This is a genomic window from Paraburkholderia sp. C35, from assembly GCF_003121405.1.
Lineage (GTDB): Bacteria > Pseudomonadota > Gammaproteobacteria > Burkholderiales > Burkholderiaceae > Paraburkholderia.
Genome location: NZ_QBUY01000043.1, coordinates 1 through 55,824, shown reverse-complemented (window position 1 = coordinate 55,824; position 55,824 = coordinate 1). Strand labels below are relative to the sequence as shown.

59 protein-coding genes, 1 pseudogene and 1 riboswitch (1 of these 61 only partly in view) are annotated in these 55,824 nt (G+C 62.7%); of the genes and pseudogenes, 29 read left to right on the top strand and 31 right to left on the bottom strand.

All coding sequences use genetic code 11. From position 1 onward, the window contains the following. Positions 1-558 carry the 5' portion of a hypothetical protein gene (locus DK391_RS23745; protein ID WP_109480435.1) on the bottom strand. Its footprint begins 72 nt before the window's first position, so the window shows 558 of its 630 coding nt (coding positions 1-558); its start codon is at positions 556-558; its stop codon lies beyond the left edge, outside the window. A 101-nt stretch (positions 559-659) separates the two neighbouring features. Here DK391_RS23745 and DK391_RS44410 point away from each other — a divergent pair, with 101 nt between their 5' ends. Continuing rightward, complete coding sequence (locus DK391_RS44410) at positions 660-980, top strand: hypothetical protein (RefSeq protein WP_162600893.1); 321 nt, start codon at positions 660-662, stop codon at positions 978-980. Between the two features lie 563 nt (positions 981-1,543). Here DK391_RS44410 and DK391_RS23730 read toward each other — a convergent pair. Both DK391_RS23730 and DK391_RS23725 read right to left on the bottom strand, forming a co-directional pair. Continuing rightward, positions 1,544-2,803 (bottom strand): MFS transporter, encoded by a 1,260-nt coding sequence (locus DK391_RS23730; protein WP_109480434.1) that lies wholly within the window; start codon positions 2,801-2,803, stop codon positions 1,544-1,546. A gap of 397 nt (positions 2,804-3,200) precedes the next feature. Then, positions 3,201-4,058: a class I SAM-dependent methyltransferase gene (locus DK391_RS23725; RefSeq protein ID WP_109480433.1), complete on the bottom strand. Its 858-nt coding sequence runs from the start codon at positions 4,056-4,058 to the stop codon at positions 3,201-3,203. A 299-nt stretch (positions 4,059-4,357) separates the two neighbouring features. Here DK391_RS23725 and DK391_RS23720 point away from each other — a divergent pair, with 299 nt between their 5' ends. From DK391_RS23720 to DK391_RS23705, 4 genes are read left to right on the top strand one after another with little or no spacing between them, the layout of a single operon-like run. Continuing rightward, positions 4,358-5,566: an efflux RND transporter periplasmic adaptor subunit gene (locus tag DK391_RS23720; RefSeq protein WP_109480432.1), complete on the top strand. Its 1,209-nt coding sequence runs from the start codon at positions 4,358-4,360 to the stop codon at positions 5,564-5,566. After that, positions 5,563-6,270 (top strand): ABC transporter ATP-binding protein, encoded by a 708-nt coding sequence (locus DK391_RS23715; protein ID WP_109480431.1) that lies wholly within the window; start codon positions 5,563-5,565, stop codon positions 6,268-6,270. The genes DK391_RS23720 and DK391_RS23715 overlap by 4 nt, the downstream gene beginning before the upstream one ends. A 33-nt stretch (positions 6,271-6,303) precedes the next feature. Continuing rightward, positions 6,304-7,458: an ABC transporter permease gene (locus DK391_RS23710; protein WP_109480430.1), complete on the top strand. Its 1,155-nt coding sequence runs from the start codon at positions 6,304-6,306 to the stop codon at positions 7,456-7,458. A 30-nt stretch (positions 7,459-7,488) separates the two neighbouring features. Beyond that, positions 7,489-8,655, top strand: coding sequence for an ABC transporter permease (locus DK391_RS23705; protein WP_109480429.1), 1,167 nt, complete (start codon positions 7,489-7,491; stop codon positions 8,653-8,655). Positions 8,656-8,697: 42 nt separating this feature from the next. Here DK391_RS23705 and DK391_RS23700 read toward each other — a convergent pair whose 3' ends face one another. Then, the gene (locus tag DK391_RS23700; protein ID WP_109480428.1) at positions 8,698-9,135 is read right to left on the bottom strand and encodes a YciI family protein; all 438 of its coding nucleotides are present in this window, start codon (positions 9,133-9,135) and stop codon (positions 8,698-8,700) included. 106 nt (positions 9,136-9,241) lie between these two features. After that, positions 9,242-10,162: a LysR family transcriptional regulator gene (locus DK391_RS23695; RefSeq protein WP_109480427.1), complete on the bottom strand. Its 921-nt coding sequence runs from the start codon at positions 10,160-10,162 to the stop codon at positions 9,242-9,244. A 102-nt stretch (positions 10,163-10,264) separates the two neighbouring features. Between DK391_RS23695 and DK391_RS23690 the strand changes: the two genes are divergently transcribed. Together DK391_RS23690 and DK391_RS23685 are read left to right on the top strand one after the other, a co-directional pair. Then, entirely contained in the window at positions 10,265-11,686 is a 1,422-nt protein-coding gene (locus tag DK391_RS23690; protein WP_109480426.1) for an aldehyde dehydrogenase family protein, read from the top strand. Between the two features lie 293 nt (positions 11,687-11,979). Next, on the top strand, positions 11,980-12,375 hold the full coding sequence (locus DK391_RS23685; RefSeq protein ID WP_343225443.1) for a hypothetical protein: 396 nt from the start codon (positions 11,980-11,982) through the stop codon (positions 12,373-12,375). A gap of 28 nt (positions 12,376-12,403) precedes the next feature. Here the strand turns inward: DK391_RS23685 and DK391_RS23680 are convergent, their stop codons facing one another. Together DK391_RS23680 and DK391_RS23675 are read right to left on the bottom strand one after the other, a co-directional pair. Continuing rightward, positions 12,404-12,943, bottom strand: coding sequence for a hypothetical protein (locus DK391_RS23680; protein WP_109480424.1), 540 nt, complete (start codon positions 12,941-12,943; stop codon positions 12,404-12,406). Positions 12,944-13,072: 129 nt separating this feature from the next. After that, positions 13,073-13,420, bottom strand: coding sequence for a gamma-glutamylcyclotransferase family protein (locus DK391_RS23675; RefSeq protein ID WP_109480423.1), 348 nt, complete (start codon positions 13,418-13,420; stop codon positions 13,073-13,075). 205 nt (positions 13,421-13,625) lie between these two features. Between DK391_RS23675 and DK391_RS23670 the strand changes: the two genes are divergently transcribed. Next, positions 13,626-15,872, top strand: coding sequence for a TonB-dependent receptor (locus DK391_RS23670; RefSeq protein ID WP_109480422.1), 2,247 nt, complete (start codon positions 13,626-13,628; stop codon positions 15,870-15,872). Positions 15,873-15,992: 120 nt separating this feature from the next. Here the strand turns inward: DK391_RS23670 and DK391_RS23665 are convergent, their stop codons facing one another. After that, on the bottom strand, positions 15,993-16,583 hold the full coding sequence (locus DK391_RS23665; protein WP_109480421.1) for a hypothetical protein: 591 nt from the start codon (positions 16,581-16,583) through the stop codon (positions 15,993-15,995). Positions 16,584-16,620: 37 nt separating this feature from the next. Then, the gene (locus DK391_RS44955; RefSeq protein ID WP_167528684.1) at positions 16,621-16,767 is read right to left on the bottom strand and encodes a hypothetical protein; all 147 of its coding nucleotides are present in this window, start codon (positions 16,765-16,767) and stop codon (positions 16,621-16,623) included. A gap of 46 nt (positions 16,768-16,813) precedes the next feature. Here DK391_RS44955 and DK391_RS23660 point away from each other — a divergent pair, with 46 nt between their 5' ends. Further along, positions 16,814-17,524 (top strand): GNAT family N-acetyltransferase, encoded by a 711-nt coding sequence (locus DK391_RS23660; protein ID WP_239482928.1) that lies wholly within the window; start codon positions 16,814-16,816, stop codon positions 17,522-17,524. Positions 17,525-17,793: 269 nt separating this feature from the next. Further along, positions 17,794-20,136: a bifunctional diguanylate cyclase/phosphodiesterase gene (locus DK391_RS23655; protein WP_109480420.1), complete on the top strand. Its 2,343-nt coding sequence runs from the start codon at positions 17,794-17,796 to the stop codon at positions 20,134-20,136. Between the two features lie 11 nt (positions 20,137-20,147). Here DK391_RS23655 and mnmH read toward each other — a convergent pair whose 3' ends face one another. Further along, complete coding sequence (mnmH, locus tag DK391_RS23650; protein WP_109480419.1) at positions 20,148-21,230, bottom strand: tRNA 2-selenouridine(34) synthase MnmH; 1,083 nt, start codon at positions 21,228-21,230, stop codon at positions 20,148-20,150. A gap of 149 nt (positions 21,231-21,379) precedes the next feature. Here mnmH and DK391_RS23645 point away from each other — a divergent pair, with 149 nt between their 5' ends. Next, entirely contained in the window at positions 21,380-21,958 is a 579-nt protein-coding gene (locus DK391_RS23645) for a CBS domain-containing protein (RefSeq protein ID WP_109480418.1), read from the top strand. A gap of 6 nt (positions 21,959-21,964) precedes the next feature. Here DK391_RS23645 and cobA read toward each other — a convergent pair whose 3' ends face one another. Beyond that, on the bottom strand, positions 21,965-22,726 hold the full coding sequence (cobA, locus tag DK391_RS23640) for a uroporphyrinogen-III C-methyltransferase (protein WP_109480417.1): 762 nt from the start codon (positions 22,724-22,726) through the stop codon (positions 21,965-21,967). Positions 22,727-23,341: 615 nt separating this feature from the next. On the opposite strand from cobA, the gene DK391_RS23635 reads away from it, so the two are divergent. The 7 genes and pseudogenes from DK391_RS23635 (at position 23,342) to DK391_RS23605 (ending at position 28,690) form a co-directional block, all read left to right on the top strand. Further along, positions 23,342-23,542, top strand: coding sequence for a hypothetical protein (locus DK391_RS23635; protein WP_109480447.1), 201 nt, complete (start codon positions 23,342-23,344; stop codon positions 23,540-23,542). Between the two features lie 187 nt (positions 23,543-23,729). After that, the gene (locus tag DK391_RS23630) at positions 23,730-24,620 is read left to right on the top strand and encodes an SMP-30/gluconolactonase/LRE family protein (protein WP_109480416.1); all 891 of its coding nucleotides are present in this window, start codon (positions 23,730-23,732) and stop codon (positions 24,618-24,620) included. A 161-nt stretch (positions 24,621-24,781) separates the two neighbouring features. Continuing rightward, positions 24,782-25,783: a LacI family DNA-binding transcriptional regulator gene (locus tag DK391_RS23625; protein ID WP_109480446.1), complete on the top strand. Its 1,002-nt coding sequence runs from the start codon at positions 24,782-24,784 to the stop codon at positions 25,781-25,783. 35 nt (positions 25,784-25,818) lie between these two features. Continuing rightward, a pseudogene (locus DK391_RS23620) lies at positions 25,819-25,950 on the top strand (fumarylacetoacetate hydrolase); the annotation flags it as partial. 176 nt (positions 25,951-26,126) lie between these two features. Continuing rightward, positions 26,127-26,204, top strand: a riboswitch (cyclic di-GMP riboswitch). Between the two features lie 60 nt (positions 26,205-26,264). Beyond that, the gene (locus DK391_RS23615) at positions 26,265-27,086 is read left to right on the top strand and encodes a spherulation-specific family 4 protein (protein ID WP_109480415.1); all 822 of its coding nucleotides are present in this window, start codon (positions 26,265-26,267) and stop codon (positions 27,084-27,086) included. 204 nt (positions 27,087-27,290) lie between these two features. Beyond that, a complete protein-coding gene (locus DK391_RS23610; protein ID WP_109480414.1) occupies positions 27,291-28,103 on the top strand; it encodes a hypothetical protein in 813 nt (270 codons plus the stop codon). Positions 28,104-28,249: 146 nt separating this feature from the next. Further along, the gene (locus tag DK391_RS23605) at positions 28,250-28,690 is read left to right on the top strand and encodes a PRC-barrel domain-containing protein (RefSeq protein WP_109480413.1); all 441 of its coding nucleotides are present in this window, start codon (positions 28,250-28,252) and stop codon (positions 28,688-28,690) included. A gap of 148 nt (positions 28,691-28,838) precedes the next feature. Here the strand turns inward: DK391_RS23605 and rpoD are convergent, their stop codons facing one another. The 3 genes from rpoD to DK391_RS23590 form a co-directional block, all read right to left on the bottom strand. Then, the gene (gene rpoD / locus DK391_RS23600) at positions 28,839-30,836 is read right to left on the bottom strand and encodes an RNA polymerase sigma factor RpoD (RefSeq protein WP_109480412.1); all 1,998 of its coding nucleotides are present in this window, start codon (positions 30,834-30,836) and stop codon (positions 28,839-28,841) included. A gap of 315 nt (positions 30,837-31,151) precedes the next feature. After that, a complete protein-coding gene (locus tag DK391_RS23595; protein ID WP_239482927.1) occupies positions 31,152-31,409 on the bottom strand; it encodes a hypothetical protein in 258 nt (85 codons plus the stop codon). Between the two features lie 256 nt (positions 31,410-31,665). After that, entirely contained in the window at positions 31,666-32,556 is an 891-nt protein-coding gene (locus DK391_RS23590) for a LysR family transcriptional regulator (RefSeq protein ID WP_109480410.1), read from the bottom strand. Positions 32,557-32,666: 110 nt separating this feature from the next. Here DK391_RS23590 and DK391_RS23585 point away from each other — a divergent pair, with 110 nt between their 5' ends. Genes DK391_RS23585 through DK391_RS23575 form a run of 3 tightly spaced genes read left to right on the top strand, consistent with a single transcriptional unit; the run spans position 32,667 to position 34,834 of the window. Beyond that, positions 32,667-33,281: a nitroreductase family protein gene (locus DK391_RS23585; protein WP_109480409.1), complete on the top strand. Its 615-nt coding sequence runs from the start codon at positions 32,667-32,669 to the stop codon at positions 33,279-33,281. A 54-nt stretch (positions 33,282-33,335) separates the two neighbouring features. Then, complete coding sequence (locus tag DK391_RS23580; protein WP_109480408.1) at positions 33,336-34,322, top strand: zinc-binding dehydrogenase; 987 nt, start codon at positions 33,336-33,338, stop codon at positions 34,320-34,322. 26 nt (positions 34,323-34,348) lie between these two features. Then, positions 34,349-34,834, top strand: coding sequence for a nuclear transport factor 2 family protein (locus DK391_RS23575; RefSeq protein WP_109480407.1), 486 nt, complete (start codon positions 34,349-34,351; stop codon positions 34,832-34,834). Positions 34,835-34,860: 26 nt separating this feature from the next. On the opposite strand, the gene DK391_RS23570 is transcribed toward DK391_RS23575, so the two are convergent. From DK391_RS23570 to DK391_RS23535, 8 genes are all read right to left on the bottom strand, one after another. Next, positions 34,861-35,166 carry a hypothetical protein gene (locus tag DK391_RS23570; RefSeq protein WP_109480406.1) on the bottom strand — a complete coding sequence of 102 codons (306 nt, stop codon included), beginning with the start codon at positions 35,164-35,166 and terminating at the stop codon, positions 34,861-34,863. A gap of 14 nt (positions 35,167-35,180) precedes the next feature. Beyond that, complete coding sequence (gene fabI, locus DK391_RS23565) at positions 35,181-35,960, bottom strand: enoyl-ACP reductase FabI (RefSeq protein ID WP_109480405.1); 780 nt, start codon at positions 35,958-35,960, stop codon at positions 35,181-35,183. A gap of 2 nt (positions 35,961-35,962) precedes the next feature. After that, positions 35,963-37,144, bottom strand: a complete 1,182-nt coding sequence (locus tag DK391_RS23560; protein WP_109480404.1) for an acetate/propionate family kinase — start codon at positions 37,142-37,144, stop codon at positions 35,963-35,965. A gap of 20 nt (positions 37,145-37,164) precedes the next feature. After that, positions 37,165-38,133 (bottom strand): phosphate acetyltransferase, encoded by a 969-nt coding sequence (locus DK391_RS23555; protein ID WP_275426831.1) that lies wholly within the window; start codon positions 38,131-38,133, stop codon positions 37,165-37,167. Between the two features lie 16 nt (positions 38,134-38,149). After that, a complete protein-coding gene (locus tag DK391_RS23550; protein ID WP_109480402.1) occupies positions 38,150-40,453 on the bottom strand; it encodes a DUF3141 domain-containing protein in 2,304 nt (767 codons plus the stop codon). Positions 40,454-40,851: 398 nt separating this feature from the next. Next, a complete protein-coding gene (locus DK391_RS23545; RefSeq protein WP_109480401.1) occupies positions 40,852-42,006 on the bottom strand; it encodes an acyl-CoA dehydrogenase family protein in 1,155 nt (384 codons plus the stop codon). A gap of 80 nt (positions 42,007-42,086) precedes the next feature. Next, a complete protein-coding gene (locus DK391_RS23540; RefSeq protein ID WP_109480400.1) occupies positions 42,087-42,953 on the bottom strand; it encodes an IclR family transcriptional regulator in 867 nt (288 codons plus the stop codon). Between the two features lie 266 nt (positions 42,954-43,219). Next, positions 43,220-44,137, bottom strand: a complete 918-nt coding sequence (locus DK391_RS23535) for a DUF4148 domain-containing protein (protein ID WP_109480399.1) — start codon at positions 44,135-44,137, stop codon at positions 43,220-43,222. Between the two features lie 229 nt (positions 44,138-44,366). On the opposite strand from DK391_RS23535, the gene DK391_RS23530 reads away from it, so the two are divergent. The 4 genes from DK391_RS23530 to DK391_RS23515 all read left to right on the top strand — a co-directional run bounded on the left by DK391_RS23530 (position 44,367) and on the right by DK391_RS23515 (position 46,934). Next, positions 44,367-45,089, top strand: a complete 723-nt coding sequence (locus DK391_RS23530) for a sulfite exporter TauE/SafE family protein (RefSeq protein ID WP_109480445.1) — start codon at positions 44,367-44,369, stop codon at positions 45,087-45,089. 30 nt (positions 45,090-45,119) lie between these two features. Next, positions 45,120-45,455, top strand: coding sequence for a YbjQ family protein (locus tag DK391_RS23525; RefSeq protein WP_109480398.1), 336 nt, complete (start codon positions 45,120-45,122; stop codon positions 45,453-45,455). Positions 45,456-45,500: 45 nt separating this feature from the next. Next, complete coding sequence (locus tag DK391_RS23520) at positions 45,501-45,695, top strand: YqaE/Pmp3 family membrane protein (protein ID WP_109480397.1); 195 nt, start codon at positions 45,501-45,503, stop codon at positions 45,693-45,695. Between the two features lie 144 nt (positions 45,696-45,839). After that, on the top strand, positions 45,840-46,934 hold the full coding sequence (locus tag DK391_RS23515) for a DUF484 family protein (protein WP_109480396.1): 1,095 nt from the start codon (positions 45,840-45,842) through the stop codon (positions 46,932-46,934). Here DK391_RS23515 and DK391_RS23510 read toward each other — a convergent pair. From DK391_RS23510 to DK391_RS23500, 3 genes are all read right to left on the bottom strand, one after another. Next, entirely contained in the window at positions 46,931-47,173 is a 243-nt protein-coding gene (locus DK391_RS23510; RefSeq protein WP_109480395.1) for a DUF2964 family protein, read from the bottom strand. The two genes, DK391_RS23515 and DK391_RS23510, sit on opposite strands and share 4 nt — an antisense overlap. Before the next feature lie 107 nt (positions 47,174-47,280). Continuing rightward, the gene (locus DK391_RS23505; protein WP_109480394.1) at positions 47,281-47,889 is read right to left on the bottom strand and encodes a hypothetical protein; all 609 of its coding nucleotides are present in this window, start codon (positions 47,887-47,889) and stop codon (positions 47,281-47,283) included. An 80-nt stretch (positions 47,890-47,969) separates the two neighbouring features. Further along, positions 47,970-48,362, bottom strand: a complete 393-nt coding sequence (locus DK391_RS23500) for a hypothetical protein (RefSeq protein WP_109480393.1) — start codon at positions 48,360-48,362, stop codon at positions 47,970-47,972. 641 nt (positions 48,363-49,003) lie between these two features. Here DK391_RS23500 and DK391_RS23495 point away from each other — a divergent pair. Next, positions 49,004-49,408 carry a helix-turn-helix domain-containing protein gene (locus DK391_RS23495; protein WP_109480392.1) on the top strand — a complete coding sequence of 135 codons (405 nt, stop codon included), beginning with the start codon at positions 49,004-49,006 and terminating at the stop codon, positions 49,406-49,408. A gap of 48 nt (positions 49,409-49,456) precedes the next feature. Here the strand turns inward: DK391_RS23495 and DK391_RS23490 are convergent, their stop codons facing one another. The 3 genes from DK391_RS23490 to DK391_RS23480 are packed head-to-tail and all read right to left on the bottom strand — an operon-like array spanning position 49,457 to position 50,733. Continuing rightward, positions 49,457-49,951, bottom strand: coding sequence for a lytic transglycosylase domain-containing protein (locus DK391_RS23490; RefSeq protein ID WP_109480444.1), 495 nt, complete (start codon positions 49,949-49,951; stop codon positions 49,457-49,459). 33 nt (positions 49,952-49,984) lie between these two features. Then, positions 49,985-50,362, bottom strand: coding sequence for a hypothetical protein (locus tag DK391_RS23485; RefSeq protein WP_109480391.1), 378 nt, complete (start codon positions 50,360-50,362; stop codon positions 49,985-49,987). 14 nt (positions 50,363-50,376) lie between these two features. Further along, on the bottom strand, positions 50,377-50,733 hold the full coding sequence (locus tag DK391_RS23480; protein WP_109480390.1) for a hypothetical protein: 357 nt from the start codon (positions 50,731-50,733) through the stop codon (positions 50,377-50,379). A gap of 426 nt (positions 50,734-51,159) precedes the next feature. On the opposite strand from DK391_RS23480, the gene DK391_RS23475 reads away from it, so the two are divergent. Beyond that, positions 51,160-51,867, top strand: coding sequence for an MgtC/SapB family protein (locus DK391_RS23475; protein ID WP_109480389.1), 708 nt, complete (start codon positions 51,160-51,162; stop codon positions 51,865-51,867). A gap of 66 nt (positions 51,868-51,933) precedes the next feature. Here DK391_RS23475 and DK391_RS23470 read toward each other — a convergent pair whose 3' ends face one another. After that, positions 51,934-52,506: a DUF4142 domain-containing protein gene (locus tag DK391_RS23470; RefSeq protein WP_109480388.1), complete on the bottom strand. Its 573-nt coding sequence runs from the start codon at positions 52,504-52,506 to the stop codon at positions 51,934-51,936. 291 nt (positions 52,507-52,797) lie between these two features. Here DK391_RS23470 and wrbA point away from each other — a divergent pair, with 291 nt between their 5' ends. Next, positions 52,798-53,397, top strand: coding sequence for an NAD(P)H:quinone oxidoreductase (wrbA, locus tag DK391_RS23465; RefSeq protein ID WP_109480387.1), 600 nt, complete (start codon positions 52,798-52,800; stop codon positions 53,395-53,397). Here wrbA and DK391_RS23460 read toward each other — a convergent pair whose 3' ends face one another. Together DK391_RS23460 and DK391_RS23455 are read right to left on the bottom strand one after the other, a co-directional pair. Then, positions 53,398-53,961, bottom strand: a complete 564-nt coding sequence (locus DK391_RS23460) for a YbaK/EbsC family protein (RefSeq protein ID WP_109480386.1) — start codon at positions 53,959-53,961, stop codon at positions 53,398-53,400. A 193-nt stretch (positions 53,962-54,154) separates the two neighbouring features. Then, complete coding sequence (locus tag DK391_RS23455) at positions 54,155-54,718, bottom strand: DUF3331 domain-containing protein (protein WP_109480385.1); 564 nt, start codon at positions 54,716-54,718, stop codon at positions 54,155-54,157. A gap of 511 nt (positions 54,719-55,229) precedes the next feature. On the opposite strand from DK391_RS23455, the gene DK391_RS23450 reads away from it, so the two are divergent. Further along, complete coding sequence (locus tag DK391_RS23450; RefSeq protein ID WP_109480384.1) at positions 55,230-55,607, top strand: DUF427 domain-containing protein; 378 nt, start codon at positions 55,230-55,232, stop codon at positions 55,605-55,607. Positions 55,608-55,824 lie beyond the last annotated feature (217 nt).

Here is a 55,824-nt window from a genome sequence, read left to right as displayed (position 1 = left end):
CATCGCTCTCAACCGCGACACGAAGGTTTCCTTCGGTTGCTTGACCCGCTGCGCGTGGCGGGCGGCGCTGCCGGGCTGTTTGCCACGGTCGGCGCGCGCGGCAGCAGCGGGCGCGTTTCGCGTCGCCTGAGGCGCGCTGTCGCTATCGGCATCGGCGTCCATATCGTCATCGGATGCTTGCGCCGATGCGAGTGCGTCGGTGTTAGCGGGCGCGGGCTGCGCCGGGATGGCCGGTGTCACGCGGCCCCAGACCGCGCTGGTGGGCACGGCGGCATGATTGGGAACCTGCAGGTCGGCGTTCGTGCTGGTTGCTGGCGGGGCGGGCGGGCGGCGCGCCGATTCGACGGCTTCGGCGTAAGCGTCCTGATCGCGGCTGAACCAGATCACATAGGCTGCTGTGCCCATCACGCCGACGGCAAGACCCATCGCGGAGATGAGGCAAATTTGCACCCAGTTGTAATGTCGTGCCTGCGGATCGTCGCTTTCGGGTAGAAACGCGCTGTCGTATTGCTGCTGCCGGCGGCCGCGCTCGCGGTCCGGCGAATCCTGTGCGTCCATGTGTGCAACGCCTCCGACCCTTGCGGTCTGAGTCAGTCAATGGCGGGACTGGCGCGACGGTGGGCGCGCCGGTGGTGTGTGCATCGGGGATAACCTTGGTCTTGGAGCAATTTGTAAGCCTGAATGCGCTGGTGACCGGCATGGGTGCCGGTGAGGCGGCGCTGGCTCGCTCGCGTGGACAGGGTTATGTGTTGGGTATTCTACTGGCAAATTGCCAGAGGGGATGTGGTGGGAAACGGATGTTTCAAGCGGTAGGTTTGGGTTTGGTTTTTTTGCTTTTTGCTTTTTGCTTTTGGCTTTTTGCTTTCGCTTTCGCTGGCATCCGCGTGATGCTTTCGTGTCGCATGCGTCGCCCCTGTGCGGGGCAGCACCTACTTTTCTTTGCCGCCGCAAAGAAAAGTAGGCAAAAGAAAGCGGGCTAACACCGCCAATGCTAGTTGTTGCCTGCGGGCCCCCAACCGGTCCTATCCCTCACACGGCATCCCCCTTCTTCTTGCTCGTTGCTCACGCTTCGAATAGTCGCCTACCCCGCTCCAATCACCCGTAGCGTCCCGAGCGACAGCGACTCGCATATCCAGCCCAGGTGGCAAACGGTGTGTAGGTTGTCGCGCATTACGCGTCGGCGATCCTACAAGACACACCGCCTTTGCTTTTCAGTCCGGAGTGGTGCGCATACGCCGCGATAACCGACACACAGTTTGCCACCTGGGCGGCCTGGGCCGAACCGGTAAGGCCTGCTGTGACGCGGGTGCTTGAAGAGGGTGATGCGCCTGTAAAGAGCGCTGGCAGCGGGCATCAAGCGTAGTGATGCCGCGAACAGGACGGGGCCGCTGGGGGCCCGCAGGCAAGAACTAGATCTAGCGGTGTTAGCCCGCTTTCTTTTGCCTACTTTTCTTTGCGGCGGCAAAGAAAAGTAGGTGCCGCCCCGCACAGGGGCAACACTAGCAGACCACTAACAAAAAGCGGATGCCAGCAAAAAAAAACATCAAACACACTCAGTCTGCACTTCAGCAGAAGACCCCACAGCCACAGCGCCTCGCGCGCCATCACTCCGCGATCGAAAGCTCCACAAAGTAACAAGCCCAAGCACCGCCAGCACACTACCAAACCAGAAATCAACAGGAATACCAGCACGATCGACAATGGTGCCCCCTACCGAGGACCCCACTGCAATCGCCACCTGAATAATCCCGACGAACAGCGCCGAACCGGCTTCGGGCAGATCAGGCGCGGCTTCCTGCATCCACACGCTCACGCACAGCGGAATCGCACCAAACGCGACACCCCACGCAAGCACGACACCCGTCACCAACGGTGCCATATCCTTCAGCAAAGGCATGCTCAGCAGCGAAAACATCAGCAGCATCGTCACAGCAGCCAGCGAAGTCTTCAGCCTGCGCGCAACGAACGTCGATACCGCGAAGTTCGAAAAGAACCCAATAATGCCGAACCCAAGCAGCACCGCCGTAATCGTCGACGCACCAAAATGCGCGGTCTCCAGAAACGGCGCGATATACGTGTACGACGAGAAATGCGCACCAAAAATCAGCGCAACCATCAACAGGCTCTTGCGCGGAAACGGACGCCGCACGAGCGTCACGAGATCGACGAAACGCAAGGCCGCTTTCGACGGCAACGACGGCAGCAGCGCAATCTGCGAAATCAGCGCCACGGTGACGAGCACCGCCGTCGCGACGAACGACATGCGCCACGATGCGAGATTCGCGATGAACGTGCCAAGCGGCACGCCGATCACCGTCGCGCAGGTGACGCCCGCGAGTATCGTCGCCGTCGCGCGCGGCGCTTCGTGCGCTTTCACGAGCCGTCCTGCCGCCGCGAGCGCAAGCGTCCAGAAGCCGCCGAGCGCGGCGCCGAGCAACGCGCGGCCGACCAGCATCAGCGGAAAACTGGGTGCGAACGCCGACAGCAGATTCGACGCGAGCAGCATCACGGTCAGCAGGATCAGGATCAGCCGGCGGTTCACGCGTCCCGCTGCGAGCATCAGGCCCGGCGCAGAGATGGCAGCCATGATGCCGGGGATCGTCACCATCAGGCCCGCTGTGCCGGGCAGGACGTCGAAGGTCTTCGCGACATCCGGCAACAGGCCGACCGGCAGAAATTCCGTGGTCACGAACGCGAATGCGCCGACTGTCACCGATGCAACCGCGAGCCATGCGCGCAATGGCGATGACGTCGTGTCGTCGGCTTCAGTCGTGCTGACTGGAGGAGTGTTTTCGAAGTTCATGTCTGTGTTCGTCGATTCGATGCATGGAGGCATGGCATGTGGCGTCGCGCGCTGCGTATAAATAGCGTGCAGCCACGCGGCAGAGTCCGCAGCCCATTGATCCCAGAGGAGCCGGCACAGGGAGCCGGCAGAGCCACTAGCGCGTCACCATATCATCGCTTCGTGAAACAGGCAGACGGATTGCAAAGCCCGCGTTGCGCGCGTGGTTTCAGGCGTTTTCTGGTGTTGAAACGCCTTGTTTCGGTGCATGCGCAAGATTCTGCCGATGCAGAGTTAGCGCTGTCTTAGCGTGGGAATGGTGTGCGGCTGGCGGGCTGCTTCGAGGCGCGCGGCCGCGCGTTACATCGCAAACGCAATGCGACGCGCAGGGGCGGCATCATAAAGGTTTTGCGACGCTTCAGGTAGTCGCGACGAGAAACGCTTCGCCCGTCGATGGGCGCAGTCCGTCCGGACGGTCGGCGAAATAACGGTCGACAAGATCACCTGTCGATACATGTTTGACGCCCTTGAACCCCGCTTCGCGCGCGAGCGTGAGCATATCGGCGGGCTTGAAGAAACTGATGAACGGTGTGCCCGCCGCGCGTGCGCGTTCGTAGACGGCCTGGTGCTGCGCGCGCTCGGCGGAATCGATCAGTTCGAGCGGCAGCAGGAAGGTCATCGCCAGCGTCGAGCCGGGTGCGAGCTTCGCGATCTGACGCAGCGTCGCGAGGTTGGCCTCGCGCGTGAGATACATCGACACACCCGTCGAGGCGATCACAGCGGGCGCCTGCGCATCGAATCCCGCCTGCGCGATCTGCTCCCACCATGACTGACCGGCTTCGAAATCGACGGGGACGAGGCGCAGCCAGTCCGGAATGCCGTAGCCGAGTTCGAGCAGGCGCTCGCGCTTCCATGCTTGCGCGCCCGGCCGGTCCACTTCGAAGATGCGCAGCCGTGACGCAATCTCACGCTGGCGCTGCGCGAACGTATCGAGGCCCGAACCGAGAATCACGTACTGACGCACGCCTTGATCCGCCTGCTGCGTCACGAGGTCTTCGATAAAGCGCGCACGTCCCACGATCGACGCACGATAGCCGCGCGTACCCTGCGCGTCCATATCGGGACGATTGCGCCAGCTTGCGTCGGGCGCGGCGAGCCGCAGGCCGGTTTCATCGGCGAGCACATGCGGCGGTGCGTCGACCTGAACGTGCATGGCGCGCCACAATGCGGTGCGCACGGCCGTGCTGTCCGGCCCGATACGGTGTTGTTCTTCCATGATGCCTCCCTCGGAAATCGATGGTTTATGACGGGAGTCTAAAACGCCGTTGCCGAGGTCTGTCAACACGTATGCGTCAACCGATGCCGACCGCATATGCATGACTCGAAACAGCATGATCGTAAGCACTCCCGCCGTTTTTCACGCAGATTCGCTTTCGATGCAAGCGCAATGCCCGGCCATGCAGACGGGGACAGGGCGCGGCGCTATACTGTCAGCCCGTCTACACACTACAAGTAGCCGGCGTGGCGGTGTGTCGTGACGCGACAATATCGGCCGCGCGGCGACGACATAACAAATTGGCAGATCACGATCTGAAGCGGCTGAAAATAGACCGGCCCGCCGTCGCTACGGGCGGCCGCCGGCGCAACTGGATCGGCTACGGGGTCATCGCGCTGATCCTTGTTGGCGCGCTCGTCGCCGGCCTTCGGCTGACGGGGCCGCAAACCGTCGAGACCACCACCGTCGTGTCGGCCTATCCCTCGCAAACCTATACGTTGCTCAATGCGACCGGCTATGTCGTGCCGCAACGTAAGGCGGCAGTGTCGTCGAAAGCGCAAGGGCGGCTCGAATGGCTCGGCGTGCTGGAAGGCACACGCGTGAAGAAGGACGAGATCATCGCGCGCATCGAGAGCAACGACGTCGAGGCATCGCTCGCGCAGGCGAAGGCGCAGATCAAGGTCGCGGAGGCCAACCTCGCGTTGCAGCGGGCCGAACTGCAGAACGCCGAAGTCAATCTGCGCCGCTCGAAAATTCTCGCACCGAACGGCGCCATTTCCGCGACCCAGTACGACGCCGATGTCGCGCGCTATGACAAGGCGGTTGCATCCATCGACAACAGCCGCGCCGCGATCGTGGCGGCCCAGGCGAATGCGCAGGCCGCGCAGGTCGCCGTCGATCAGACCGTGATCCGCGCGCCGTTCGACGGCGTGGTGATCGAAAAGCATGCGAACGTGGGCGACAACATCACGCCGTTCTCGCAGGCATCGGACAGCAAGGGCGCCGTCGTGACCATCGCCGACATGGATACGCTCGAAGTCGAAGCCGACGTGGCCGAATCGAACATCGGCAGGATCGCGGTGAACGCGCCGTGCGAAATCCTGCTCGACGCGTTGCCGGACATGCGCCTGGCGGGCAGCGTGTCGCGTATCGTGCCCACCGTCGATCGCTCGAAAGCGACCGTGCTCGTCAAGGTGCGTTTCGTCGATCGCGATGCGCGCGTGCTGCCCGACATGAGCGCGAAAATCGCCTTCCTGTCGAAGCCGGTGCCGCCGGAAGACCGCAAGCCTGTCATCGCGACGCAGCCGTCTTCGATTGTCGAGCGCGACGGCCGCAAGGTCGTGTTCGTGGTGAAGGGCGATATCGTGCACGAAGTGGCCGTCACCACGGGCGCGACCCTCGGCGAACTGGTAGCCGTGAGCGGTGTGCATCCCGGCGACGTGCTGGTGCGCGCACCTGACGCACGTCCCAAGGACGGCGCCAAAGTCACCGTGGCCAAAAAGCAGTGAGCGAGCCGAACCTCACTTCAACGCCGCTCGTCGATATCCGGCACCTCGTCAAGTCGTACCGGCGCGGCGTGCAGACCGTGCCCGTGCTGTCGGACATCACGCTCGCAATCGGCGAAGGCGATTTCGTCGCGTTGATGGGGCCGTCCGGCTCGGGCAAGAGCACCCTGCTGAATCTGATCGCGGGTATCGACCGGCCCGATGACGGCGAGTTGCGGGTCGGCGGGCTGGACATCACGCGGCTGTCCGAATCCGCGCTCGCGCAGTGGCGCGCCGCGCATGTCGGCTTCATCTTCCAGTTCTACAACCTGATGCCCGTGCTGACCGCGTTCGAAAACATCGAACTGCCGTTGATGCTCACACGCCTCACGCGCAAGGAGCGGCGCGAGCGCGTCGAACTCGTGCTCGACATGGTGAATCTGGGCAATCGCGCGCATCACTATCCGTCGGAACTGTCGGGCGGGCAGCAGCAGCGCGTCGCGATTGCGCGCGCGCTGATCACCGATCCGACGCTGATCGTCGCCGACGAACCCACGGGCGACCTCGACCGTGCGTCGGCCGAAGAAGTGCTCGCGATGATGCAGCGCCTGAACCGCGAACTCGGCAAGACCATCATCATGGTGACGCACGACGCGCATGCTGCAGGCGCCGCACGCGCGCTGGTGCATCTGGAGAAAGGGGAACTGATCGATGGCACGGCTCGCTGACGTCCACCGTTCAGCGTCACGGAGCAGGCAGCCATGTTCGTGCTGAAGCTGATCACGCGCAACGCGCTGCGCCACAAGCTGCGCACCACGCTGACGGTGCTCGGGCTGACTATCGCCGTGCTCGCGTTCGGTCTGCTGCATACCGTGATCGACGCGTGGTATGCGGGCGCGGCGGCGGCATCGAATGCGCGGCTCGTCACACGTAACGCGATCTCGCTGGCGTTCCCGCTGCCGCTCAGCTACGAGAACCGCATTCGCGGCGTGGACGGCGTGACGATGGTCGCGCGGTCCAGCTGGTTCGGCGGCATCTATCGCGACCCGAAGAACTTCTTTGCGCAGTTCGCGGTGTCGGACAACTATCTCGATCTGTATCCCGAGTTCCTGTTGTCCGCGCAGCAGCGCTCCGATTACGAACGCGACCGCAAAGGCTGTCTGGTCGGCAGGCAGCTTGCGGATACGTATGGCTTCAAGGTCGGCGACGTGATTCCGATCAAAGGCACCATCTATCCGGGCACATGGGAATTCGTCGTGCGCGGCATTCTGGATGGCCGCGACGAATCGACCATCACGCGTCAGCTGATCTTTCACTGGGACTATCTGAACGAATCCGTGCGCAAGATGCCGGGGAGAAAGGCCGATCAGGTTGGCGTGTACGTAGTCGGCATCGACCATCCCGACGATGCCGCGGCGATTTCGCGCAATGTCGACAATGTGTTCAGGAACTCGCTGGCGGAAACCTTGACGGAGACCGAGCAGGCATTCCAGCTTGGCTTCGTGGCGATGTCGAATCAGATCATTGCCGCGATCCGCCTCGTATCGTATGTGGTGATCGTGATCATCATGGCCGTGATGGCGAACGCGATGGCGATGAGCGCGCGCGAGCGCACCACGGAATACGCTACGCTCAAGGCGCTTGGCTTCGGGCCGGGCTTTCTTGCGCTGCTGATGTTCGGCGAATCGCTGACCATCTGCACGGTGGGCGCGGGCCTCGGCATGCTGGCGACACCGCCCGCTGCGAGCTTCTTCAAGCAGGCGACGGGCGGCGTGTTCCCCGTCTTCACCGTGTCACACGAAACGATGCTGCAACAGGCCGCATGCGCGCTCGTCGTCGGGCTGGCGGCGGCGATCATTCCCGCGATCCAGGCGGCGCGCGTGCGGATCGTCGAAGGCTTGCGGGCGATCGGCTGAGTTCAACGCGACACTACACACAAACCCATCGTGGCCATCCCGCTTTCGTACATCGCCCGCAACCTGTGGACGCGCCGTCTGACCACGGCGCTCACGGCAGGCGGCCTCGCGCTGGTGGTGTTCGTGTTCGCCACGGTGCTGATGCTCGACGCGGGACTCAAGAAGACGCTGGTGTCGACGGGCGAGCAAGACAACGTCGTGGTGATCCGCAAGGGCGCGGAAACGGAAGTGCAGAGCGCGATCGACCGTGGTCAGGCAAACGTGATCGAAATGCATCCTGCCGTAGCGATGGGCGGCGACGGCAGGCAGATGGCATCGAAGGAATCGGTCGTGCTGATTTCGCTGCTGAAGCTCGGCACGGGCAAGCCGTCGAACGTGGTAATTCGCGGCGTGTCGCCGGCGGGCATGAGCTTGCGGCCGCAGGTGACGCTCGCGTCGGGGCGCATGTTTGCGCCGGGTTCGTCGGAGATTGTGGTGGGCAGCAGCATTGCGAAGGGCTTTACGGGCACGCAACTGGGCGAGCATCTGCATTTCGCGCAGCGCGACTGGACGGTGGTAGGCACTTTCGATGCAGGCGGCAGCGGCTTCGATTCGGAAATCTGGGGCGACGTCGATCAGTTGATGCAGGCGTTTCGCCGGACCAGTTATTCGTCGATGGTGGTGCGGCTCGCGCAATCCGACCAGTTCGAGCGCTTCAGGAGCGACCTCGACGTCGACCCGCGACTCGCAGAGGAAGCGAAACGCGAGCAGACGTTCTACAGCGACCAGTCGAAAGCGCTGTCGACGTTTCTCAACATTCTCGGCTTCACGCTCTCGACGATCTTTTCGATTGCCGCGATGATCGGCGCGATGATCACGATGTACGCGTCGGTGGCCAATCGCGTCGCGGAGATCGGCACGCTGCGCGCGCTCGGTTTTCAGCGCGCGAACGTGCTGGCCGCGTTTCTGATCGAAGCGGTGTTGCTCGGGCTGGTGGGCGGGCTGGCGGGGCTGGGCTGCGCGGCGTTCATGCAGTTCGCGTCGTTTTCGACGACGAACTTCCAGACCTTCGCGGACCTGTCGTTCCGCTTCATTCTGACGCCGTCGATCGTGGTGAAGACGTTGGTGTTTTCGATGACGATGGGGCTGGTCGGCGGTTTTTTGCCTGCGCTGCGGGCGGCGCGCATGAACATTGTCGATGCGCTGCGCACGCGATGAAACGGGCGGCCAGCCTTGACCGGCCTTGCCGCCGTAGTCGGATTATTGGGGCTTGTGCGCCTGCTGATCGATCTCGGCGCGCAGACGGTCTTCCTGCTCGCGTAGTTCAGGCGTGAATTCCGCGCCGAAATCTTCGGGCGAGAAGACCTGACGGATTTCGATATCCGAGTCGCCTTCCATCGGATTCGGGCAGCGACGGACCCATTCGATCGCCTCTTCCATCGATTTCACCTGCCACAGCCAGAAACCGGCAATCAGTTCTTTCGTTTCTGCGAACGGACCGTCGATAACCGTGCGGCTCGCGCCCGAGAAGCGCACTCGCTTGCCCCTGGAGCTCGGATGCAAGCCCTCGCCGGCCAGCATCACGCCAGCTTTGACCAGTTCCTCGTTGTATTTGCCCATGGCTGCCAGCAACTCTGTGCTGGGCATCTTGCCGGCTTCGGAGTCGGTGGTTGCCTTGACGATGACCATGACGCGCATTTTTATCTCCTTCGGAGTTGGGATAGGTAAGTGGTTTCTGGCCGCCGGTGGCCGTGGTTCTCACTTACTACGTCGACGTTCGACGATAGCGGAAATCGACATCGGTTTATCTGTTTTTCCGGGCGACGGCGCGATGGGCATCGGCATGCTCGCGGATCATCGCAATCAGTGCTCGCAACCCGGCGGGCGCGTGCCTGCGTCCAGGATAGTAAAGACACAGCCCGTCGAGCGGCGGCGTCCAGTCTTCCAGCACGCGAACCAGCGTCCCCGCCTGGAGATCTTTGGCCACGGTCCATTCGGACAGGTACGTCAGGCCCACACCGGCCCGCGCAGCACCGAGCATCAATCCCGCTTCGTCCAGGGTCAACGCACCCTTCACGTCGATACGCATCGTCTCGCCGTGCCGCTCGAATTCCCATTGGTAGATCGAGCCGCTCGGCATCCGCGTGCGGATACAGCGATGCTGGCCAAGCTCGTCAGGCGTGCGCGGCGGAAGATGCGCGGCAAAGTACGCCGGGCTGCCCACCACGGCAAAGCGCTGCTTGTCGCCGAACGGCACGGCAATCATGTCCTGCGGCACGGTCTCGGCGAGGCGGATGCCCGCATCGAAACCTTCGACAACAATATCGATCAGGCGCCCCTCCGTGACGATATCGAGCTTCATCTCCGGATAGCGCTGCAGAAACGCGATAAAGACAGGCATCGCCTGATGCGCCGCGCCCACCGCCGTGTTGATCCGCAACGTGCCGCTAGGCGTGTCGCGGAAGCTGCCCGCCTGCTCCAGCGCGACGCGTATGCTCGACAACGCGGGCGCCACGCTGTCCACGAACTGTGCGCCCGCCTCCGAGAGCGACACGCTGCGCGTCGTGCGGTTGAACAGCCGCACGCCGATGCGCGCTTCGAGCGCCGCCACGGAATGGCTCAGCGCCGACGTCGACACGCCCATGTCGTTGGCTGCGGCGCGGAAGCTGCGGTGCCGCGCTACCGCCAGCACCGCCTCGAGTTCTGCCATTCCGGTTGTCTTCATTATCCTGTTTTGCTCAATAGGTCATGTCCGATTGTACGGCTAGTCGGCTTAATCGCGCGTCGGTATCTTGGTGGCACTGCAAGGCACGTCACGGGATACGAGATGCATACGATTGATCAGATTTACATCGACGGCGCGTTCGTCACGCCGCACGGCGAAGAATGGTTCGACCTGTTCAACCCGGCGACGGAGCGCGTGATCGGCCGCGTGCGTCTCGCCGACGCCAAGGACGCCCGCGACGCGATCGCCGCGGCAAAGCGCGCATTTCCGGCGTTTTCGCGCACCAGCAAGCGGGCGCGCATCGACATGCTCAAACGCATGCATGCCGCCGTCGTCGCGAAAGAAGACGAGCTTTACGAGGCGATCGTCGAGGAATACGGCGCGCCGGTTTCGCGTGGCCGCTGGATGGCGCAGCACGCGAGCAACGTGTTGAGCGAGGCCGCGAAGGTGCTGGAGCAGTACGAGCTCACGCGGCACGCGGGCACGGCGGAAGTGGTGATGCAACCGCTGGGCGTCGCCGGGCTGATCACGCCCTGGAACAGCAACGCAGGCTTTATCTGCGGCAAGCTCGCGGCTGCACTGGCGGCGGGCTGCACGACCGGCATCACGCCAAGCGAGATGAGCGCGCTGCAAACGCAGATCGTCACGCGGGCGCTGCACGAAGCCGACCTGCCGCCGGGCGTGTTCAACATCGTGACGGGACGCGGCGAATCCGGCGGCGCGCAGATCAGCTCGCATCCCGATGTCGCGAAGATTTCATTCACGGGATCGACGGCGGTCGGCAAGACCATCCTGCGCACGGGCGCGGACACGCTCAAGCGCGTGACGCTCGAACTGGGCGGCAAGTCGCCCACCGTCGTGCTCGATGACGCCGACTTCGAGCAGGTCGTGCCGCTCGTGATCAACGCGGGCTTCATGAACAGCGGGCAGGCGTGCATTGCCGGCACGCGCATTCTGGTGCCGCGTCGGCGGCTTGCCGAATTCGAGGCGCGCGTTCGCGACGAAGTGGCGCGTGCACGATCGGGCGATCCGCGTGATCCCGCCACCACGATCGGTCCGATGGTCAGCCAGAAGCAGTGGGAACGTGTGCAGCGCTATATCGGCATTGGCATCGATGAAGGCGCGCGTCTGATCGCGGGCGGCGAAGGTCGTCCAGCGGGTCTCGACGCGGGCTGGTTCGTGCGTCCAACGGTTTTCAGCGACGTCACCAACGACATGACGATCGCGCGCGAAGAAATCTTCGGGCCGGTGCTGTCGATCATCGCCTACGACGACACCGAACAGGCAATCAGCATCGCCAACGACACGAACTACGGCTTGCAGGCCTACGTGTTTTCGCAGGACAAGGCGCGCGCGCACCAAGTGGCGTCGCGTCTCGAAGCGGGACGCGTGCTGGTCAACACGCTCGCGCATGAGCCTGCCGCTCCGTTCGGCGGATTCAAGCAGTCGGGTATCGGTCGCGAATACGGCGTGTACGGAATCGAAGCGTTTCTCGAACCGAAGGCGCTGCTCGGCGTGCTGTGAGCGTTTTCTGATCCGTCGACGATGGCGGTGAAGGACGCCATGTCTTTCGCCGCCTTTCTTTTTCTGTCTCGTATTAGCGGCGCCGATGCGCCGCGCGCACCGGCTGGGCGTAGCGCGGCGCGTGCAGGCGTTCGCTATCGAGCCAGTACGCATGTGATACGTGAAAGCCTGCGTAAGCGAGCGTCCCGCGGCGGATCTCCCATCGCGGGAACCGCGTTGCTATCGTTTCAGCACCTTCATTACCGCAAGGGCAGGCGCGATGCCTGCCGATCGCCATGATCTCGCTGAAACGAATGTCTCTTCTCGCCGCGCTGCTCGCGCTGACGTCTGCTGCTCACGCGCAAGTGCAGCCTGCACCCGATTTTCCGCCGCCGCACGAAGGCGTCGGTCACGATGGCCCGCCGCACGACATGCCGCCGCATGGTCCCGGCTTTGCGGTCATCAACGATCTCGAGCACCTGCAACGTCTCTACGACATGAGCGGGCGCGATGCCGATATGAATGCCGTCTATCACGACGTGCTGGCGAAGACGCACGATCCTGCCTTGCGTCACTACGTCTATCTGGCGCTGGCGCGCAACCAGTTGAAGCCCGCCAATGTCGATCAGGCAATCGACACGATTCGCAAGAGCCTCGACGAAGATGTCGATACGCTCGAGAAGCATCCCGTGGTGCCGCCGAAGCGCTAAAGCCTGGCTGTTTCGCTCGCTGCGCGCATCATGCGAGCAGCGAGATCAATCCTCCAATCGTCAGGCCCGCCGCGAGCCATTTGCCTGCTGTGTAGAAGGCATTGCGCTCGTGTTGCGGCTGATCGGGCCGCTCCAGTCCTAACGCACCATACGCGAATGCCTTGACAGGCGAGACGCCGCTGGTGGTGGCTTCGGCGCTGTCGGTGGTTGCGCTGGTTGCTGATGTGTCTGCCGTCGCGTTGTCGCCGCCGTTGACGACGGCGGCTGAGTCCGCCGAGCCGCTGCTTGCATTCGCACTCGCCGATGATGCCGACGCGCCGCCGTCCGTCTGAGCCGCCGACTCCACACGCTGTGCGCGCGAAGCCGCCGCCGCGCCTTCCGGCGAAATGCTGACCGTCACGCCGGGTTGCGCGGGCTTCGTCGCGGCGTCCTGCTTTGCGTTGTTCTGTGTGGCGTCCGCCGCGCTCACCGCCTGGGATTGCGCGGCTTGCGCCGATGCTTCGCCGGACACGGAGGCGCGTTGCGTAGACGGCGAAGAAGCCGTCCCATATCCGACACTGCTTACCATTGCACGCCTCCTTCAGTCGCGAAAACAAGTTGCACTGATGGCGCTAACGTCTGCTTGCGCGCACAACTTGAGGCCTCGTAAGGCCCGGTAAGCAAAGTGGCCGTGCCTGTTATGCCGGGAACGCCGCTTTTAAGCGGCGATATAGACCCACGCGTCCGTGCCCGACTTCAACGTAACGAGCACGCGCTTGTAATCCGATACCTCGTACTCGTCGGCGGCGAGCAATTCCTGCTGGGTGATCTCGAAGACCGTGCCTGCAACTTCGTCGGTGGGATTGCCGCTCGCGCGCACCACGGGGTGATGCGTCTTGCCGCTGATCTCCACGACTTTCGGATCGGCGATGGCCAGCATGGTCTGCGCATAGCCGGGCAGCGCATCGGGGCGGCCGGCCAGTTCGCGGCCAAAGCTCGAAAGCTGCACGTTGCGATCCTGCAGCGTGCCGTACGAGAAGAGATAGACGATGTCGGGCGTGCTCAAGTGAAGGCTCCTTTTTCCTGGTTCGAACCAGCAAGGAGTCTACCGTCGCGGGTGACGGGGCGCCCGCGACCGTCGCCGGAGTTCCCGCCAGAAAGATTCAGAAAGCAAAAATGTGACACCGTTGTTGCAAATGAGAATAAATCTTATTAAGATTGCGCGCTTTCAATCCGCTTAACAGCGCCACGCGCGCAACGACAACGACGACATGACAGACCACACGCCTTTCACGGGGCGCGCCGCCGGCGCGCGTGCCTTAGTCCGCCGCGCCAGCCGCTTGCCGGGCGCGACGCGCCTGCCGCTCGGTGCGGCGCTTCTGGTCAGCGCGGGTGTCGCGTTGTCGTCGGTGACGTCGGCGGCGTGGGCGCAAGCCGCGACAGATTCGACGGACACGACGAAAACGACGAACGCGCAGTCCACGCAGCAGCAGGACAAGACGCTGCCGTCCGTGAAGGTCGCGGCCAAACGCGATCTGGCAACCGACACCGAAAACATCAGCGCCGGCGCGCTCGGCACGCGCGCGCAGGTGGATACGCCGTTCTCGACCAACGTGAAGACGAGCGAGGACGCGAAAGATCTGTTCGCCAACACCGCGAACGATCTCTTCAAGTACGACCCGTCGGTGACGATCGTCGGCGATAACGCGACGGCTGAAAACTCCGCGTTCAGCGTGCGCGGCCTGCAGATCGACATGCTCAACGGCGTGAAGGTGGACGGCCAGAGCTTCCCCTCGTGGGACACCGATCTTCCGCTGGAGCCGTGCGAGCAGGTGCAGTTGCTCAAGGGGCTGTCGGGCTTCATGTACGGCTTCGGCTCGCCGGGCGGTATCGTCAACTACGTGGTCAAGCGGCCGACGGATACGCCGTATCGCAGCGTGTCGGTGGGTTATCAGTCGGCGGGTGTGTTCAGCGAAAAGCTGGATGTGGGCGGACGCTTCGGTAACGACGACCGCTTCGGCTACCGCTTCAACCTCGTCAACGAAGACGGCAATACTGCCGAGGCGAATGGCCATCTGCGCCGCCAGGTCGCGTCCGTCGCGCTCGATTTCCGCATCACGCCGGATCTCACGTGGAGCATGGATGCGTTCTACCAGAAGCGCAAAACGAACGGCACGCTGTTCGCGATGTACTTCGGCTCGGGCGTCGGCATTCCGGATGCGAGCACGATCAGCCACAACCTGACGCAGCCGCAGAACTACTACGAAACGGAAATGGCGTCGTTCGGCACGGGCCTCGACTACCGGATCAACGACAACTGGCACGCCAGCCTGAAGTACCGTTTTGCGAAGGAAAACCGCTACAACTCGGACAGCCTGCTGTACGTCTACGACAACGCGGGCGACTACTCGAACACGCTCTACGCGGCGCTCACGCGCTACTTCTACCAGAACGTCGATGCGATGGTGGAAGGCAAGTTCAACACGGGCAGCGTCAAGCATGACCTCGTGCTGGGCGCGGGCTATCAGACGCAGACCAGCGTGTACGACAACAGCACGGGCTGGAACGACGGCTACAGCCTCGGCATCGGCAATCTGTACACCAGCACGCTGCTGACCAACGACGAAGTGCATATCGGCGAGAACATGTATCGCCAGTCGTACACGTCGCAAAGCGCGCTGTACGCAAGCGATACCGTCGACATCACGTCGCGTCTGTCGGTGCTGCTCGGCCTGCGCTACACGCAGTTCAGGCAGACTTCATATAACACCGACTACACGGTCAGCGCGGGCTACAGCAAAAGCCCCGTCACGCCGACGGCGGCGATCATGTTCAAGACCGATCCGTATTCGACGGTCTATGCGAGCTATGTCGAATCGCTGCAGCAGGGTGGCGCGGCGAGCAACCTGAACGTGAACTACGGGCAGACCTTCGGGCCGCTGCGCAGCAAGCAGTATGAAGTGGGCTACAAGACCGATCACCAGAAGTGGGGTGCCAATATCGCGCTGTTCCGCGTCGATCAGGGCTACGAGTACACCAACACCGAGAACGTCTTCGTGCAGAGCGGCAAGAAGCGCTACACGGGCGTCGATGCGAGCGGCTGGCTGCAACTGGCCAACGACTGGCGTTTCCTTGGCGGCGTGATGTGGCTGAATGCGAAGGCCGTCGATATCGACGATGCTTCGATCGAAGGCAAGCGCGTCTACTCGACGCCGCGCTTCACGGCGACGGGCCGCGTCGAATACAACCCGTCGTATCTGCGTCAGCTGACGCTCGCGTTCGGCGGCAAGTATGTCGGCAATATGGCTGTCGATGCGGCGAATACGCAGTTCACGCCGGCCTACACGCTGTTCGATCTGAGTGGCAAGTACGATACGCGCATCGCGGGCAAGGACGTGACGTTCCGCGCGGGTATCAACAATCTGTTCAACCGTCATTACTGGACGGCTGCATACGGCTATTACGCGCTGCCGGGTGCAACGCGCACGGCGGTGGCGAGCGCGACGCTGCAGTTCTGATCCTGTTGTAGACGCAACGAAAAAAGCTCGAACGTTTCGACGTTCGAGCTTTTTTGTTTTGGGCTGTGCTGATTGCTGCGAGTTGTGTGTTTCGTGTTTCAGCAAGCGCCGCCGCTGTGACTACTGTGCAGCGCTGCCGTCGGCAGCAGGCGGCGCGACCATCGCCACGCCGCAGAACCAGCCATCCGATGCAGCGTCACGCGCCTGCCATTGCGAGTGCTTTTCCAGCACGTTACTGCACTGCACGGGCGGCATGAGATCCTGCGTCGTCGCCGTGCATTGCTGGACGTCGCGGTTGAATGCCTGGGTGTCGAGTGCCTTCGGTTTGACGGCGGGCTTGCTGACCGCGGCGAGGTCGGCATCGACGGGTCTGGCATGCTCGTCGTCGGGTGAGGGCGTGTGCAGCTGCTCGCGAATCTCTTCGATGCGCGTCGAGTACCAGTCGGTCAGACAGGCGATGTCCCGACAGTTTTCCTCGCGCCATGCCCATTTGCTGTCGCTGTCCTTGCGGTATGCGCGCGGATCGGCAGCCTGCTTGCGCGCCAGCCGGAACAGCTTGCCGAGTTCGTCGTCGGCTTTGGACAGGCCTTCATCGTGGCAGATCAGCGTTTCCGCCGGCGAATGCGCTTTCGCGCAGTTGAAGCTGGTGGCATGCGCATCGGTAAGCGCAAGCAGGCCGAACGCGGCCACGACGTAGCGATTGATCTTCATCGGCAGGCAGGAGCGGATAACGGGGCTGATAACTGAGCTAGTGGCATACGACGACGCACGTCACGGCGCTAATGCCCGCCGCCGCGCCGACCAGGCCGCCGAGCATGAAGGTCTGAAGCGACGTCGCGCATCCTTGCAGGCAGAGCACGGCCGCGAGCAGGATGGAAACAGTGGTAAAGCGCATTGGCCCCTCGGTGCAGATAGTCTCGACGTGCAAGCATAGGTGCCGCGTGCGCGCGCATTCGGGCGAGCAACGGGCGATAACGCCGATTGCTTACGAGAAGTTGCGTGTGCGTGAGGAAGTGGAAGACATACCCCGCGGACATAAGCCGCACGCGACGGCGCGCGCACAAACGTTCAAGACTGCGCGCCGTCGGACGCGCTACGCTGCGTGCCGTACGGTCGATCCGGATATCCAGCGCGAGGGCAATATGACGGCTTCCACTACGTTCACCACGACGGAACGGCCTCGGGTGCTGCCGCAGATCCGCGCAGCCGTTTTTCCGGGCGACACTGCGCGTCTCGTCGAGATCATTCGCGAGTATGTGAAGTGGCTCGATATGGATCTGTCGTATCGGGGCTTCGAAGACGAGATGCAGGCGTTCGAGCAGACGTATGCGTTGCCTTCAGGCATCTTCTTTATCGCGGACGCGGGCGAGGAACTGGCAGGCTGTGGCGGGCTGCTGCGGCATTCGGACGAAGTCGCCGAAGTGAAGCGCCTTTACGTGCGCCCTGCCTATCGCGGGCTTGCGCTCGGCGAGAAGCTCATGGCCGAGGTGATCGACAAGGCGAAGGCGCTGGGTTTCAGGAAGCTCGTGTTAGATTCGGTGCCTCAAACGGCTTTCGCGCAACACCTGTATGAACGTCTCGGGTTCAGGGAGACGGCTCCGTACTACGCGCATCCTGTAGCGGGAACGCGCTTTCTCGAACTCGTGCTGTGAGTCGATTGCAACGCTGGGTGCAATTGCAGCGTCCGCCACTTTGACTGCCTATGGCGCGGTTTTTTCCTACATAAAGGGAATAAAAGGTTGCAACTGCAACTTGATTTGCATTCGATGCAAACTCTGCGCACCCACAAACGTTAAATGTCAAACGCACATACACGGCCGGCATTGACCGCCGGCGTGTGCGAATTCATGTGAAGTATTAACCTCAGGCCTTTGCTGCCGTTATACATCGGCAGAGTGAGCGAAACTGGCCTGAGTAGATAATGCTTTTCTCCCCGACGGAACACACGTCCGACGCCGGATTTAGAAGCCGGTTTCACCGACGTTCGCTGGAACACCAGCGGCCCCTTTCAACCGTGACGATGGCGTTTACCGTCGTCGCGTACATCACCTTCGCGTGCGCGCGCAGCCTCGTCGAGGGACCGGCTGTGCCGCTTGCGTGGCGGCTTGCGTGCGCGCTCGCGCTGGCGCTGCTCGTGTTCGCGATACCGCGTACGAAGAGCACGTGGGTATTCGGCGGTATCGGCGTGATGTACACGCTGGTGCTGCTGGTGGGCATCGCGCTGAACGTCACGGGCCTGGCGGAGCCGCTGTTATGGGCGTTGCCCGCGATCGTGGTGATCTCGGTGTGTGCCGCGCCGCTGTGGCTCACGCCCGCGCACTTCTGCGTCGGCACGGTGCTGTTCTTCGCCGCAGGCACGCCGCTGCTGCTGAGCTTGCCGCATCCGCGCGGCGACGTCGGCATCGTGTGCTGGATGTGGATTCTGATCGCGGTGCCGACCTCGGCTGTGTTTCACTTCGGCTTCTACTGGTTCCGGCGCAATCACTTCCTGCTCGAAGACCGTCTTGCGCGGCTCGCCGCGACCGATCCGCTCACGGGCCTGCAAAACCGCCGCGCGTTTCTCGAACAGTCGGCGCTGCGCCTGTCGAAGCTGGACGAGGGCGCGAAGGTCAGCGCGATCTTTCTCGACATCGATTACTTCAAGTCGCTCAACGACCAGTTCGGCCACGCGGTGGGCGATCAGGCGCTGTCCGATGTGGCGCGCGTGCTGAAGGAATTGACGGCACACGGCGATATCGTGAGCCGCATCGGCGGTGAAGAATTTGCGCTGTTGCACGATGCCGCGCTGCGGCCCGCTGCGCAGCTTGCCGAAACGCTGCGCGCGGCGATCGGCCGTATCGCGCGTCCTGACGGGCAGTTGAGCGCGAGTTTCGGCGTGGCCGAATACCGGCCGGGCGAAAGCGTAATGGCACTGCTCGATCGCGCTGACGAGGCGCTGCTGCGCGCGAAGTATTCCGGGCGCAACCGCGTGTGCGCGGAGCGCGCGACCCTCGTCGATCCCGTGCGCCTCACATGGACGCACGATCACACCGACGGCGCCGCCTCGCAACCGATCCGCCAGCAGTGGGACGACTTCTGGCTCACTTCACATTTCCAGCCGCTCTACAGCCTGTCGCACCAGAAGCAGGTCGGTTTCGAGGCCCTGTTGCGCGGCGAGCGCGAAGACGGCGCGCAAGTGCCGCCCGCCGTGCTGTTCTCGCCGAAGCCGTTCACCGACCAGGGCGAACTGGACCGCACCAGTCATGCGCTGCATCTGGGCAACGCGCGCCGCCTGATTCCCGACGACGCGTGGGTTTTCCTCAACATTCTGCCCGCCACCTTCGTCGCCGACGGCTATCCGGACCAGCTTGCGCAGATCGCGCGTTCGGCGGGCATTCCGCCGGGGCGCGTGGTGCTCGAACTGCTCGAATCGCACGGCGGCAGCGTGGACGACATGTCGCGTGCGGCCAGTCAGTATCGCGATCACGGCTTTCTGATTGCCGTCGACGATTTCGGCGCCGGTCATTCGAATCTCGACCGGCTGCTGCGCATCCGTCCCGATCTGGTGAAGCTGGACGGCGAACTGATACGCGCAAAAAGCCCCGGCGCGGATCAGCCGATCCTGCCGAAGCTGGTATCGCTGCTGCATCAGGCGGGCATGCTGGTGGTGGTCGAAGGCGTCGAAACGACGGAGCAACTGATTCTCGCCGTCGAGTCGAATGTCGATTTTGCGCAGGGTTATCTGCTGGGCCGTCCGGCGGCATCCGTCACGCCGCCCGATGCCGTGCATCGCCGCATCGATCACGCGTTCGATGTGATCGCGGAAGGGCGCGCGCATCAGCATGCGCTGTTCGAATCGGAAGTGCTGCCGTACCGACGCGCACTCGACAAGGGTGTCGACGCATGGCTCAAGGGCATCCCGCTCAACGATGCGTTCTACGATCTCGCGCAGATGGAGCTATGCATCAGCTGCTTCGTGCTCGACGATACGGGCCGTCAGATCGGGCTGGAAGTGACGGGCAAGGCGGCGGGGATCGATGGTGGGTCGCTGCATCCCGTCGCGAATCCGCGCGATGCACGTTGGGACCACCGGCCGTATTTCCGCAACGCCGTGTTGAGGCCGGGCGTGCCGATCACGAGCAGCCCGTATCTGTCGCTGGCGAGCGGACGTCCATGCATCGCCGTGACGGTCGCGCTGCAATCGGAGGCGGGGCGCTGCGTGGTCGGCGCCGAACTGGACTGGTCGCTGCAGCGCTTGCCCTGGCCGACGGCCGAGCACTGGTGATGCGCGCCGCGCTAGCGTGATGCCGGGAGCGCCGGCTCGCCGGCGCTCGAATGCAGTTGCGTGAGCAGTGCGCGAGCCTGATCACGCAGATCAGAATCCGTGGGCCGCAGCGCAAAACGCAGCGATTCAGGCAGCCGCGCAAAATGCTTGCCGGTGCTGCGTGCGTAGGCGGGATCGTAGTGAAGATCGATCAACTGCTCGAACAGTTCGACGCGGCGATCGTCGTCGATCATCTGGTGCCATTGGCCGATGCGTACACGGCCATGCAATTCGACCAGCTTCGCGAGTTGCGCCTTGAACAGGTCGCGGTCGTCGAACAGATGCGCGTAGTCCTGCAGTAGCAGGCGGATCCGCTCGTCGCGCTGCGTTTCCACCGTGACACATGAACCGCGATGAATCTGCTCCGTCAGTGCGACGGGCAAAGAAACGGAGCCGATGCGGCGGCTCTCCGCTTCGACGAACACGGGCTGATTCGGGTCGAAATCGCGCAATGCACCGACCAGCGCGGTCTCGAACGCTTTCTGCGAAGGCTGCGGCGCATGCGGGATCGTGCCGAGCAGCGAGCCGCGGTGTGCCGCGAGGGCTTCGAGATCGAGCGTTTGCGCATCGGCATCCGCGAGCGCGTTCAGCAAACGCGTCTTGCCGCTACCCGTATGGCCCGCCAGCACGATATAGCGATAGTCACGCGGCAGCGCTTCAAGCAATTCGACGATATTGCGCCGATACGTCTTGTAGCCGCCATCCAGTTGCCGCGCGCGCCAGCCAATCAGATTGAACCACGTTGTCATCGACGCCGAACGCTTGCCGCCGCGCCAGCAATAGACCAGCGGGCGCCAGTTGCGTGGCCGATCAGCGAAGGTGGTTTCCAGATGCGCGGCAATGTTGCGCGACACCATCGCCGCACCTTGCCGCGTTGCCTCGAACGGCGACACCTGGGCATACATCGTGCCGATGATCACGCGCTCCTCGTTGGACAGCACAGGCGCGTTGATCGCGCCGGGAATGTGGTCTTCGGCGAATTCGAGTGGCGTGCGGACATCGACGATTTCATCGAATTCCGCCATCTGATCGAGCGGGACGAGAAGCGAGTTCAAGGGTTTGAACCAAGTGCTGCCGCGGCGCGGCGTATCGGCTGATTATCGCACGCCCGTTTCTTGTGTCTGTGTGCCTTCAAAGGCAAATATCTCACGTTATGATGTAAAGTGTCGTAAGGCGGTGTCAGCTGCAGAGGTGGAGGCGCAACATGTCGATTTCGTCGGTTTTGAACTGGTGTTTCGGAACCCAGCGGCCTCATGCCGCGGCGGACCCCGGCAACGGTGAAGCCGGGCGGAACGAACGTCAGGCGTTGCTCGATGAACTGCAGCGGCAGGCGTATCTGCGCGGCCTGTTGCAACTCACCTGCGCGGACGTGATGCGCAAGCCTGCCATCACGGTGACGGTGAGCGAGACGATCGGCGGCGCGCTGAAAGCGCTCGATACGCACCACATCAAACTCTTGCCCGTGGTGGACGCAGAAGGGCGGCTGCAGGGCGTCGTCACGCACGTCGATCTGCAACCGCTCGACGCCGTGCTGCCATTTCTGAAGCTTACTTCCGTTGCGACGGCACCCGAAGCCGAACGACGCGAGCGGCCGGTTACGACGGTGATGTCGACCCAGATTCATTCCGTCGATGCCGCTACGCCGCTCACGGAAGTCATCCCGCTGTTCGCTCGCAACGGCCATCATCATTTACCCGTGGTGGAGCAAAGCGGGCGCGTGGTCGGCATGCTGACTCAGGCGGATATCGTCAGGATCATGACGGGTTATCCGGGCAGCGTGTAGCGCTGCTCACGCGCTCAATTGACGCAGCGGCTCGCTGCGCGCGGCCACGTGGTCGATGGCTTCGCCAATCGCGCCGCCGATCAGGATCACAGCCGGGCTAGCCATCTGTTCTTCCGTGGCGCGTACTGCGATGTCACGCAGCGTCGCGCAGACGCGCCGCTCGCGCGATGTGCCTGCCCACTGCACGATGGCTGCCGGCGTATCGGGCGCGAGCGTGCTGCCGAGTGCTTCACTGATGCGGTCGATGCGGCTCGCTCCCATGTAGATCGCGAGCGTCATCCCTGTTGCCGCGAGCGCGGCCCAGTCGGGTTCCGTGCCGTCGCGCAGATGCGCAGTCACGAAGATCACGCCCTGACAGTGATCGCGATGCGTGAGCGACACGCCCAGCCCGGCCGCTGCCGCGAAACCCGATGAGATCCCGTTGACGATCTCGACATCGATCCCGGCGCGACGCAGGTCCGCGATCTCTTCGCCAGCGCGGCCGAACAGCAGCGCGTCGCCGCCCTTGATGCGCACGACGTGCTTGCCTTGCAGCGCATAGCGGCGCATCAGGCGCTGAATGAACGCTTGCGGCGTCGATTTGCAGCCGCCGCGCTTGCCGACCTTCACGATGCGCGCGTGAGATGCTTTCAGGGTCGCGATGTCTTCGTTCACGAGGTCGTCGATCAGCAGCACGTCGCCCGCGCCGATCGCTCTGGCTGCCCGCAAGGTCAGCAGATCGAGGTCGCCGGGTCCGGCGCTGACGAGTGTGACTTTGCCTGTGTTCATCCTGTTCTCCATCGCCTGATTGTCGAGTCGTGGCCGCCAATGCAAAACGGCGTCCCGTCCGTGCATGCACGAAGGGGACGCCGCTGTCCTGACTGATCTTGCCTGTGTCGATTGCCGCGCGCGCGATGTTGCGCGCCCAGAGTGTTGTCGATGCCGGCGCCTTTGCCGGCAGAAGTGAAGTTGCAAGAACGAGGCCAGTCTCTGTGATGTATCGGCATGGCAGGCCGGTTGACGCTCAGCGGGTCTGGCTGCGCAAGCCATGCATGCGTGGCGGCAGGCGGTGTTGACAACAGCATGGCATCGGCAGCGAGCGCACTCGCCCTGTGCTGCAACGCACCACGGCAGTGCCGCAACGCTCCATGATGACTCGCGCGGCGATCGGCGCAACAGGCCGTGCCGGTACGCGAACGCATGGCACGCCGCTTGCATCATCAGACGCCCGCGGCATCAATGGCGATGCCGCGCCTGAGCAGGTCTTTGAGCAGCATTGAATTGGACAACGGCGTCCCCTCGGTCTGGTTTCGTACCGGGCTGACGGGACGCCGTTCGCGTTTTGTTTATCTACGCACGTTCGCCGCATGGCACGCCAACGCGCGAAAGCAGACTGGAGACAACATGAAGCAGCGCATCTCGACACTGATCGGCTTCCTCACGCGAGACAAGGCATCGGCGAGCCCAGAGACGCACGATGAAGACGGCTTGCGCGACGGTGCGAGCCTGCGTCCCGAGCGTTCGAGAGAGCGGCGCGGCAAGCGCGCGCAGATGCGCCGCAGCGTGTCGTGGAGACCCGCGCGCACGGCACGTTGCGCGGGTTGAGATCGGCTTGGCGAAGCTGGCAGGATGAGCGGGTGTGTGCGTTGCATGTCGACAGCAGCCGTCAGCGTGCTGACGCTGCTCTGCACTTGAATGTCTGCTACTGTTGACGGACCCACATTGCACGTTGCATGCGTTGCGCGCTCCGCTTGCGCCGCGCCGCTCATCTCCATCGATAAGGACTGTCATCATGCAGACACTGGAATGCGTATTGCCCGCAGCCGCCGCGCTCGGCGAATGCCCGCGCTGGGACGAGCGCCGCGGCAAGCTGTGGTGGGTCGATATCCAGGCGCCCGCGCTGCACGGCTTCGATCCGAAGTCGGGGCAGGACACGGTCATTCCGATGCCTGAAAACATCGGCTGCTTTTCTCTGACTGAAGATGATGGCTTTATCGCCGGGATGCGCACGGGCATCTTCCTGCTCGATGCGAAAGGGCAGGTGGTCCGCAAGCTGTGCGCGAACCCGGAGAATCCCGCCACCAGCCGCTTCAACGATGGCCGTTGCGACGCGCACGGCCGCTTCTGGCTCGGCACACTCGACGAACCGAAAGCGGGTAACGCCGCGTCGCTGTATCGATACGCAACGGGCGCGCTGACGAAGATCGATGCGGGTCTGCTCACGTCGAATGGCATGGCCTTCAGCCCTGACTACAAATGGTGCTATCACTCGGATACGCCGCGTTTCACGATCTACCGTCATCCGTATGACCTTGGCAGCGGCGAAGTCGGGCCGCGCGAAGACTGGGTGAAGTTCGAACCGACGCCGACGGATCGCGGGCGTCCCGATGGCGCGTCGGTGGATAGCGAAGGCTATTACTGGTCGGCGTTGTACGAAGGCCAGCGTGTGGTGCGCATTTCGCCCGAAGGCAAGGTCGTGGAAGAGCATCGCTTGCCCGCGCGCTGTCCGACCATGTGCGCATTCGGCGGCGACGATCTGCGTACGCTGTATGTGACCACGGCGCGTCAGGGGCGTCCTGCCGAAGAGATCGAGCAATTCCCGCAATCGGGTGGCGTGTTCGCCATGCGCGTGTCCGTGCCGGGCCTGATCGAAAAACGCAGCGCGTTGCGCGTGACGGACTGAGCGCACGGCGGCGTATAGATCGCGCCTGATGGGGTGCACGGCGCTGACGGTATCATAGGCGCCTGTTCACGAACGCGACCCCATTGATCAGCATGTCGAGCACTCCACGCACTACCCGGCGCGTCTCCGAAACACGCAACGCGCTCGCGGGTCCGCCGCGCATGTCCGATGTCGCAGCACGCGCAGGCGTATCGAAGATGACGGTATCGCGCGTGCTGGCCGGGCGCGGCGTGGCGCCTGCCACGCGCGAGCGCGTGCAACTCGCCATCGACGAACTCGGCTATGTCGCCGATGCGGCGGCGGGCGCGTTGTCGTCTGGCCGCTCGGCGTTTGCTGCCGTGCTGGTGCCGTCGCTCGCGAGTTCCAACTTCTCCGACACCGTGCGCGGACTCACCGCCGCGCTCGAACCGCACGGCCTGCAACTCCTGATCGGCGATACCGATTACGACCTCGAACGCGAAGAGCGGCTCGTGCGTTCGATGCTGCGCCATCAGCCGCGTTGCATCGCGCTGACGGGCGCGCAGCATACGTCCGCGACGCGCGAACTGCTGTTGCGCTCGGGCGTACCCGTGGTCGAGATGTGGGACTTGCCCGCTACGCCTATCGACGCAGCCGTGGGTTTCTCCAACGTGAAAGCCGCGCGCGAGATGGTCCGCTATCTGGTTGGGCGCGGCTATCGGCGGATCGGCTTTCTGGGCGGCGCGAGCGAACTCGACCGGCGCGGTCTGGAGCGTCTGAAGGGCTATCTGCAGGAAGTCAAGGCGCAAGGCCTGGGCGAGCCGCGCGTAGTGCGCCTTGGCGAATCGCCGATCACGATGAGTCACGGCGCGCCAGCGCTCGATGCGCTCCTGCAGCAGTGGCCCGACACGGACGCCGTGATGTGCGTGAGCGACATGTCCGCCTTCGGCGCGATCATGCAGTGCCATCGGCGCGGCTTGTCGGTGCCGGGTGATATCGCCGTCGTGGGCTTTGGCAACTTCGAAGTGGCCGCGTGCTGCACGCCCACCATCACGACCATTTCCGTCGACGCGTATGGCATCGGCGCGCGCACGGGCGAGACGCTGCTCGCTGCGCTTGGCGAGATCGATGGCGCTGCGCAGCGCGTGTCCGTGCGGAAAAGCATCCGCGTCGACTACACGGTGATGGCGCGCGAAAGCGCGTGAGGCACGCGCGTTATCGTCGAACTGTCGGGCAGCTTTCGACGCCGCAACTGGGCACATTGCGCAACACGTTGCGGCTGAGCACGGGGATCACGCCGTGGACGTTCGGTGTGCGCGCGTTGTACGAGAATCTCGCGGCGCGTGGCCTGTTTGGTTCGAAAGCACAATAAATTTTTTCGCGGCACCATGCTGCGAATTTCGTAGGTAGAAAACGTTTGCGAGTTTCTGGATGTTTACTCGCAAACGTTTAAATAGTCAGGATGGCAAAATCTTTTATCTGCGCGCCATTCTTTCCCCATTTAAATATCTTTAAAGAAGCCTAAAGACGGGCAATTGGGCGTCGTTATACACAGAAGGGCAAAACCGGAGCGATCCGGCGACGCAAAGCTATAGGGACTCCGCAAGGAGTTAGCCAGTTGCCCGTTGCATCCGCAACGGGCCAATCGATGGACGGCAATGAAAGCCGTCGTCAGGAGGCATCGAGATGTTCAACGCTCGCCTACCCGTTACGGGTTCTCGCGCTATTCAATGGTTGCGTCGTGTAGCGTTGCTTGCAGTGGCACCGCTTGCCATTGCCGTTCACGCCAATGCCTATGCGGCCACTGTGTTGCCGCTCACGGTTCCCGCGTATTTCGATCCCGTCGGCAAGGGCGCAGGCTTCTGGAGCGATCTCGCGACCACGGCCGCCAAGGTTCCTACCACGGTCATTCTCAATCCCAATAGCGGCCCCGGCACGAATGCCGACGCCACGTATATCGCGGCTATTGCGAAGGTACATGCAGCGGGCGGACGCGTGATTGGCTACGTGTCTTCATCGTATGCAAAGCGGTCGTTGTCGGCGGTTGTGACGGACATCAACCGTTATGTCGCGCTCTACAAGATCGATGGTTTCTTTATCGATGAAATGACTTCGGATAGCGTGACCTCGCATATCCAGTTCTATCAATCGATCTACAACTACATCAAAGGACTGTCACCTGCGTACTCGGTGATGGCCAATCCGGGAACGAATATTCCCGAGCTGTATGCGAGCCTGCCGACTGCGGATCAGTTCGTCGTGTTCGAAGATTCTGCGAAACGTTACGCGAACTATGTACCTGCGAAGTGGCAAGCCGGTTATCCGGCAAAGCGTTTCGTGCACATGGTGTATGGCGCGACGGATGCACAGATGCCGGCGATCGCTTCGTATGCTGCGAAGCATGGTGCGGGGAGTGTGTTCATCACGTCGACGGGCTTGCCGAATCCGTATAAGAACCTGCCTTCGTTCTGGAGTCAGCTGGTGAGCACTGTGCTTGCTATTCAATAACCAATAAGAAGAAAGGCGCTTTACGCGCCTGTGTAGTTCGATGCCAGGCGCGGTTGGGCCTGGCGTTTTTTTTTCTCCACCGTGCAACGCGTGTGAGCATGCCATATCCGATTAATCGAATACGCTTAGAATGCGAGCAGAAAACGAACATCGTTCGTTGCATCGAGGCGCACGCATAGCGCCGTTTTCAATGGAGAGGATGTCGTGCACTATCTGAATCGCACGGTTGCTTTAATCAATCGCATGCTGCCCGTGCTGGGTATTGCGTTAACTTTAGGCAATAGCGCCACGGTATTCGCTGCAAGCCAGGCGGCGCCCAGTGCCGAAGCGTCCAAACAAGCTGCTGACATGCAAGCGGCGAGTGGCGATCATTTCATCGCCGACGACCCCGTCAAGGTCCGCGACATGCTCGCCCGCCAGATGCCTTCGACGGACAAGCACTCTATTACCGACCGTATCCGCAATCTCGCGCGCGAACCGTACGACCGTCTCGTCCATGGCAACGAAGGGAAGGCAGGCGATGGACAACGCACGTTCCTGTTCATGATTCCCGCGCCGCACGGCATTCTGTACCGCGCGAATACGGACATGCTGAGCGTGAACGTTCCGCTCTCCGGTGACGAACATCCCAATACCATCCTGCTGTATCAGAAGGTCGACGGGCAGAGCGGTCGCGGCCTGGTGATCGCGCCGGACGCGAAGGCGAAAGGCTTTATCCAGAAGATCGATTCGATCGACCTCGCGGCAGAGAGCGCGCAAAAGACCACCGCGCGCGGCCGCATCAAGCTCTCGCAGGCAGCGTTCGAGCAGGCCGACGACAACTTCGCGATCGTGCTCGTCTGTACGCTGGAACCGCCGTATCTGACGGAGGTGCGCGAACACGACGATCCCACCGACGAAGAACCCACCGACATCACTCGCCGCACTTCGACATTGCATGCGAATGTGCAGGCTGTGTGGCTCGTCAACCAGAAGGACAACACGGTATTGGCGAAGGGACTACGGCTCGGGAAGTAATGCCCAACACGCTTTTGGAAACCCACCGTGCGTATTCGAAAGGTTGCACGTACCCTTCTGCGACTTTTTCTTTCTGATGGGGTAATGTATATCGCTTCTCACAGCAGCGGCAGTCCCTCGCAACATTACACATCGGAGAATAAGCTATGAAGGCAAAGTGGGCAGCGGTTCTGATCGCGGCATCGACGTTCGGCGTGATGTCCAGCCAGGCAAGCGCACAGGTGGCAGGTTCGCAGACCATTGGCGTGAGCGTCGAGCAGGAAGCGATCATCGTCAACGGCTGGAGCGCGAAGAAGAGCCTGCTCGGCAAGCCGATCTACAACGAGCAAGGCCAGAAGGTGGGTGTGCTGCACGACATCATCATCTCGCCGGATAACGCTGCTTCGTTCGCAATCGTCGCGGCGCATCAGTTCCTCGGCGTGTCGCAGCATGACGTCGCCGTGCCGTTCTCGCAGATCGACTATGCAGATGGCAAGCTGGTGTGGGCAGGCGCAACCAAGGACGCCGTGAAGGCAATCCCCGCGTTCCAGTACGCAAAGGTTCGCACGACGCCGATGGCGCGCAAGGAATACGACGAGCATCACTAAGCGCTAGCAGCGCGAGCGTTCTCGCTCGCGCTACCTGCAGTTCGCATTTCACGAACCGCAGGCGCAAAAAAACGCGGCAGCCAGATGGCTGCCGCGTTTCATTTGAAGCTTCGAAAAGGCCGCGCCTCGCGGGCGATGGCCTTCGGCATTAGCCGCGTTCCAGGAACGGGCGCAGCTTGTCCGCGCGGCTCGGGTGATTGAGCTTGCGGATCGCCTTGCCTTCGATCTGGCGGATACGCTCACGCGTCACGTCGAACTGGCGGCCCACTTCTTCGAGCGTCAGTTCCGAAGCCGTGTCGATGCCGTAGCGCATACGCAGCACCTTGGCTTCGCGCGGCGTGAGCGCGTCGAGCGCTTCGTCGATGGCGCGGCGCATGTTCGCGTGAACGGCAGCATCGGCCGGCGACGTGGCCGACGAATCTTCGATCATGTCGCCAAGCGTCGTGTCAGCATCTTCACCAACCGGCGAATCCAGCGACGCCGGATTCTTCGCGATCTTCAGGATGCTGCGGATCTTCGCTTCGGGCATGTCCATGCGCTCGGCGAGCACCGACGGATGCGGTTCCTGACCCGTCTGCTGCACGATCTCGCGCTGGATGCGGTTCAGCTTGTTGATCGATTCGATCATGTGAACCGGCACACGAATGGTGCGCGCCTGGTCGGCGATCGCGCGCGTGATGGCCTGACGGACCCACCACGTTGCGTACGTCGAGAACTTCCAGCCGCGACGGTATTCGAACTTGTCCACCGCCTTCATCAGGCCGATGTTGCCTTCCTGGATCAGATCGAGGAAGTGCATGCCGCGATTCACGTACTTCTTCGCGATCGAAATGACCAGACGCAGGTTAGCTTCGATCATCTCGCGCTTGGCCTGACGCATCTTGCCTTCAGCCGAACCGAGCTGCTTGTTGATCTGCTTGAGCTGCTGCAGCGGCAGCGCGATCGACGCTTCGATGTCGACCAGCTTTTGCTGTTCTGACTGGATAGCCGGCAGGTGACGCTCGAGCGCCGGGCCATACGTCTTCGACTTCGCAGCGACGCGCATGGTCCAGTCGAGATCGGTCTCGTTGCCCGGGAACGATTCGACAAACGCTTCGCGCGGCATATCGCAACGGTCCACGGCGATCTGCAGGATGCTGCGTTCGATCGCACGAACCTGCGCGACCTGTGCCTGCACTTCCAGGCAGAGGCGGTCGATGGTCTTCGCGGTGAAGCGGATCGGCGTGAGTTCCTGCTGGATCGACTCGCGCAGGTTCGCGATAGCCGTTGCACGGCGCTTGTCCGTGACAGGCATGTCGGGAACGCTTGCGAACAGGTCGCGCACACGCGTGAAGATCGCGAGGCTATCTGCCGTCAGCTGTTCGAGACGCGCTGCGTTGGCCTTTTCGCCACCATCGTCCGACATGTCGCCGTCTTCGTCGTCCGAATCTTCGTCCGACGCGCTCGCTTCCAGTTCTTCTTCAGCGGCGGCTTCAGCGGCTTCGTCGTCGAGTTCGGCGGCTTCGTTCGGGTTGCTGATGCCGTCGACGAGTTCGTCGATGCGGATTTCACCTGCCACCACGCGGTCCACGTCCGAAAGAATGGTCGCGATGATCGACGGGCACATGGCAATGGCTTGCACCATGTCCTGCAGGCCGCCTTCGATACGCTTGGCGATTTCGATTTCGCCGGCGCGCGTGAGCAGTTCGCTCGCGCCCATTTCACGCATGTACATGCGGACCGGGTCGGTGGTGCGGCCGAATTCGGAATCGACCGTGGAGAGCGCGACTTCCGCTTCTTCATCGGCCTGATCGTCCGAAGCGGCAGCCGACGGGCCGTCGTTCAGAAGCAGGGTTTCCGCGTCGGGCGCGGTTTCGTACACGGACACACCCATTTCGCCGAACGTGCTGACGATGGTTTCCATCGCGGCCGTTTCGGTGAAATTATCGGGGAGGTGGTCGTTGATGTCGGCGTGCGTCAAATAGCCGCGCTCGCGACCAAGCGCGATCAGTGCGCGCATCTGACGTTGACGTTCTTCAACGAGGGATTCCATCAAGGCTGCGTCTTGCGGCACGACGGCGGTTTGCGCCTTGGCCTTGGCGGCGCGCTTGGGCGCCTTCGGTGCGGTGATTTCCAACTGGGAATTGTCCCGGTCAAGCTTTGCCAATACGTTCTCCTCGGCAGGCTGTTTCGCATCCCCGCGCGCACGGGTGCGGCAGGCAGCGTGGCCTGTCGGATCGTGAGGGAGGGCGGGGTGTTGCACGAATCGATTGACGCGGAACGATGCGTTCGAGGTCAGCGGAGCGACACTGACATGTCAGTGTTTTCTCACAACCCTCAACACAAAGCTTTCCAGTAGGACGCAATTCGACGCGTGCGGAAAAGTGAATCTGCGACTATAGCACAGAATGTGGTGCAGTGCACCAGTTTTATGCAGTTGCCGATGCCCTGTGCTGGTGCATGCGCATGGGTCAATGCAGGATCAACGATCGCGGGACAAATCGGACGCGACCACGCCGGCAAGTGCGGCGACCAGCAGGCAGCCGACCGTCAGCAGCGTCTTGGCGACGGCCATGCTGACGTGTTCGGGCCCGATCACGGCGAATGCGCCGACCAGCAAGCCGACCGCCGACAGCGCGAACATCGCCCACGGCGTGCCGCTGCGTTGTGCGGCGTCCTGCGCGACGCAGGCAGTGTCCTGCGCGCGTTCCGGTTCGGGAACGGTAGACGGTGTGGTCACGGCCGGGGCGCTCGACGACGAAGTGATAGATCCTATCTTATGCGACGCATCGTTCATTTCGACTACGTGTTTCTTTCGATCCGATAACTGGAGCAAGGCGGACAACCACCGCTGGGGGCGGGTGCGCTGCGAGATCCATCATGTTATGACATAACGGCGACGCCGTCAGCGCATCGCATGCGCGACGTGCAGAAGTACAACGTCTCGCGGTTGAGATTGGTTTACCTGCCTGGGGCCGCGGCCGTTGCACAGCCCTCTAGCTGTTCCGACATGCGCCTTCGCCACGACTCAAACGCTCCTGGCAGAAATCCAGATACGCACGAACAATCGACGACGGATGCCGGTGCGACGGATACAGCAGATTGATTTCCTGCAATGGCAGCGGATATTCGGGCAGCAGTTCGACGACACGCCCCGCCGCGAGATCGTCGTCGATCAGGAACGGCGGCAATTCCGACGCCGCCTCGCCGCGCAGCACACGGAACCGCAGATGCGCGTAATCGTTGGTCGACAGTAACGTGGCGGGTTGAAACTTCGCGTCGCCGAGTCGCCAGAGCGGGCGCGCGTAGCTGTTCTGCATCCAGGCGGCGCACGGATAACGGTGGAGGTCATCCGGCGAAGCAGGTGCGCCGAGTTGCTCGACGAGCGCCCGGCTCGCCACCAGCACGTGACGGTAGGCGAACATCCGGCGCGCGACCATCGATTCATGATCGATCGCGCCGACCCGCAGCGCGACGTCGATGCCGTCGGCCGTCAGATCGACGCGGCGCTCGGTCGAGTAGACGAACACCCGGATGCCCGGATAGCGATGCTGGAATGCATCGAGCAGCACCCACCACGGCTCGAACGACGGCGGCAGCGACAGCCGCAGATACCCCTTCAACTGCGCCTGCGAACTGAGCACGGCCTCTCTGGCATCGACCAGAGACTCGATCCCGCGGCTTGCGTGTTCATAGAGCCGCGTGCCCGCGTCCGTCAGCTTCGTGCCGCGCGCCGAGCGTTCGAGCAGTTGCACGGACAATTGCTGTTCGAGTTCGCGCATCTTGCGGCTCAACGTGGGCAACGGTACGCCGAGCCGCTGCGCCGCAGCCGACAGGCTCCCCGTCTGCACGACATTGACGAACATTTCGACCGCGTTCAGATCCATCGTGAGAGCTTCTCAAATTTGAGAGGGCGCATACCGATTATCGCCGTTCCCGTTCGGAAATCGATGGATCAAAGTAGCACCACACCGTCCCAATCGACAAGGAGAACCGTATGTCTACCGCTGAACAGCTTATCGAGTCGCGCATTTCCGCTAACCATTTCGATACCTCGCGCCGTCTCGCCGACGGCGAGATCGAAGCGCTGATCCGTCTCGCCACGAAGGCGCCGTCGGCGGTCAACCTGCAGAACTGGAAGTTCGTCGCCGTGCGCAGCGACGCGGCGAAGGCGCGCCTGCTGCCGCATGCGTACGGGCAGCAGAAGGTGGCCGATGCCGCCGTCACATTTATCGTGTGCGGCACGCTCGAACCGCATCTGACGCTACCGCGCTCGCTGCAGCCATCGCTCGATGCCGGGTTGATCGATGCCGCGACCTTCGATGGCTGGGTTGGCGCAGCGCGTTCGATGTATCAGGACAACCCGGCTTTCCAGCGTGACGAGGCGATCCGCTCGGCATCGCTGGCCGCGATGACGCTGATGCACGCAGCGCAGGCGAGAGGACTGGTGTCGGGACCGATGATCGGCTTCGACCCCGCCGGTGTCGCGCGCGAATTCGGCCTGGCGCCGACCGATGTGCCGGCGATGCTCGTCACCGTCGGTTATGCCGCGCCGGGCAACTGGCCGCAAAAGCCGCGCAGACCTGTTGCCGACGTATTGGTGTTTGCCTGACCTCACGCAATGAAATCGACATGAACGAGTTGGTCATTTAATCAGGAGTCCAAGATGAAGGCTTATGTGATCGAACAACCTGGCGGACCGGAAGTGCTCGAACTGCGTGACTTGCCGTCGGTTGCGCCGCAGCGCGATGAAGTACGCATTCGTGTGCGTGCATTCGGCATCAACCGCGCCGAAGCGTATCTGCGGGCCGGCAAGCTCGGGCCGATCGACGCGCCGCGCGTTCCGGGCATCGAAGCCGTCGGCGAAGTGCTCGACGATCCGTCCGGCAGGTTTCGCGTCGGCGAGCGGGTCGCGACCGCGATGGGCGGCATGCAGTTCGAACGGAAAGGCAGCTATGCGGAAGAAGTCACCGTACTGGCGCGCAATGTCATATCGCTGCAGGGCGTCGCGCTGCCTTGGGAGGAGCTGGCCGCGTTGCCGCAAGCGTATCTGACCGCGTGGGGCGCGCTGCACAAGAGCCTCAACATCAAGGCGGGGCAAACGCTGCTGGTGAGGGGCGCGACCTCATCGGTGGGACTGGCTGCCGTGACCTATGCGAAGGCATCGGGTGTGCGCGTGTTAGCCACGACCCGTTCCGGCGAGCACACCGATCGATTGCGGCGCGCAGGCGCGGACACGGTCATCGTCGATACGGGAGCAATCGCAGAACGCGTGCGCGACCTGAAGCCGGCGGGCATCGACGCCGCGCTTGAGATCGTGGGCGCGCCGACTCTCCGCGACACGGCGAAGACGCTGCGTCCATTTGGCGCCATCACGGTGATTGGTTTGCTTGGCGGGCCGCCTGTACTGGAGCAATTCAATCTGGTTGCCGATCTTCCGCCCGCTGCGCGTTTGAGTTTCTTTCCGAGCCAGCTGTTCGGCACGGAAGCATTGCCGCTCACCGACACGCCGCTGAAGCCGCTCGCCCTCGATGTAGAAAACAGGCGCATCCCGACTCATCTCGCGAAAGTGTTTGCATTCGATGAGGTGCAGGAAGCGCATCGTCTGGTCGAAAGCAATCGTGCGCTCGGAAAAATCGTGGTGCGGCTGTGAGTGCCGCTCAGAAGAGGAACCTCGGCATGACAGTCAGGACAAGCCTTGCTTCTGTGCTGTTCGCGGCTAGCGTGGCGTTTCCGCGCGTCGCGATTGCTGCGCCCGCCGACGAAACGGACCGGGCCATCACCCGGCAATTGCATCGTTACGAACAGGCGCTGAACCGGTCGGACATCGACGCGATCATGAAGCTCTACGATGATGCGCCCGTTGTCATGGCGCAGAACATGCCGTCTGCCGTGGGACGCGAGGCGGTGCGCACAGCCTACACGCAGGCGTTCAAGGCGATCCGGCTGAACGTGCGCTTCACGATCGACGAGATCAAGCCGCTGTCGCGCGATTGGGCGTTCGTGCGCACGAATTCGACGGGCACGATCGAAACGATTGCAGGCAAGCCTTCGACGCAGCCCGAAGCGAATCAGGAGTTGTTCATCCTGCATCGCGGGCCTGATGATGTATGGCGTGTCGCGCGCTATATCTTCACGGCAACGGCTCCGCCTGCGGCGGGATGATTATCTGCGTCGGCCAGATCCGCCGTCTACGCGCGCCCCGGCAACGCCGTTCCTGTCCGGCGGCGCGCTTCAGCCGCCTCGCTGACGTCCCAGAACGACAGCACCTGCACCGACAGCCGGCAGCGATGCCAGTACATGCCATGCAGGCGGCGACGGATATTGTTCAGCGTGGTCCAGTTGGCGCCCTTGATCGCGATGAGCGCGGCGGGATGCTCGTCGTCTTCGCCGACCAGTTCGATGTCGCGGCAATCCGCGTGCGAATAGCGGAACACGAGTGCTTTGACTTCATCGAGGGTCGCTTTTTGCGGCAGGCCGCTGATCAATAGTTTCATGCCCTTGCCCCGTGTCAGCCAATGATGCTCACGCCGCCGGCGACGAAGATCGTGTTGCCCGTCATGCGGCGCGCATACGGCGTCGCGAGAAATGCGCAGGTGTAGCCGACGTCCATGATGTCGACCAGTTCGCCGATGGGCGCGCGCTCGGCCGCTTCGTTGAGCAGCAGATCGAAGTCCTTCAGCCCCGATGCGGCGCGCGTCTTCAGCGGTCCCGGCGAAATGGGATGCACCCGGATGCGCTTCGGCCCGAGTTCGTGCGCGAGATAGCGGCACGACGCTTCGAGCGCGGCCTTCACCGGCCCCATCAGGTCGTAGTTCGGCACGACGCGTGTCGCGCCGAGATAGCTCATCGCAAACATCGATCCGCCGTCGTCCATTAACGGCGCCGCCAGGCGCGCCATACGGATGAACGAATGACACGAGATGTCCATTGCCATCGCGAAGCCTTCCGCCGAGCTGTTCAGCAAGCCGCCTTGCAGATCGTCTTTTGGTGCGAACGCGATCGAATGTACGGCGACGTCGAGCCGTCCCCATGTCGCGCGAATCTCGTCGAATACGGCTTCGAGTTCGCCTGGCTTCGACACGTCGAGCGGCAGCAGCAGCGACGCGCCGAGTTCTTTCGCGCGCGGCTCGACATAGGGCTTCGCCTTGTCGTTCAGGTAAGTGATGGCGAGGTCGGCGCCCAGATCGCGAACCGCGCGCGCACAACCGTAGGCGATCGAATGCTCGTTCGCGATACCGATGATCAACACTTTCCTTTGCGCCAGCACGGTGCTCGTCGGCGTGTCCATGCTCAACCCTCCAGCCGGCGCAGCGTGTGCCGGGCGATCATCAGTTCTTCGTTGGTTGGAATCACCCAGACATCGATGGCGCTTTGCGCGCTGCTGATGCGCGGACCGTGACGCTGATTCGCCGCTTCATCCAGCGACACGCCGAGCCATGCCGCCAGTTCGCCCACACGCTTGCGCACCGGGTCCGCACGCTCGCCGATACCCGCCGTGAACACGATCGCATCCAGCCCACCGAGCGCCGCCGCGAGCGAACCCAACTCACGCGAAATGCGATAGCAGAACAGTTCGACCGCTTCGGCGGCTTTGGGGTCGTCGCTGGCTAGCAGCGTGCGCATGTCGCTCGAAATGCCGGACACGCCGAGCAAGCCCGAGCGCTTGTACAGCAGCGATTCGATTGCACGCGCATCCATCTTCGCTTCTTCGAGCATCCACAATACGACGCCGGGATCGAGACTGCCCGAGCGCGTGCCCATCACCAGCCCTTCGACGGCTGTGAAGCCCATCGTGCTCGCGATGCTTTTGCATTGATCGAACGCTGTCATGCTCGCGCCATTGCCCAGATGCAGCACGACTGTCTTGCCTTTGGCCGCGCGTTCATCCACTTCCGGCAACACGCTCGCAATGTATTCGTACGACAGCCCGTGAAACCCATAGCGCCGCACACCGCGCGACGTGATGTCGGGTGGCAGCGCAAAACGTGTCGCGACGGCTGGCTGTGTGTGATGAAACGCGGTATCGAAGCACGCGATCTGCGGCACCTGCGCATTGCGCGCCATGATCGAGCGAATCGCGGCCAGATTGTGCGGTTGATGCAGCGGCGCGAGCGGTATCAGTGCTTCGAGTTCCTGCATTACGTGCGCATCGACGCGCACGGGCGCCGAGTATTTGTCGCCGCCATGCACCACGCGATGACCGACGCCGAGCAGTGTCGCGTTGCCTTCGTTATGGCTGCGCAGCCAGTCGAGCAGAAACGCAATCGCGTTGTCGTGTCCGAGCTTTTCGCCTTCAGGCCAGCGTTTGTCTTCGACCACTTCGCCGTTTTGCCGCTTCACGGTGAAGCGCGGATTCGTGTAGATCTCTTCGAGTTTGCCGCCCGCTATGGGTTCGAGTTGCGTGCCTTGCGCTTCGAACGCATGAAACTTGATGCTCGACGAACCCGCGTTGATGACGAGAATGACGTCCATGCCGCTCCTTCGAGTCTGGTTCAGGCAATGGCAGAAGCCGGATGTTCGCGTCGCGCGAGCGCAACCATCGACGCAACCGCGCACGAAGCCAGCCGCGTGATAACGGAATCGGCGCGGCTGGTCAGGATGATGGGCACTTTCGCGCCGAGCACGATGCCCGCAGCGTCCGCGCCGGCGAGGAACGTGAGGCTCTTGGCGAGCATGTTGCCCGCTTCGAGATCGGGCACGACAAGTATGTTTGCATGGCCCGCGACGGGTGAATCGATGCCCTTGATCTTCGCGGCTTCTTCGTTGATCGCGTTGTCGAGTGCGAGCGGGCCGTCGAGTATGCCGCCCTTGATCTGCCCGCGGTCGGCCATCTTGCACAGCGCGGCGGCTTCGAGTGTCGACGGCACTTTCGAGTTGACGGTTTCCATCGCCGAGAGAATCGCGACGCGCGCAGCGGGAAAGCGCAGTGCGTGCGCAAGATCGATGGCGTTCTGCACGATGTCGCGCTTTTCGTCGAGTGTCGGCGTGATGTTGACGGCGGCGTCGGTGATGATGAGAGGATCGGCGCGGCCCGGAACGTCCATGATGAAGCAGTGGCTCACGCGCCGTTCGGTGCGCAGGCCCGCCGCACGCGCGACCACGGCGCCCATCAGTTCATCCGTGTGCAGCGAGCCTTTCATCAGCGCCTGCGCCTTGCCTTCGTTCACCAGTTGCACCGCGCATTCGGCGGCGGCGTGACTGTGCGGCGCATCGACGATAGGCAGATCGCCGAGATCGAGCTTGCCTTCCTGCGCGGCCGCTTCGATTTTCGCGCGCGGGCCGACGAGGATCGGCGCAATCAGTTTCAGCCGCGCCGCTTCGACGACGGCTGATAGCGAATCGTGATCGCAAGGATGCGCGACGGCTGTGGGTGTAGGCGGGAGCGTCGCGGCGAAGGCGACCAGGCGCTCGTATTTATCGCGCTTGTGTTCCATGTTCTTTTCCCTCGTAGATGATGCTATTGCGATGCGCTGTCGTTCATTCGACCTGCTGACGCGTCGACTCCGTGCGCCGCGTGGTTTTCTTCTTCGACGCCGATTCGAAGATGGTCAACACGCGCGCGAGATCGGCGCGCTCGTGATCGTCGAGCGGCAGCATCGTGCTGAGCTTGTCGATGTCGCGCGCGGCATCGCGCACGGTATCGGGTGGTGCGCTGGCGAGCAGTCCGGGCAGCGCTTCGATGGCCGCTTCGGTGTCGAGGCGCAGCAGCGCCGCCTGTTCGCGCACGACATGCTTGAACGACAGAATGCCCTGATCCGACAGCTTGCTGAGCATTTCGCGCGCAAGATTGAAGCGGCGCTCGTCCGCTTCGCCATGCGTGCGCCGTACATATAGCAGCGCGCGCACGCTCGCTTCGACGAGTCCGCCTTCTGTCATATCGTGACGCAGCCGTTCATGTTCGGCGACGATCGACGCTTCGCGTTCCTCGGTGTCGCCGGGTTCCGTCAGCATGGCGCTTGCTTCGCTGTCAGTGTGCGGCGGGAGTCCTGCGAACGCCTGCAACCACGGCGCGCCATAAACGGTTTCGAACATCTGCTCGACGGCGGCGTCGCGCATGTCGCGATAGAAATCGAATGACGCAATGATTGCGTTCGACATCACCGTTTGCATCTGCATGAACGGGTTATCTGCAGTGACGGGTGCGCGCATCTGCTGCACGCTTTCGGCGGCCTTCGCCACCGACGACGCCAGCGGATTGCGATCCGACCACAACTCGTACGTGACGCGCAGAGGATGCAGCTTGCTGCTCACATCGGCTGCCCACGGTGTCGTGCATGCCCGCACCCATGGTTGCAGGAAACTGCGATACAGGCCCAGATTGAAGCGCGATACATACGCAGCGGTAGCAAAGCGCCGGTCGCTCTCGGAATCGGGTTGCACGATCGCGCGCACGTCGGCGATGGTGCGCGGAGAAATCGACAGCACGTATTGGCCTTGCACGAGATCCGCGTGCGGCGTCGCGTCCGTCTTCGCGCCCATATGCGCTTCGTAAAGACCCGACGGCAGCAGATCGATCAGATCGATATTGCTGACGAACTCGCGGTGCTCCTTCTTGCCCGTGCTGCTCGACACGAAAATGCCAAGGTGGCCGATGCTGTCGTGCGTCGCATAGACGATGGTCTGATCGTGGCCGAGCAGGTCAGCGTCGTCGCGATAGAGATCCGTGATCCAGCCGAGCGCTTGCGGCGGCGGGGTAATGTTGTCGCCATATGAACAGAACACGACGATAGGCGAACGGATATTGCGCAGATCGAGCCGCACGCCATCCGACGTAACGATCTCGCCGCTCACGAAGCGATTGCCGACGAACAGGTTATCGACGATGTACTGCATTTCGCCCGGATTCAGGAACACGTGGCCGCCCCAATATTTCTCGAAGCCGAGATAGCGCGGGCCTTCAGTATCGATGTTCGCGTACAGGTTGTATTGCTTGGTCCACAGCGTGTTGGCGGGGTTCAGGTTCTCGAAGTTCTGCACCAGCCACGCGCCGTCGAAGCGGCCATCGCCGAGATCGCCGGTGAGGGCCGTCAGCCACGAACCGCCGAGCATGCCGCCCGAATAACGCATCGGATTCTTGCCACGCCATCCGGCCCAATACGATACAGGCGCGCCCGCAACGACGATCGGGCCGAACAGGTCGGGGCGCATCGCGGCTGTCATTAGGATTTGCCAGCCGGCCTGGCAATTGCCGATCACAGCCGGCTTGCCGGGGCTGTCGGGATGCAGTTCGATGATCTTTTCGAGGAACGCGGCCTCGGCATGCATCACGTCTTCGACGGTTTGCCCGGGAACGGGATCAGGCAGAAAGCCGACGAAGTAGCACGGATGTCCGGCACGCAGCGCAGCGCCGATTTCGCTGTCGCGCTTGAAGCCGCCGATGCCCGGCCCATGCCCCGCGCGTGGATCGACAACGACGAACGGGCGCAGCCGGCCCGGATCGCTGCCTTCGACGAAGTCGTGATCGGGTGTCAGGTCGTCAGGTGGCAGGATGCGCACGAGGCCGTAATTGACGGGGCGCGGCAGCGTGCGGCCATCGACGATAAGCTCGGTGCGAAACTCCGTATCGAGCACGTTCGGCACGTGTTCCTGCAAGTGCGCCTGATACTGGTTGCCGCGCTGACGCATCACGTCGGCGAACAGCACGCTGCGTTGCCATGCGTCGACGGCGTATGCATAGCCTTGCGCGAACAGATTGCCGGGCATGGATGCAAATGGCATCGGCTGCACGAACGTGTCAGGCGAGACGGCGAATAAAGCGGATACCGGTTGAGACTGATTCATGGTCGCATCTGCTCCGTCAAAGGGTCGGCGCCGTGGTCTCATGCGAGGCTCACATGCGCGCCCGATGCCCGCATGAAACGCTTACCCGATGCGCGTGCATCGTCGCAATGAGTCGCGCGGCCTGAAACCAGGGCGAGACATCAACGCGCCTCGACGAGGCGCGGCTTCGATCAAGATCAGCGATAAAAATGGCAGAAGCATGACGCTGTGATGAATGCGTGTTGCACACGCAGGCGAAGCGCGTGTGTGCACTTGTTGCATTGCGTCAATAAGCCAGTGTAGGACGCGATGATTCTTCTGGCAACGTCAAATAAGCCTGGTGTTTGAAGCAGGCTTATCAATGTATTGACATGGATCAAGGCAGTTGTAAAAACCGCCTTGATCCAGAGGGGAAAGGTTTAACGGCCTGCGTCGCGAATCATGTTGCGCGCGATCACCAGTTGCTGGATTTGCGTGGTGCCTTCGTAAATGCGGAACAGGCGCACATCGCGATAGAAGCGCTCGACAGCGTACTCGGACACATAGCCCGCGCCGCCATGAATCTGCACCGCGCGATCGGCGACGCGGCCGCACATTTCCGAAGCGAACAGCTTGCAGCACGACGCTTCCGTCGAAACATCCTGTTTGTCGTCGCGGCGGCGCGCGGCATCGAGCACCATCGAGCGCGCGGCGTAGATTTCCGCGCGGCTGTCGGCGAGCATGGCCTGCACGAGTTGAAACTCGGCGATCGGCTGGCCGAACTGCTTGCGCTCCATCGCATAGCGCAGCGCATCGTCGAGCATGCGCTCGGCGGCGCCGACGCAGATCGCCGAGATATGCAGGCGCCCTTTGTCGAGCACCTTCATCGCGGTCTTGAAGCCGACATCCTCCTTGCCGCCGATGATGTTCGAAGCCGGCACGCGGCAGTTCTCGAAGATCACGTCGCAGGTATGCGCGCCTTTCTGGCCCATCTTCTTGTCGATCTTCCCGAGCGACAAACCGGGCGTGCCTTTTTCGACGATGAACGCCGAGATGCCGCCCGCGCCTTTGATCTCGGGGTTGGTGCGTGCCATCACCGTGTAGATGCCGGCTTCGGGCGCGTTGGTAATGAAGCGCTTGGTGCCGTTGATGACGTAGTGATCGCCGTCGCGCACGGCAGTCGTGCGCAGCGAGGCTGCGTCTGATCCGGAGCCCGGCTCCGTCAGCGCAAACGACGCGATCAGTTCACCCGATGCGAGCTTCGGCAGATAGTAGTGCTTCTGCTCATCGGTGCCGTCGATGATCAACCCTTGCGAGCCGATGCCGTTGTTGGTGCCGATCAGCGAACGGAACGCAGGCGAGGTCTTCGCGATCTCGAACGCGGCGAGTACTTCCTCTTCCATCGTGAGGCCGAGGCCGCCGTATTCTTCGGGAATCGACAGCCCGAACAGACCCAGCTCGCGCATTTCATCGACGATCGCAGCGGGGATTTCATCTGTTTCGGCGACTTCGTTTTCAGCGGGCACGAGCCGTTCGCGCACGAAGCGCGACAGCGAATCAAGCAGAATGGACAGTGTTTCCTGATCGCGGATCATTGTGTATTACCTGTTCGCTATGGCGCGGTTTGCGTTGTGCGTTCGCATGAACGCTTCAGGCATGCCGCGCGAGTTCTTCTTCATCGCCGCCCGATGGCGGCTTCCACTCGTTTGACAAGGGCCGCGAGCCGCGGACCGATGTCGTTCACCAGCTTGTCGCGGCCCAGCACGAAGGCAGGGCCGCCGCAATTGAAGGCCATCTGCGTGCCGTCGGGCGCCGTGAACGGCGCGCCGACACTCGCGATGTCCGCATCCCAGTCGCCATACGACAGGCAGAAGCCACGCGTGGCGTAATCCTCCATCGCGTCATTCACGCCGCGTTCGACGCGCGGCCAGGCCGCTTCGTCCTGCGTGCGCACCTGTTCCAGCACCTCGCTGCGCTCTGCGTCGCCGGCGGCGGCGAGATACGCGCGGCCCATCGACGTCGTCGCGATCGGCAAACGCGTGCCGATGCTGCGCATCACCGTGATGGGCGCGCTGCTGCGCACCCATTCGACGTACATCATCGACATCCGGTCGCGCACGCCAATGGCCACCGAGCAGCCCGCGTATTCGGCCAGTTCCTGCATCAGCGGTCGCGCCAGATCACGGATGTCGAGATTCGACAGCATCGCGTAACCCAGCGACAGCACGCCCGTGCCGAGACTGTACTTGCCGAGCTGCGCGTCGTAGCGCAGATAGCCGAGCTTCGCCAGCGTGCCGGCCAGCCGCGCGACGGTGCCTTTCGGCAAGCCCGTTCGACGCGCCAGTTCGGTCAGGCCGAGATGCCGCTCTTTCAGGCCGAAGCAGCGCAGCAGTTCGAGGCCGCGAGCCAGTGCCGTGACGAACTGTCGGTCCGTCTCGTACTGCTGGTCGTCGAAGCGGGCGATGTCGCGGGATTCTGTCGCGTGCTTCGGCTCTGGGCTGCGGACGTCGTCTGCCTGGGTGCTACGGGCGAATGCTGTCATGTGGTTCGATTCCGTGTCAATCGGTTGCGAAGGGTGGGTTCGCATAGCAGACCATTGTAGGCGACGCGCGAAGATGCGCCAACAGGCCGTGTTCCCGATCTGGCACGGAATTGGACGTTATTCGGAGATGCTTTGCAGGAATAGATTGACGGGTTAACCACTACGCTGCGCATGATGCACGCAAGTGGGGGCCAGTCGCGTCGGAGATTGGCACTCAATGCGAATATGGTTCGCAATGCGGACCGATTGGCCAGGCCGCGACGGATTTATAAAGGACGTGCCGATGGCTGATCGCTGTGGCTCGGCGCGCCGCCTGGACCATACGGGTCAGGATTGCCGAAGCGCGACATCGTGCCGTTCGAGCGTGCGCGGTTCAGTTCGTCGCGTACTTCGGCGCGTGTCTTCGGTCCGCCGCCTGTAGCAGCGAAGACGGGCGGAGCGGAGGACTCGCGAGAAGCCGGTTCCGATGAGGACGATGACGGCGGCGTAGCCGTCTGTGCTGACGGCACGGTCGGCGCAGCGGCCGTCTGCAACGGGGCAGCGCTAGCCGTTTCCGGCGGCTGCACATGAGGTTGAAGCAAGGGCGTATTGACGACGGCCGGAGCCGTTGTCGTGGCATTGCCGGTTGTCGCGTTGGAGCGGAGATCGACTGATGGCGTTGTGTCGTTCGTCGTTACGGCACGTGTCGACGGGACCTGATTCACACGCCGAGACGGAACAGCTCGCGCATGCGTGGGCGTGGTCTTGACGGCAGCTTTCGCATGCTGTGCCGGCGGTGTGGCGTTTCGATCGTCGGGTACGGATGCCAGCGCTACCCGATCCTTGTCGTTACGCGCCTTCTCTTCGCGCGCGGCCAGTTCCTTTTTCAGCAGCAGCGCCTGCGGCTCGTCGCTGCGCATGGTCAGCACTGCGTCGAGGAGCAGGTGCGCGGACGCGAGATCGCCGCGTTGCAGGCTGTCGTGCACCGCCTGCAGCACGCGCGCGATGCCCGCATTGCGCCGGTCGTCACTGGAAGCGTCGGGCATCACGGGCCGCGCGGTGGAAGACAGCGCGCTATCGACGCGCGCGTCCGCCTCTTTCGCCGACGACAGACGATTACCGAACTGAAGCCCAAGCGCCCCGAGCACCAGCGTGCCGATCAGCAGACCACCGGCAACGAACATTCTGTTGGATTCGCTCAACATCGTGTTTTCCTTCGGTTCTACACAGCACACGTCGATACACGCATCGGCCCGCACGCATTCCACAGACAAAAAAGGCCGAGCGCCGCCTGTATGCAATACGAGTTGTAGCAGCAATCGGATGCAGTCAGGCAAGCAAATAAATAACGGCCGGCTGGGATTCGTCACAACTTTGCTGGATGCGCCGCCAATTTCCAGTAGCATGGCGCCAACGCTTCTAACGGGAATGCAGATGGGTTATCTGTTGGTCCTTGCCGTCGGACTTGCGGCAGGCACGCTGAGCGGCGTGATCGGCACGGGTTCGTCGATGATGCTGATGCCTGTCCTCGTGATGCTGTATGGGCCGCAGCAGGCTGTGCCCGTCATGGCGATCGCGGCCATCATGGGCAATTTCGGCAAGGTGCTGGCGTGGTGGCGCGAGATCGACTGGCGCGCGTGCGGCGCGTACTGCTCGACGGCCGTGCCGGGCGCGGCGCTCGGCGTGCGCACGCTGCTGGCGCTACCGCCGCATGCCGTCGAGATCGCGCTCGGCCTGTTCTTCGTCGCGATGGTGCCCGCGCGCCGCTGGCTCGCAAAGCGCGCCGTGCGCTTTTCGCCGTGGCATCTCGCGGCCATCGGTGCGCCTGTCGGCTTTCTGACGGGCATCGTCGTATCGACGGGGCCGATCACGGTGCCCGTATTCATGGGCTATGGCCTCGTCAAAGGCGCGTTCCTCGCGACGGAAGCCGCCGGCTCGCTCGCCGTCTACGCCGCGAAGGTCGCGACGTTCAACCACTTCGGCGCGCTGCCGCTGCATGTCGTGCTGGACGGACTGATCACCGGCTCCGCGCTGATGGCGGGCGCGTTCTGCGCGCGGCGCATCGTCGTGCGCATGAGTCCGGGCACGTTCCGGCTGGTGGTCGACGGCCTGATGCTGTCGTCCGGCCTGTCGCTGCTGTGGGCGGCCGGGCGCTGATCGAACCGCTTCAACAGGGAGAGCAACGATATGATCGAACGCAACATGGTCTCCACGACCTTCGATTTGCCTGGCTATAGCGTCGATACGTCGCTGGGCATCGTGCGCGGCATCATCGTGCGGTCGCGCTCGGTGGTGGGCGCGATCGGCGCGGGGCTGCAAACCATTTTCGGCGGCAATATCTCGCTGTACACGTCGCTGTGCGAGCGCGCGCGGCTCGACGCGTACGAGCGCATGCTCGCCGAAGCGGCGTCGCTAGGCGCGAATGCCGTCATCGGCATGCGTTACGATGCGACCGAGATCGGCGCGGGCGTGACGGAAGTGCTGTGCTATGGCACGGCCGTCCATGTGCGCCGCGACGTCTGAGCGACGTTTTTCAACCTCTGCACTCACTCATAGAAAGGAAGTTACATGCGCCTGTTGCTTGCCCTGCTGTTGCCGTGGTTCCAGTTCTTCACGATTGGCCGTCCGATCGCGGGCATCATCTGCCTGCTGCTGCAGATCACCATCATCGGCTGGCTGCCTGCGGCGATCTGGTCGGTGTATGCGTTGAGCCAGTACAAGACCGACCAGAAGATCGAAGCGGCGCTCGGCCGGCGCTCATAAATGCACCAGGCGCCGTAACCTGCGCCGCACCAGGCGCATCGCCGCGATGCGCGGCCGTTGCATGGATCGGCCTCAAGCAAATGCGCTTCGAGGCCGATAACCAGTCGTTGGGCCTCTGTACCGGGCCCCAATGCAACGGCCCAGATGAGCACACCACACACGCCCCAGTCCGTCCGCCTTCGCGCACTCGTCGACACAGTGCAACGCAACGAACGCACGTTGCGCCGCTTCCAGGATGTCGAGTTGCAACTGATCCGCGCGCAGGATTTCCAGTCGCTATGCCGGGTGTTGCTCGACTATTTGCCGCGCGAATTCGGACTGGAGCGCGTGACGTTGTGGCTCAACGACACCTTGCCGCTGCTGCATGAACTGGCGCTGCGGCATCCGTCCAGCAAGGCCAGCGTGAGCGCCGGCTCGTCGCTGAAACCCGCGCGCGAAATGGGCGAAACGGCTGCGCAACTCTGCGCACAAGGCCGGCCGTGGCTGGGCACGCCTGCCGCGATGACCGGCGCGGCCTCCGATGCATGGTTCGCCGCCGACGCACAGCCCGCCAGCGTGGCGCTTCTGCCGCTCGCGGCCAACGGCGTGCCGCACGGCTACATGTGCCTCGCGAGCGACAACGAAAGCCGCTTTTCGCCCGGCATGGCAACCGACATGCTGGAGCGCTTCGCGGTGATCGTCGCGGCCAGCCTCGATAACGTCGCGCATCGCGAGCAACTCGAACGGCTGGGCGCAACCGATGCCCTCACGGGCTTGCCCAACCGGCGCTACTTCGACGAGCGGTTGCGCGAAGAGACCACGCGCGCGTCGCGCTACCGGCTGCCACTTGGTTGCCTCTTCATCGATATCGACACCTTCAAGCCGATCAACGACCAGCACGGTCACGCCGTCGGCGACCGCGCGCTGGCGATGGTGGGCGCATGCCTGCGCAAGCAGACGCGGCTCGGCGACACGATCGCGCGCTACGGCGGCGAAGAGTTCGCGGTCCTGCTGCAAGGCGACCTGAAGGATTCTCTGGTGGTGGCCGAGCGCATGCGCGCCGCGGTCGCGCAGCTGGAACTGCGCGGCGACGATGGAGCACGCATCGCGTTGACGGTATCGATCGGCGTATCGGCGCACTCGATGCAGCAAGGCGCCGATCTCGATGGGCTCGGCCGCACGCTCGTCGACGAAGCGGACCGCGCGATGTACAAGGCCAAGAGCGACGGTCGCAACCGCGTGGCGACGCTTTTGATCTAACCGGCGCTGTCGTGGTCGTCGACGAATAGCATCGACACGTAAAGAACAGTCGACACGACGATGATGCCGACGCCCACGAAAACCTTCGTGCGGTTGAATTCGAGTCCGCCGTTGATCGCGACGGCAATGCCGGCAACAGCCGACAAGGTGCCGATCGCGGCCAGCGCGACGTGCGCCTTGCTCCAGATCATTTTGCGGCGCGCGCGGCGCTTCGGAGATTTCCAGGGTTCGATGGGCATCAGATAGAAAGACAGGTGTTGCGAGGTTCGGCACAAGCCTGTCCTGCCGCGATGACACGGCACGCAAGACGGCAAGACAGGCAAAACGGTAGGGCGCGAAAGGGCGATTACTGGATCGGCGTGCCGTTGCGCGTGATCTGCACGGCCGTCGCCGATGCATAAGTTGCGCGGATACTGTCGCCGACCTTGAGCTTGTCGAGCGGGACGTCCGGCGCGACCTGCAGCACGACAGTGCGTTCCGGCCCGCGCAAGGTCACCTGACGCTTCTTGCGATCGATCTTCTGCACGGTAGCGACGACTTCCACATGACGTGTCTGCGTCGATGCGCCACCTTGCTCGGGCGTGGTCGTCTGCGTTTCGACGCGGGAGCGCACGCCCTTCGTATCGACCTTGTCCGCCGACAGCAGCAGCGCGCCCTTGTACGAGATGTGCACTTCGTCGCCCACTTTCAGTTTCTTCACGTCGCCGACATCGGGATCGACATCGACAATGGTCAGGCCACCGCGTGGTCCGCGGATGGTCACTTCATTGTTGTCGGCGTCTATCTTGACGATGCGCGCCGTCACGTCGGCGACGGCAGCCGTGCCGACGGCATTCGGGGCAGGCGAGGATGCTGGATTGTCCTGCGCGCGGGCGTCGAGGGCGGGCGCGGCGAGCACCGCGCATGCCGCCGCAATGGCGAGGATGCGAATCGGGTGGCGAGCTGCAGCTTGCATGAGAGACTCCTCGGATAGTTGGACTTCGGGTCCGGTGGCCGAATTGTTGGGATGTGTCACGTGCGAATCTGGCCGTCGGTTCAGGCGGGCTCTGCGGCGTGGCTGGCCGCCTTTCTTCTTGCATCGTCATACACGCGGCGGCGCTCGGCCTCGACCAGCAGGCGCTTGCGCTTGATCGACTGACGATGGATGGGCGGCCCCATCACCGCGACATAGTCCGCAAAGCGATGCTTCTGGTAGCGGCGGAAAAAGTCGGGGCCGGGCAAGCCGTTGCTCAGCGCAAGCAGCACGCCGTAATCGATGTTCGATACCTCGCCGAGCGACGCCACGGCGCGTTCGAGCGCGTCGTAGCGGGCCGTGAGCGGATCGCTCGCGCCGAACAGTGCGTGAAAGCGCTGATAGGGCAACAGGCGTTCGTGCTCTGCGGCGCGTCGCAAGGCCACTGCGATGCGTTCAATCCGTTCCACTTCCATCTCGACCTCCGCGCGTGATGCGCCGCTGCGCACGACGTTACTGTCGGCGCGAAAGGCGGCTGCAATTAATTGGTCAGGCTATTTGCTGTTTAAAGCTTTTTTGACGTTTATGAAAAATTGATTTAACTCAATTGTCAAAAACAGTTTTGTGGGCGCGTAAATATTCACACCGCTTTGTTAGCGATGCGAACGAGCAGGAATAATAGACTATTGTCGCGGCTTGAAAAGCCTCGCGATCAAGGTGTGTGATATTGAAACCGGCGTAAGGCCATACGACGTTCCCTCGGAAAACGTAGCAGGCGCACCAATCACAGTGCGGAGTGTCAGGATGGGTCGCATCTGGTGCGAGTAATGATTACTGCATGCTAGCAAACGATTTCGCCAAGTTCAAGCCGCGCACCACCATTCGCAATAAATGTGAGGATCTTTATTGTTGACCAAAATGGTTTGACTGTTTAATGACGTTAAATGCAACGCAATAAAATTGATAAATGATTTTTCCGCTTTCATGAAATTTCGAGTGCGGCATATACAAAATCGCCGGCAGGATATATTGGTCGATTTTGACCTTTGTCAGGTCAGTGCAAGGCCCGTCACGCGCCGATCAGGCTTGCGCGCTCCGACCACCTGCGAGACCGTTCATGCCGCCACGAAACGAAGCATTGCCGACCGTCATGCGCAGGCTTGCCGCAGGCAAGATGCTGATGGAAGGCGCGTCCGTCAGCGACGTCGCCACCCAGTTGCATATCTCCGAGAACACCGTGCGCAAATATCGGACGCTGGTGAACGAGGGCGGGCTGGAGTCGTTGCGGCAGATGAGTGTAGGCGGGCGCTCGTCGGTGCTCGACGAGGCGGCGATGCAGTGGATCGCGGCAGCGCTGAACGGGCCTGCCGGCGTCCACGGCTTTCCGTCGGATGCGTGGACCAGCAACCGGCTGCGCGAGCTGATACATGCGCAGTTCGGCGTCAGCTATTCGCGCGTGTATACGTGGCAGATCGCGACCAATCTCGGGCTAGGGCACCGGCTGACAAAATCGCGCAAGTGAGTGCGCGAGTGAGCACGTAACGGGGCGCGCCGGTGACGGCAGACGCCGTCAGTGCGTCGCGGGCAGCAGTTCGCCCCACGCGACGAGAATCTTCTGGATGCTGAGCGCGTAGGCGTCGCGCTCTTTCGGCGATTCCGAGTGATACGCGCCGACTGCGCGCCACGTATTGCCGTACTTCACCATCTTCTGCTTGATGAGCCACGCCGCGACATAGATGTTCACGCAAGCATCCGTGAGCGCGCGATGCGGAATGCCAAGGCGCTTCAGATCGCTGAAATGCACCGAGTTGATCTGCAACTGGCCCACGTCGATCGAGCCATTCGAGTTGTGATTGATGGCAGTGGGATCGCCCTTCGATTCATGCCACGCGACCGCGCGCAGGATCGACGGATTGACGCCCTGGTACACGGCTGCCTGCTCGAAGCAGTCGTTGGCGCGCGCGGTGCCGCAAGTCAGCGACGCGAACGACAGCGCAAGCGCGGCAAGCGCACCCTTGAACGGGCGCCGCGAGCGGGGCGCGGCGTGGAGTAGGTGAGTGGTCACGTGTGACGCTCCGTTGAGTGCGCGCATTCGCGCTTATTTCGCCAGCGCGAGGTCGAGTTGTTTGTCGATCGTGCGCAGATAGGTGCGCGACGCGTCGGATACGACGAGGCGCGCAGCGGGCGTGGCAGGGCGCAGGTCGACTGGCGCGCGTACCTTGCGTTTCTTCGCAGCGGGCTTGGGCGCGAGCGGTTCGTCGTCCTCGGCGGTCGTTTGCGGCAGCATCGCGAGCGTCGGCAGCGGCGGATAGACCTTGTCGGCAGCGGCGGACGAGTTGGCGCCCGCCGTCCCCGCGGCTGCATTGGCAGACAGCGCACCGGCGACGGCCGGCTGGCCCGCGTGCGCGGGCTGGCTCATGAGCGCGGCGAGCGCGATGCCCGCTGCGAAAGTGGCGAAACTGGCTAGACGGAACATGATGTGGCTTCCCCTCATGGCGTCGCGGCCGTCGGCCGGATCGACACGCTGTACGGCTGGCTCGCGCCTGCCGTCAGGTTCTCGAGGCTGAGCTTCGCGGGATGCTGAGACGGCACGCCGCGCCAGATCGCCTGGTTCAGATACGGCAGATCCTGACCCAGGGCAGTCACGAGAATGGTGGTCGGCTGCTTCTGCGAGGCGGCCAGCGCACCCGCCTTGGCGAGCACCGCCGACAGCTGCGGATCGCGCGCGCCGAGTGCATCGGGCGGAATCGTGAAGCTGATCACATCGTTCGACACGGGCGGCTTGTCCGCCTGCGATGCCGTATTGGCCGGCAGCTGCGCGCAGCCTGCCAGGACGGCGAAAACCATACAAAACGCAAGCTGTTTCACGAGCCGCTCCAGAAGTCGTTGACGCTATTTCGGTTTTGACGGCACGATTGCGGCGAACTTGATATGCAAACCGCAAACGTTTGGCAAATCGGGAAACTTGACTCAAGATGAGCGGCCGACCGGAAACTCTGACCGTCGAGAAGTGGGAAAGCGGAGAGGTTGCCTCAGTGGTTTGGCGTGTCCGGAAGCATGCTTGAGCGCGCAACCGCTTTTATGCGGAATACATTTCGCGCGGCTCGCCAGGATTGCGAGACGACCTCTGCGTTTATCTGGTGCGCGACATATTTGCGTAACACAGTCATGAAACAAAGCGGCCTCAAGATAACGTCCCTTGTTCCGGCGTGAGCGATCGGGTTCGTTCCACAGCGGTTCCGCCTCAACCTGCAAAACGACCTGCAAAACGATATGTCAGCGGATTTCATCTGGAGGCTGCTCGCCGCGTTTGCGTGCGGCGTGGCAATTGGTCTTGAACGTCAGATGCGCCAACGTACGGCGGGGCTGCGCACGATCACGCTCGTCGCCAGCGGCGCATGCCTGTTCGTCACACTCGGCATGCTGACGGGCAATGGCGTCGCGGGCGTCACGCAGATCGCCGCCTATGTGGTGTCGGGCGTCGGCTTTCTCGGCGGCGGCGTGATCATGCGCGACAAAGGCTCGATCCAGGGCATCAATACGGCGGCGACGCTGTGGTGCTCGGCGGCAGTGGGCGTGTTGTGCGGCTCGGGTCACTATGGGCCGGCGGTTGCGGGCACGGTCGTCGTGCTCGTCACTAACACGGTGCTGCGCGAAGTCAGCCGCATGATCAACGCGACGCCCGTGTCGAGCGCGGATCTCGTACGCGAATATGTGCTGACCGTGGTGTGCCGCGAACACGAGGAGATTCATATCCGCACCGTGCTGTCGAATTCGATGTACTCGCAACCACTGTCATTTCAGAGTCTGACGAGTGAGGATGTCGAAGGCGATCCATCGCGTATACAGGTAACGGCAACGCTGCGCATGCATCCGAAGGATCAGGCCAAGCTCGAACTGATGGCGAGCCGTATCAGCATGGAGAAAAGCGTATCGAGCGTGAGCTGGTCCGCAAAGGAAGTGGAGCCGACGCCCGAATGAAAAAAGCGCATCGCAGTGAGACTGCGATGCGCTTGCAGCCGTGTGACGGCGCGTTGACGAATGCGCTTATTGCGTGGCGAGATGCTTGCGCTTCGCCAGTTCCTGCGCTGCTGCGTATTGCGCCTGAATGGTGGGCAAGGCCTTTTGCGCAGCGTCCTTCAGCTGTGCATTGCGGCCCGATGCGATCTCGGCCTGAAACGCCGACAGCGTTTTCTGCTGGCCGCTCAATGCGACCTGCTCGATATACGCCTTGTCGCAGTCTGCGCCGCGCAGATTCTTGATGCTATCGAGCGTGGCCGTGTCCGGATTGTTGTGCGGCACGTCGACACCACGCGGGCTGGCCGCGCGCAGTGCGTTGGCGATCGAGAGGTTGTCGGCGGCGGCCTTTTCAGCGAACGCTTTCACGTCGCGGTCCGTCGAGCGCGACGTGGCAATGCGTGCTGCGTCGCGCTGCGTGGCGACGCCTTGCGTGCCGTCGTTGACGAAGCTCTGGTCGGCTTCGTGCAGCCGCACGGTATCGGCGGCTTGCGCTTGCGTTGCCTGCGCCGGTTGCGCGGTTTGCGCGTTCACCGCCGATGCGAACAGCAACAGACTGGTCGTGGATGCACAGACGATGGAAGCGATGGGCAAACGGATCATGTGTTCTCCTTCAGTAATCTGCGAATGAACTGATAAATCAGCCGAGAGGCATTCTAGGTGCCGGTTTCGCGCCCAGGTGAAACGGCAATGTCGCTTGTGTAACGGTGCGTAAAGGTTGTGGCGTGCCGCGCGCATTGATGCGGGCAATCTTGCGGATCGGGATGGCGTCTGTTGCGTGCTTCATCGAAGACAGAGGCGGCGAACCGGGAGTATCGTGAGCAGCGCGGCAAACTGTGCCGTGCTTCAGCAAGGCGACGCATGTCGCGCTCTTATCCTCGACAGGAGATCGCAATGGCCAAAGTTCTCGTTCTGTATTACTCGGCGTATGGGCACATCGAACAGATGGCGGAAGCCATCGCAGAAGGTGCGCGCGGTGCGGGCGCGCAGGTCGATATCAAGCGCGTGCCGGAAACCGTACCTGAAGAGATCGCAAAGAAAGCGCACTACAAGCTCGATCAGCAGGCGCCCATCGCGACTGTCGCCGATCTCGAGCAATACGATGCCATCGTGGTCGGCACGGGTACGCGTTATGGACGTATGTCATCGCAGATGGCCGCGTTTCTCGATCAGACGGGCGGGCTGTGGCTGCGCGGTGCGCTGAACGGCAAGGTGGGTGCCGCGTTTGCATCGACGGGCACGCAACACGGCGGGCAGGAGACGACGCTGTTCTCGATCATCACGAACCTCATGCACCTTGGCATGATCATCGTGGGCCTGCCGTATAGCCATCAGGGGATGATGAACATGACGGAGAGCGTCGGCGGCGCACCCTATGGCGCGACCACGATTGCAGCAGGCGATGGCTCGCGTCAGCCGAGCGCCATCGATCTCGAAGGCGCGCGGCATCAGGGCGCACTGGTGGCGAAGACGGCAGCGAAACTGTTTGGCTGATCAGGTTGCTTCGAGGGCGTCGGGCGAGTCTGGCGGCAACGTCAGTGGTGCGATTTCGACGTTGCCGAGCTGTTCGAGCAGCGACGGCGCGAGCAGCAATTTCGCTGCGCGCACGCCCGCGCCCATCACCACTTGCTGACGTTGCATCACGGCGGCATCGACGAGAATGCGCCAGCTTGCAGGCAGACCGAACGCCGTGATGCCACCGAATTCCATTGCACTCTGTTCCGTCGCAAGCTCGCGTTGCGCGAACGAAATGCGCTTTGCGCCGAGCACTGCCTTGACGGCGCCGTTGACGTCGAGCCGCAGCGAGCCGAGCGTCACGATGGCAGCCAGATGCTCGCCGCCATCCTTCTTGTATTTGACGACAATCGTGTTCGCGCAGTCTTCCATCGGGAAACCGTAACGTGCGCTGAAATCGGCGGTGTCGGAGGCGTCGTCGGTGACGGAGAACACGACGATGTCGCGGCCTTCGATCGATGCGGCAACGTGTGCCGGAAGATGCGCGCCGACCTGATCGGGCGCGATGATGTCGAGCTTCTGAAGCGGTTCGTGCGAAAGCATGGTGACCTGTGAACAGTGAGCGGACGAAGATAGCGCGCACTCATTGTACGATCGATGGCGCATACGGGGCGGCGCCCTTCATCGGCTTGCGAAGCTTTCCGCGTATTCAAAAGTAAAACGCCGCCCGTGCGTGGGCGGCGTTTTGAATGTCACGCGTGCACGTCGGGCGTGCAGCGCATTGACGCGCGGTCGATCATTCGAGGTCGTCGAGCTGTTCGGCGAGAATCATCTGCGACATGTTGCGCGGGCGGCTCGACGGACGGCTGAACGGTCCGTAGACGGCATCGCCGCGCACGATGTTCGCGCCCGTGAGCGCGCAAACGCCGCGCGAACGTGCGATGCGGCGCACCCAGAGTTGCTCGGTGTAGCGGCCGGCTGTCGAATCACGCCAGGTGATCGAAATCGATTTCGCGCCAAAACGTTCGACGAACGTGATGACGGCGCCGCTGTGCTGGTCGGCGGCCGCTTGTGCGCGCTCGGTGTTGGCGCTGCGGCGTGCGGGACGTGCAGCGCATGCGCCCTTGTCGCACGAGCCGAGCTTGATGTCCTGTGCGGGCGCTTTGCCCAGCCGTGAAATGGTTGCCGTCCAGGGGTCGCGCAGCGCGGGCGCACTGCCGCCGCCAGCGGACTCAGACGGCAGGCCAGCGTATAGCGTCTCCTTGCGGCGCAGTTCCGGCTCGCCGCTCGCGCGCCGGTTTGCGTGGGCGCGAGGCCTGGTATCAGCCGGTGTGGCTGTTGCAGTTCCAATCCTGCTCACGTCGACTCCTCGTTAAAGCGTGGCCCTTCGGGGCGGCTCATCCAGGTCCGCAGAACCTTACGTTCTGCTTTTGATGGCCGCCCGCAGCCGCAAACGCGGCTGCCTGCGCGGGCGAAAACGCATGCACCGCGCGTCGCTACGCCCTCACGGCGAACGATCCGAGCGGTTCCACGCTGGGTCACAGCGTTGCAATCAGCTTTCGCGGCCGGCTCGAACCACCGGTCGCATGGCGTGCATCCTAACGATTTGCCTGGACCAGATAAATGCCAGCTAAATGAACACTCAATTTATCTAAATCAAACAATGGACGTCCGGTAAGCCGCTGGCGACGGCAATCGCTTGCTGTACTGGGCTGCGCGGGAATGCATATACACAGTGACGTCGGTGGAAACGGGCCGATTGGGGCTACGGGGTGCGGGGTCTTGTCTTGACATCGCGAGGTGGGCGTCCATACTCGGACAGTACTTCGCCGCCCGGCCCTCAACCGTTTTCTTCTTTAGGATTAGCCGTCATGGAAAAGACAGTGAAGATTCCTGGTCCCGATCATCCCATCACGATTGCAAAGAGCGGTTCGCGGGTGGTGGTGTCGGTAGCGGGGCGCACGATTGCCGATAGTACCGATGCATTGTCTTTTCATGAGTCGTCGTATCCGGAAGTGCTCTACATTCCGCGCAAGGATGTGGATATGACTTTGCTCGAGCGTACTGATCATTCCACCTATTGCCCTTATAAGGGCGAGTGCAGTTACTACAGTATTCCCGTTGGTGGTGAGCGGTCGGTTAATGCTGTGTGGAGTTATGAAAGCCCATATGAGGCTGTTGATGCTATTAAGGGGCATGTGGCGTTTTATGCTACTCGCGTGGATGGGATTGAGGTTTCTGGGCGGTGAGGTTTGGTGTTTGTTTTTGTTTTTGGGTTTGCTAGTGCGCGTGGTGGGTAGGTTGTTTTTGCGCTTTCGCTGGCATCCGCGATTTGTTTTCGTACTTCACGCGTTGCCCCTGTGCGGGGCAGCACCTACTTTTCTTTGCAGCGGCAAAGAAAAGTAGGCAAAAGAAAGCCGCTAACACCACCCTCTACGGTCCTTGCCTGCGGGCCCCCAGCCGGTC

Excerpts from the sequence above, each read along its gene's own strand:
- DK391_RS23730 (WP_109480434.1), bottom strand. The coding sequence starts at position 2,803 with ATGAACTTCGAAAACACTCCTCCAGTCAGCACGACTGAAGCCGACGAC.
- DK391_RS23725 (WP_109480433.1), bottom strand. The coding sequence starts at position 4,058 with ATGGAAGAACAACACCGTATCGGGCCGGACAGCACGGCCGTGCGCACC.
- DK391_RS23710 (WP_109480430.1), top strand. The coding sequence starts at position 6,304 with ATGTTCGTGCTGAAGCTGATCACGCGCAACGCGCTGCGCCACAAGCTG.
- DK391_RS23700 (WP_109480428.1), bottom strand. The coding sequence starts at position 9,135 with ATGCGCGTCATGGTCATCGTCAAGGCAACCACCGACTCCGAAGCCGGC.
- DK391_RS23695 (WP_109480427.1), bottom strand. The coding sequence starts at position 10,162 with ATGAAGACAACCGGAATGGCAGAACTCGAGGCGGTGCTGGCGGTAGCG.
- DK391_RS23690 (WP_109480426.1), top strand. The coding sequence starts at position 10,265 with ATGCATACGATTGATCAGATTTACATCGACGGCGCGTTCGTCACGCCG.
- DK391_RS23685 (WP_343225443.1), top strand. The coding sequence starts at position 11,980 with ATGTCTCTTCTCGCCGCGCTGCTCGCGCTGACGTCTGCTGCTCACGCG.
- DK391_RS23680 (WP_109480424.1), bottom strand. The coding sequence starts at position 12,943 with ATGGTAAGCAGTGTCGGATATGGGACGGCTTCTTCGCCGTCTACGCAA.
- DK391_RS23670 (WP_109480422.1), top strand. The coding sequence starts at position 13,626 with ATGACAGACCACACGCCTTTCACGGGGCGCGCCGCCGGCGCGCGTGCC.
- DK391_RS23665 (WP_109480421.1), bottom strand. The coding sequence starts at position 16,583 with ATGAAGATCAATCGCTACGTCGTGGCCGCGTTCGGCCTGCTTGCGCTT.
- DK391_RS44955 (WP_167528684.1), bottom strand. The coding sequence starts at position 16,767 with ATGCGCTTTACCACTGTTTCCATCCTGCTCGCGGCCGTGCTCTGCCTG.
- DK391_RS23655 (WP_109480420.1), top strand. The coding sequence starts at position 17,794 with ATGCTTTTCTCCCCGACGGAACACACGTCCGACGCCGGATTTAGAAGC.
- DK391_RS23645 (WP_109480418.1), top strand. The coding sequence starts at position 21,380 with ATGTCGATTTCGTCGGTTTTGAACTGGTGTTTCGGAACCCAGCGGCCT.
- cobA (WP_109480417.1), bottom strand. The coding sequence starts at position 22,726 with ATGAACACAGGCAAAGTCACACTCGTCAGCGCCGGACCCGGCGACCTC.
- DK391_RS23635 (WP_109480447.1), top strand. The coding sequence starts at position 23,342 with ATGAAGCAGCGCATCTCGACACTGATCGGCTTCCTCACGCGAGACAAG.
- DK391_RS23630 (WP_109480416.1), top strand. The coding sequence starts at position 23,730 with ATGCAGACACTGGAATGCGTATTGCCCGCAGCCGCCGCGCTCGGCGAA.
- DK391_RS23625 (WP_109480446.1), top strand. The coding sequence starts at position 24,782 with ATGTCCGATGTCGCAGCACGCGCAGGCGTATCGAAGATGACGGTATCG.
- DK391_RS23615 (WP_109480415.1), top strand. The coding sequence starts at position 26,265 with ATGTTCAACGCTCGCCTACCCGTTACGGGTTCTCGCGCTATTCAATGG.
- DK391_RS23605 (WP_109480413.1), top strand. The coding sequence starts at position 28,250 with ATGAAGGCAAAGTGGGCAGCGGTTCTGATCGCGGCATCGACGTTCGGC.
- DK391_RS23590 (WP_109480410.1), bottom strand. The coding sequence starts at position 32,556 with ATGGATCTGAACGCGGTCGAAATGTTCGTCAATGTCGTGCAGACGGGG.
- DK391_RS23585 (WP_109480409.1), top strand. The coding sequence starts at position 32,667 with ATGTCTACCGCTGAACAGCTTATCGAGTCGCGCATTTCCGCTAACCAT.
- DK391_RS23580 (WP_109480408.1), top strand. The coding sequence starts at position 33,336 with ATGAAGGCTTATGTGATCGAACAACCTGGCGGACCGGAAGTGCTCGAA.
- DK391_RS23575 (WP_109480407.1), top strand. The coding sequence starts at position 34,349 with ATGACAGTCAGGACAAGCCTTGCTTCTGTGCTGTTCGCGGCTAGCGTG.
- DK391_RS23570 (WP_109480406.1), bottom strand. The coding sequence starts at position 35,166 with ATGAAACTATTGATCAGCGGCCTGCCGCAAAAAGCGACCCTCGATGAA.
- fabI (WP_109480405.1), bottom strand. The coding sequence starts at position 35,960 with ATGGACACGCCGACGAGCACCGTGCTGGCGCAAAGGAAAGTGTTGATC.
- DK391_RS23560 (WP_109480404.1), bottom strand. The coding sequence starts at position 37,144 with ATGGACGTCATTCTCGTCATCAACGCGGGTTCGTCGAGCATCAAGTTT.
- DK391_RS23550 (WP_109480402.1), bottom strand. The coding sequence starts at position 40,453 with ATGAATCAGTCTCAACCGGTATCCGCTTTATTCGCCGTCTCGCCTGAC.
- DK391_RS23545 (WP_109480401.1), bottom strand. The coding sequence starts at position 42,006 with ATGATCCGCGATCAGGAAACACTGTCCATTCTGCTTGATTCGCTGTCG.
- DK391_RS23540 (WP_109480400.1), bottom strand. The coding sequence starts at position 42,953 with ATGACAGCATTCGCCCGTAGCACCCAGGCAGACGACGTCCGCAGCCCA.
- DK391_RS23535 (WP_109480399.1), bottom strand. The coding sequence starts at position 44,137 with ATGTTGAGCGAATCCAACAGAATGTTCGTTGCCGGTGGTCTGCTGATC.
- DK391_RS23530 (WP_109480445.1), top strand. The coding sequence starts at position 44,367 with ATGGGTTATCTGTTGGTCCTTGCCGTCGGACTTGCGGCAGGCACGCTG.
- DK391_RS23525 (WP_109480398.1), top strand. The coding sequence starts at position 45,120 with ATGATCGAACGCAACATGGTCTCCACGACCTTCGATTTGCCTGGCTAT.
- DK391_RS23520 (WP_109480397.1), top strand. The coding sequence starts at position 45,501 with ATGCGCCTGTTGCTTGCCCTGCTGTTGCCGTGGTTCCAGTTCTTCACG.
- DK391_RS23515 (WP_109480396.1), top strand. The coding sequence starts at position 45,840 with ATGAGCACACCACACACGCCCCAGTCCGTCCGCCTTCGCGCACTCGTC.
- DK391_RS23510 (WP_109480395.1), bottom strand. The coding sequence starts at position 47,173 with ATGCCCATCGAACCCTGGAAATCTCCGAAGCGCCGCGCGCGCCGCAAA.
- DK391_RS23505 (WP_109480394.1), bottom strand. The coding sequence starts at position 47,889 with ATGCAAGCTGCAGCTCGCCACCCGATTCGCATCCTCGCCATTGCGGCG.
- DK391_RS23500 (WP_109480393.1), bottom strand. The coding sequence starts at position 48,362 with ATGGAAGTGGAACGGATTGAACGCATCGCAGTGGCCTTGCGACGCGCC.
- DK391_RS23495 (WP_109480392.1), top strand. The coding sequence starts at position 49,004 with ATGCCGCCACGAAACGAAGCATTGCCGACCGTCATGCGCAGGCTTGCC.
- DK391_RS23485 (WP_109480391.1), bottom strand. The coding sequence starts at position 50,362 with ATGTTCCGTCTAGCCAGTTTCGCCACTTTCGCAGCGGGCATCGCGCTC.
- DK391_RS23480 (WP_109480390.1), bottom strand. The coding sequence starts at position 50,733 with ATGGTTTTCGCCGTCCTGGCAGGCTGCGCGCAGCTGCCGGCCAATACG.
- DK391_RS23475 (WP_109480389.1), top strand. The coding sequence starts at position 51,160 with ATGTCAGCGGATTTCATCTGGAGGCTGCTCGCCGCGTTTGCGTGCGGC.
- DK391_RS23470 (WP_109480388.1), bottom strand. The coding sequence starts at position 52,506 with ATGATCCGTTTGCCCATCGCTTCCATCGTCTGTGCATCCACGACCAGT.
- wrbA (WP_109480387.1), top strand. The coding sequence starts at position 52,798 with ATGGCCAAAGTTCTCGTTCTGTATTACTCGGCGTATGGGCACATCGAA.
- DK391_RS23460 (WP_109480386.1), bottom strand. The coding sequence starts at position 53,961 with ATGCTTTCGCACGAACCGCTTCAGAAGCTCGACATCATCGCGCCCGAT.
- DK391_RS23450 (WP_109480384.1), top strand. The coding sequence starts at position 55,230 with ATGGAAAAGACAGTGAAGATTCCTGGTCCCGATCATCCCATCACGATT.